Genomic DNA, 57005 nt, shown 5'->3' on the forward strand with positions numbered 1-57005 from the left:
GCTTCAGGCCCTTCACCGGCTGCCGTTCGGCCCACTGCGCGGCATCGGTGACGACGCGCTCGAGATATCCGCGTTTCGCCCAGTCGGGGTCGAATGCGGGGCTCTTCGCGGGAATCGCGATGTAGTCGGTCAGGGCGTGGAGGATTTCATCGTTCCACTTGCGCTCGATGAAGGTAACGAGCTTGTCATGGTCGAGGACGGGGGTAGTGTCGACGGAAGTCATGGTGGGGGTGCCTGGATCGGGCTGACGAAAACCCAGATCATACGCCGATGCGCCCCCGCCGGCGCCCCTCCTGGCCGTTCAGACAGCGTTCGGAAATGCGTCGCGCAGCCCGGCCGCGGGGGTGAGCGCATCGTGCCGCAGGGGCGGCTTTTCATCGTCGCGCGAGCGCTCCGGCCCGACACCCGCTACGTGCCGCCGCGATCCATCCCGCGCCGGTACGCGGCCGGGCTCGTCGCCGCGACGCGCCGGAAATGCCGGCGCAGCGACTCCTCGGAACCGAACCCGGCGCGCGCCGCAACCTGTGCGAGCGGCAGTGCCGGCTGCGCCTCGAGCATGTCCTTCGCGACGTTCACGCGCTCGCGGATCAGCCACGCCAGCGGCGACATCCCCGTCGCATCGGAGAACTGACGCTGCAGCGTGCGCGTGCTCATCGCGGCCTGCGCGGCGAGCGACGCGAGCGTGTGCGGCTCGGCCACATGCGCGCGCATCCAGTCGATCAGCTTGGCGAGCCGGTCGGTGCCGCCCGGTGCGACCGGACGCGGCACGAACTGCGCCTGGCCACCGTCGCGATGCGGCGGCAGCACGAGACGCTGCGCGACGCGGTTCGCGATCGCGCCGCCATGATCGCGGCGCACGAGATGCAGCAGCATGTCGAGCCCCGCCGCCGAGCCGGCCGACGTGACGATCTGCCCTTCGTCGACGTACAGCGCATCGGGATTCACGCGCAGCGCCGGATAACGGGCCTGCAGGCGTTCCGCATACCGCCAGTGAGTCGTCACGGTGAGGCCGTCGAGCACGCCGGCCGCCGCGAGCACGAACACGCCCGAACAGATCGAGCAGAGCCGCGCGCCGCGCCGGTGCGCGGCCCGCAGCTTCTTCAGCAACGGCTCGGGCGGCAATTCGTCCGGATCGCGCCAGCCGGGAATCACGATGGTGTCCGCGCGATCGAGCGTCGCGAGCCGGTAGGGCGCGGCAACGGTAATGCCGCCCGCCGCGCGCACCGGCCCCGGCTCGCTCGCGCATACCGCGAAGCGATACCAGTCGACGCCGAGTTCGGGGCGCTCGAGCGCGAACAGTTCGACCACGCAGCCGAATTCGAACGTGCAGAGCCGATCGTAGGCGAGCGCGACGACGAGATGATTGTGCATGGCGCGATGTTACCGGAACTTGTCGATCGCGCCACTGCCGCGACCCGCGCCGAACCGCGATACTGCCCTTCATTGCGGCGCATTTCGTGCCCGTTCAACCCGGAGAGCCTGACCATGTCCCACGTCACCGACGTCCCCGCCGCCGACAGCCCCGCCGCCCTCGCGCATTTCGAGGCCTCGCTGCGCTTCGAGACCGATTGCTGGGACGTGCACGACGCGTTCGCGTCCGGCACGCCCGATTTCGTGCTGCTCGACGTGCGCGGCCCCGACCAGTTCACCGCCGGCCACGTGCCCGGCGCGCGCAACCTGCCGCACCGCAAGATCATCGAAAGCAAGCTCGCCGGCTACCCGGCCGACACGCTGTTCGTCGTCTACTGCGCGGGGCCGCACTGCAACGGCGCCGCCCGCGCGGCGATCCGGCTCGCGCGCCTCGGCCGCCCGGTCAAGCTGATGATCGGCGGCGTGACGGGCTGGCTCGACGAAGGTTTCGCACTGAGCAACGACGTGCAGCCGACCGACGTCGAAGCCGCCTGATCGTCACTAAAAGCGCAACAATCAATTGCCTGCACACGAACGGAAAAAGCGCGACAATCAGCCTCATTGCAGTTCGGACGGAGCAGCACCATGCATGATGCAGTCCTGATTCAAGTGGCCGGTTCAGTCGCGGCGATCGCGCTCTATTTCCTGCCGGCCGTCATTGCCGACCGGCGCGGCCGGCACGACAAGCTGACGATCGCGATGTTCAACGCCCTGTTCGCGTGGACAGGCATCGGCTGGCTGATGACGCTGTACTGGGCGTGCCAGCCGAACCCGCGCACCGACGTCGCGCAGACGATCCTCGCGAAGCGCCGCGGTATCAGCATGCGGACTTTTTCGACCGGCCTCGTCGAACGCGTGCAACGCCGTGTCGCCGCCCAGGAGCAATGGGCGGAAAAACAAGGCTGCCGGTAGGTCCCTCTTTCCCCTTCACCGACTCGCGTCGAACTTCGGCATCCTGACATTGGTCGACGCGCGGTAATCCCACTTCAGTGCGTCACGCGGCGGCCAGCCGCCCGCGTGCAACCGCGCCGCGAATGCCCCCGCCGTGACCGCCCGTGCGATTCGCTCGCCCGGACATCCATGCGGCCCCGTGCCGAAGCCGAAATTCGGCCCCGCCGTGCGGCCGGGCATCAGCCGGTGCGGCTCGCGATGCACGGCCGGATCGCGATTCGCCGCTGCCAGCACGACGAGGATCGCGTCGCCAGCTTCGACGCTCACGCCTTCGATCGTCGTGCGTGCCGCGACGAAGCGGCGCGTGTTCTGTACCGGTGAATCGAAACGCCCGACTTCGGCGACGAATGCGTCGATCGCGGCAGCGTCCGGCACCTCGCCTGCTTCGCCGTTCCACGCCACGAGTGCATTGCCGAGCCATGCGGCGGTCGCCTCGCATGTCTGCGACAGCAACCCGACGAGATTCGCGACCAGCGCGCCGCCCGCCTGCCAGCCCGACGCGCGGGCCGCCTGCTGTACCGCGGCGACCAGCGTGCCGTCCTGCGCATGCGACTGCGCGACGCGTTCCGTCATCCGGTCGAGCAGTTGTCGCGCCGCGTCGCTCGCGCGCGCCAGCGCCGCGGCATCCGACAGCGGCGACAGTGCCGCGACGAATTCGACGACCCGCGCCGCGATGTCGTCGAGCTGGGTTTCGTCGAAGCCGAGCAGATCGGCAACCGCGCACACGGGCACCGTCATGCACCATGCGTTCAGCGCGTCGGCATCGCCGGGCGCGGACAACCGCCGCGCGGCAATCGCCTCGGCGCGATCGCGCAGCGCGGCCGGGTCGAGCGGCGCGAACGCCGCACGCAACGCCTGCTTCGGTAGGTCGTGTCGCGATGCACCCTCGTTCATGCGTACCAGCTCGCCGAACAGCGCGCCGGCCGTCGTGCCGCGCAACGCGGGCGGCACCGGCGCGTCGAGCGGGCGCACGCGGCAGGCCGGATCGCCGAGCACGGCCGTCACGGCCGTCGCGCGGCTCGCGACCCAGAGGCCGAGCGTGGCATCGAACGCGAGCGGCGGCCCGTCGACGAGCGCGGCGTAATAGGGATAGGGATCGCGGTGCGTGACCGCGGCAATGGGATCGGTCGGGTTCATGCGCTCAGTATCGGCGCAGTGCGCCGCCGCATGTTTCGGGATGGCGTGAAATGTCGCAGTACGGACGGCGAGCGACGAGTCACGGCATGGCTGAGGCGGCCGGCGTCAGGCCGCCGATCGGTCGCGGTGCGACTGCATGCGCAGCCGGACCCGCCCGGCCGAAATCGCGCGCGGTTCGGGCACCACCGTGTCGTGATGGAACATTTCCTGCCGGAATTCGCCGCTTTCGTCGAACCACTGGCAGATCAGCCAGTCGCCGTCGTCGAACACGACCGGCCCGGCATACGTGACGGTCATGCGCGGGCCGCCCGTTTTAAGCGTCACGACATCGCCCACGCGAAACCTCATGCGGTGATTTTCTCGGATCGTCATCGCTCTCTCAGCTTTTTATATATTGAATATATTGATATTCCCGGCGGCGCACTGACCGGCCATTGGAACGTGCCGCAGATTATCAATCAAAAAATCATCCGGCAACTGCCGCGCGCGGCAACGCTCTGAACAATAACCTGCAACAATGCGCGGGATCGTCACGCCTGATGGCCCGCCGGGCGTCAGGCGCGGCGCGCCGGCTGTGGCCGAACAGGCGGAATGCGGAGAATAGACGATGATTTTCGCGTCGTCATCGACGATTAATTCGGACGCGAAACCGGTTGATTATTGTCAATCAATGTTTCGCCGTAAACGATTCCGGCTTTTATTGGGGCTCATTCGTCGAACAAAATCGGAGAATTATCGGGCGCCGCAAACCAGCGGTTGATATCGCGCCCCGGCACGGCCGCCTGGGTAAAGGTGAAGGTGCCGTCGCGCCTCATCTCCGTCGCCGCGCGCAGGAACGCGCCGAGCGCGGCCCGCGCCAGCGCGCCGCCGACGCTGACACGCTTCACGCCGAGCGCCGCCAGTTCGTCGAGGCTCAGCAGCCCGCCCTGCAGGCCCATGACGACATTGACCGGCGCGCCGACCGCCCGCGTCACCGCCGCGATCTCGTCGGCGTCGGTGATGCCGGGCGCATACAGCACGTCGGCGCCGGCGTCGCGATAGGCGACGAGCCGCGCGATCGTGTCGTCGAGGTCGCGGCGACCGTGCAGGTAGTTTTCGCAGCGGGCGGTCAGCGTGAACGGAAACGGCAGCGCGCGCGCCGCGTCGACGGCCGCCGCGATGCGCTCGACCGACGCGTCGCGCGCATAGATCGGCGTATCGGCGCGGCCGGTCGCATCCTCGATCGAGCCACCGACCGCGCCGGCTTCGGCCGCCAGCCGGATCGTTTCGGCCACCGTGCCGGGCGCGTCGCCGAAGCCGTTCTCGAGATCGGCGCTCACCGGCAGGCCCCCCGCGGCGACGAGATCGGCGATGTGATCGAGCATCGCGTCGCGGTCAATCGCGTTGTCGGGCTGCCCTTTCGAAAACGCGTAGCCGGCGCTGGTCGTGGCGAGCGCCTCGAAGCCGGCCATCGCGAGCAGGCGCGCGGTGCCGGCGTCCCACGGGTTCGGGATGATGAACGCGCCGGGGCGCGTATGCAGCGCACGGAAAGCTTCGGCGTGGCGGGCTTGCAGGTCGGAACGGATCATCGCGAACTCCAGGGACAGTGTTGACGGGTGAGCTTACGCCGGTCGTGCACGCGACGTTTCAGCTTTCGTCGAAATGTCGTCGCGCAACAGGAAGAATGCGGCCCAACGCCGAATGCAGGCCACCCCGCGCGGCCGCCCGCGTCGGTTCACGTCGATACGGGCCGCCCGCCGTCGCTGCCGAGCAACACGTCGGTGACGGCCTCGGAGAACCGCATCGCGCGACCGTCGATCAGCACGCCGTCCGGATTCGACGGATCGCGCACTGCTGGCGGCACGCCATGCGCAAGCAGCACGCGCGCGCATGCCTCCCAGTCGGCCTCACCGGCTCCCTCCGGTTCGTTGACCGACGCCCACGACAACGTACCGAGCGCGTCGCTGCCGAACCCGTGCAGGTCGCGCCAGCCCGCACCGTGCGCGAGCAGAAACGCCAGCAGTTCCGCATCGCCGCGGAACACCGCGTGATTCAGCGCGCTCGCGTCCCAGTCGCCGCCGCGCGCGTCGATCGGCCAGCCCAGCTCGACCATCACCTTCACCGCATCGCGCGAACCCCATGCGGCGGCGTCCGGCAGCAACCGCAGCCGGTCGTCGGACAGCGCACCGGGCAGTTCGCGATGACGTGCCTGGATGCGCCGTGCGTCGTCGGCATCGGCGCGCGCGCACGCCGCCACGAACGCGTCGTGCGCATCGAGCGCCTCCTCCGCGCCGGCCGCGCGCAACAGCGCCGCGACATCGGACGATCCGGTCTGCATCGCGAGCCGGTACGCGCTGACGCCCGCGGCGGTCCGCGCGCGGGGATCGGCGCCGGCCGCCAGCAGCGCGGCGACGTGGCGCGCCGGGCAACGCACGGCGATCGCGCGCAGCAACGGCGCGCCCCACGTCCTGGTCGGCCCCTCGCCGGCCGGTTCGTTCGGATCGCCGCCATGCGCGAGCAGCAGTTCGAGCGCGGCCGCGTCCGGCACGTCGAGCGCGCGTCGCAACGCATTCGTCCCGCCCACCCGCGCGCCGTGCTCGAGCAGCAGCCGCGTGCACGCCGGGTTCTCCACCGAGTGATACAGCGATTCGCCGTCGTTCGGATCGGCGCCGGCTTCCAGCAGCATCGCGGTGAGCGCCGGATCGCGCTGGACGCCGGCGGCGCCATAGAGCGCCGACAGCGGCGCCGACGCATCGGGCGCGGCGAGCGAGGCCGGCGGATACCGGTTGCCGATCCGCTGGTTCGGATCGGCGCCCGCATCGAGTAGATGACGCGCGCACGCACGCAACCTCGCCGCGAATTCGGGAAGCTGCCCGAGCCGCGAATGCGTGACGGCGACGAGCGGCGGCAGCTTCAGCGCCCCGCCGGCGCGCGCGATCCAGCCGGGATCGGCGGCCAGCGCGGCCTTCACCGCATCGAGATCGCCGGCCGCACACGCGATGGTCGGGTCCGCCGAAACGAGATCGGGATGATCGAGCAGCAATTGCGCGGCGACGCGCGGCCGGGCCGCGTCGAAGCCGCCCGTCACGTCGGCGCCGTAAGCGAGCTCGAGCCAGCGGCGAATCAGCAGCGGCCGCGGTTCCCGCGTGAGCGCATGGGTTTCGACGAACACGCCGAGATCGGCCCACGAAGCAAAACCGTACTCGCGCGCGATGCAGGACTGCGCGTCGTGCAGGCGCAGCCCGAGCGCGAGCGTTTCGTCGTGCGTGCGATTCGCGGCGGCGGGCAGCGACTCGACGAAGCGCGCGACGGCATCGGCGTCACCCTGCCGGTACAGGCGCAACAACGCCTTGGCCTGCTTTTTCAGATGATCGGGATGGGCGTTGGGAGGCAGCTTTTTCATGCGGATCCTCGTGCATGGATGGCCGAAGGTCCGCAATACCGCCAGCACAAAGGATGGGGAAAGCCCGGATTTGCCGCGACAGGTGGGTTGAACCCTTTCCGCGGACCCGGAAGCGACCTGCATCGCTGCCCGGTATCGTAGGCGACGGCCGCCGGCAACGTCAATCGTGCCGCGCGGCGGCGCTCAGCCCGCGAGCTTCTTCGTCAGGAAAATGCGGCTGTGCCCGACCGGATAATCGGGCAGCTCGCCGAAGCGGACATAGCCGCGCTTCTCGTAGAACGGTCGCGCCTGGAAGTCGAACGTGTCGAGCCACGCGCTGTGGCAGCCGCGCGCGACGGCCTCCTGTTCGGCCAGGTCCATGATGCGCGTGCCGGCACCCTGGCCGCGCGCGGCCTCGGGCACGACCAGCAGGTCGACATGCAGCCAGCCGAACGCCGTGCCGCCCCACAGGCCGCCGACCACCGCGCCGGCCTCGTCGGTCACGATCACGGCCAGCGGCCGGAAGTCGACCGGGCCGGCCTGGCTTTCGTTGAAGCGGATGAGCGGCGCGACGATCTGCTTGCGCACCGCCGCGTCGCCCGCATCGGTCACTGCGTAGGTCAACGTCATCGAGTTGCGTCGGGTCGTGAATGAAAGTGATGCGAGGGGGCTGAAACTGCCCGTGCCGCGCCCGTCAAACGACGTACGCGCCCTTCGCGTGCAGTTCCGCTTCGGTCCGCTCGAGCGCCGCGATCGCATCGCTGCCTTCGAGCGCCAGCAACTGCGCGACCAGCGCCTCGGCCATCGCATGCGCGGCCACCAGCGACGGAAAGAACGACGGGCTGTCGTGCGTGAAGATCAGTTGCGCGTCCGCGTGCAGCGCGATCGGCGACACGGCGCTGTCGGTGATCGCGACGATCCGGCTGCCCTGCGCCTTCGCGGCCTGCGCGACGCGCGTCGCTTCGGCCGAATACGGCGCGAAGCTGACGATCACGGTCACGCTCTGCTTCGCGATCGTCCGCAGTTCCATTTCGAGCGAACCGGCGACGCCGTTCAGCAGCGACACGGTCGGCCGGAACAGCCGGTAGCCGTAGACGAAACCGAACGCGACCGGATAGCACGAGCGAAACCCCGCCACGTGCACATGCGATGCCTTGCGGATCAGCTTTGCCGCATCCGCGAGCGCATGCTCGTTCTGCGCGGCGGTCGCCGACAGGTTGTGCTGCTGCGCGGCGAGCAGGTCGTGCGCGAGCGACGCCTTCGCGTCGGGCCGCACGAGCGAGCGCGCACGCTGCGTGAGCGGCTCGGGCCGCGTACGCACGCGCGCGACGCACAGGTCGCGCAGCTCGTTCCAGCCGGGAAAGCCGAATTGCTGCGCGAGCCGCACGAGCGACGCGGGCTGCACCTGCGCGCGCTGCGCGACCTTGCGCATCGACGACGTGGCGACTTCGTCGGGATGATCGAGCAGGAAGGCGGCGCCCGCCTGGAATTGCGGGCTCAGCTCGGAAAATTGCGCCCGGATCCGGGACGCGAGTTCGTCGAAATTGGCGGCCATCTTGATGGGAACGGGAACCGGTCGTCCATGGTATCACCGGCCCCGCGCGCATCGGTCAGCGCAGCACTTCGACGTGATCGGCGTCGACCTTCACGCGGCCCGACCATTTGCGCTCGAATTCGCCGGTCAGTTTCACCTCGTTCTTGTCGCTGACGGGCTGGCCCGCCGCCCACAGCTTGTGGTCGATTTCGACGTGGATCGTGCCGGTGGCGTCGGCGAACTCGTAATCCTCGCCGCCGACGTGCTTGACGATGCGCCCCTGCAACTGCACGTGCTGGTCGTCCCGGCCGTTGGCGAGCAGTTCCTTCACGGTCGTCGTCGTCAGCGCGGACGGCCCCGTGTATTGCGCGTAGACGGCGGCGGGCAGCGCGACGAGCGCGACCGCCAGAATTCTGGCCAGGTGTTTCATGATCGTGGTCCTCTTCTTCGATGTGGCGCCGCGCTCCGTTGAACGCGACGGCGCCAGATTACGGACCGTAAGATTAAGCAAACCTGAAGGGCATCCCGAAGTGACACGGTGCCGCATTGGACGAGTACGAAAACCGCGCGGCGCCCTGCGCGCATTTAAGCTTGGTCTAAGACGCGTGCGCTTATCATGGGAATCCCGGGCGCCGCGGCGCCCCGTTTGAAGAGACACGAATTCATGCGCGTACTGCTCGTCGAGGACGATCCGCTGATCGGCAGCGGGCTCGAACAGGGCCTCAAACAGGAAGGCTTCGCGGTCGACTGGGTGAAGGACGGCGACGCCGCGTCGCTCGCGCTGCGCGCGACCGGCTACGGATTGCTGCTGCTCGATCTCGGGCTGCCGAACCGCGACGGCCTGTCGGTGCTCGCCGCGCTGCGCCGCCGCGACGAAAACCTGCCCGCGATCATCATCACCGCGCGCGACGGCGTGCCGGACCGCATCGCCGGCCTCGACAGCGGCGCGGACGACTATCTCGTCAAGCCGTTCGAGCTCGACGAGCTGCTCGCCCGCATCCGCGCGGTCAGCCGCCGCCATGCGGGTCGCGCGCAGACGACGCTCGCGATCGGCCCGCTGCGGCTCGATCCCGTCAAGCACCTCGTCTGGCTCGACGGTGACGAAGTGCCGCTGTCGCCGAAGGAATTCGTACTGCTGCACGAGTTGATGCGCGAACCGGGCGCGGTGATTTCGCGCGAGCAGTTCGAGGAACGGCTGTACAGCTGGGGCGAGGAAATCGAGAGCAACGCGGTGCAGGTGCATATCCACAACCTGCGCAAGAAACTCGGCCACGACATGATCCGCACCGTGCGCGGCGTCGGCTACCGGATCGGTGACGGCACGTGACGCGCATGGAACGCGCGGTCGCGCGCTGGCGCAACGCGTCGCTGCGGCGGCGCCTGCTGACGTGGCTACTGCCGGCCGCGTGCGTGATCGGCCTGGTCGCGAGCGCCGGCACCTACTGGGGCGCGCTGCGCGAACTCGACGACCTGCTCGACGACCAGATGCGCAGCATGTCGAAACAGATCGTGGTCGGCCCGAACGGCGAGCTGTCGTTCAGCAACCATGCCAAAGGCAAGCACGGCTTCGAAGCGAGCGACCCCGACGCGGTGCTGCTGCAGGTGTGGCGCAACGGCACGCTCGTGTATTCGACCGATCGCGACTCGAAGCTGCCGCCGCCCGCGCAGCAGGGCATCGCGAGCGTCGACGTCGGCGGCCAGCCGTGGCGCACCTATGTGACCGAGCGCGGCGGCACGACGATCCGGCTCGCACAGGCGCGGCATGCGCGCTGGGAAGCGATCGCGGGCATCGCCGTCCACCTGCTGTGGCCCGTGTTCTCGATGCTGCCGCTGCTCGCGCTCGGTCTGTGGTTCGGCATCGGCGCGGGACTGCGGCCGCTGCGGGCGATCGCGTCCGGCCTGAAACGCAGGAATGCGAACAACCTCGAACCGGTCGACGTCGCGTCGATGCCGAACGAGGTCCGCCCGCTCGCCGAAGCGATCAACGACCTGCTCGCGCGCCTCGACCGCTCGTTCACGCTGCAGCGGCACTTCATCGCCGATGCCGCGCACGAGCTGCGCACGCCGATCATGGGGCTGTCGATCCAGTCGCAACTGCTGCGGCGCGCGGCGACGGCCGAGGAACGCGAGCACATCCTCGCGCAGATCCATGCGGGCACGACCCGCCTCGGCCACCTCGCCGAACAGTTGCTGACGCTCGCACGCCTCGAACCCGATGCGCAGGCGGTCGTCTCCGCATCGGCGCCGGTCGATCTCGCCGCGCTGTGCCGCTCGGTGGTGTCCGACCGCGCACGCGTCGCCGACGCGCACCGGATCGATCTCGGCGCGATCGTCGACGTGCCGGTGATGGCCGCGGGCAATGCCGACACGCTGCGCGTGCTGCTGAACAATCTCGTCGACAACGCGATCCGCTATGCAGGCGAAGGCGCGCGCGTCGACGTGTCGGCGCGCGTCGACGGCACGACGCCCGTGCTCGAAGTCGCGGACGACGGCCCCGGCATTCCGGAAGCCGAGCGCGCCGACGTGTGGGAACGCTTCTATCGCGGCGAAGGCGCACAGGCCGCCACGTCGTCGGGCAGCGGGCTCGGGCTGTCGATCGTCAAGCGGATCGCCGAACAGCATCGCGCGACCGTCTCGCTCGGCACCACCCGCGGCGGGCGCGGGCTGACCGTCACGGTGCGCTTCCCGCTGTCGGCCTGACGCGCGGGCGGCCGAAGGCTTGTCCACAGATAATGTTGGCAAGCTTGTGGACAACCTTCCATTAACAGCACCAAGCCCTTGATCGGAAAGGGTTTGTCGTGCGTGCGCGGCAAATGCGCCGGCCAGCGGCAAGCACGCACGCGCGCGTCACTTCTCGTGGACGATCCGCTCGCCCCAAAGATCGGTCGAGGTTTCACGGATGTCCGCGTGCGCTTCCACGCTGCAATACCGAAGCCCCTTCGTCTGTCGACACTCGCCCGCCAATTTGACAACCAGTTGTCTATTACGTAAAGTAGTTGTCAATTCACGACACGAGCCGGCCATGACGAAATCCGACAAGTTGACCGCCGTCGCGCTATCCGTATTCCGGTTGAACGGCCTGCTGATCGAATGGGGCAACACCTTCGCCGGGCCGCACGGCTTGACCAGCGCGCGCTGGCAGGTGCTGGGCGCGATCTCGATGGCGCCGGACGCGCCCAACATCCCGCAGATCGCCGACACGATGGGCATCACGCGGCAGGCCGTCCTGAAACAGATCAACGTGCTGACCGACGAAGGGCTGGTGCTGTCGTTGCCCAATCCGGCGCACAAGCGCTCGCCGTTGTATGCGCTGACGCCGCGCGGCGAAGCGGCCTATCAGGCCGTGGTCGAGCAGTGGCAGCGGCATGTCCGCGACATCGCCGGCGACTTCAGCTCTTCCGACCTCGACGCGGCGCTGCGCGTGCTGTCGGCGATGTCCGGCGCGCACGGTCAGGACGGCCACGCGTAGCCGCCCGCTTGCCCTCTACCTCACCAGGAGCACCCATGCCCCAGTTCAAGCCGATGGATCCGGCCTTTCCGATCCAGCAACAGATTGCGATCGATGCGGAGCCGGTCGTGCTCGTCAACGTGTTCACGCTCGCGCCCGCCGACGAAGCCGATTTTCTCGCCGCCTGGAAAGACGACGCGGCTTTCATGAAGCGGCAGCCGGGATTCATCTCGACGCAGCTTCATCGCGCACTCGGCGACAGCCCGACCTACCTGAACTACGCGATCTGGGAATCGACGGAAGCGTTTCGCGCGGCCTTCACGCATCCGGAGTTCGTCGCCAAGCTGTCGGCCTATCCGTCGTCCGCCGTCGCCAGCCCGCACCTGTTCCAGAAGGTCGGCGTGGCCGGTATCTGCACGGCGTGAGCGGACATGCGAAGCGTGGCAGTGCGTGGCATCGGCCGCCTCGCGAACGTGGAGTTCTCCACAGAAAATGTTGGCAAGCTTGTGGATATCCTGCGCACCGCGACGCTAAACCCTTGATCCGATGGACTTTGGCACGCGTGATGCAGACACGGCGCGCGCCATGGCCATCGCGCACACCGCTTCGCCGCACTTCGCATCACGACGCCACGGCGATGTAGTCCCGATGTAGTCCTGTAGTCCGATGCACGCCCGCTGCGCGTCGTAACGCCCGCACGCATGCCGGGCCGGCGCTGCGCCAGTTACCCACAGATTGTGTTGGCAAGCTTGTGGATATCCTGCGCAAGCCTGCGCTAACCCATTGATCGGTCTACGGTTCGTGCCGCGTGTCATCGTTTCGGCAGCGCGCGGTAGCGGTCGGCGCGCACGCGGACGATTCAGTGTGATCGCGGCGCAGCGCCGATGCCTTGACGCCCGCGCCCGTCACCCATCAAGATCACGCAAGCCGCACGCGGCCGCGCATGGCCGGCAACGCGCGTCGGCGCCACGGGCCGGCCGTTCCGCCGGCACCGCATGACGACATTTCAATCCGAGGAAGACCATGGAACACTTCACCGCGTGGCAATTGCTCATCTCGCTCGTGCTCGTCGCCATCGTCGTCTATCCGTACGTCCGCATCGTCCGGCGCACCGGGCATTCGGGCTGGTGGATCCTGACGATGTTCGTCCCGGTGCTGAACTTCATCATGTTGTGGGTGTTCGCGTTCGCGCGCTGGCCGGCCGTCGGCGATCGGCAGCCCTGAGCGTTGCCATCGCGGCAGCGCGCGGGCTTGTCCACAGATTGTGTTGGCAAGCATGTGGATAGCCTGCGCATACCGCGATCAAGCACTTGATCCGAAAGACTTTGTCCGCGCCGCCTAGAAAGCGGCACGCGGGCGGCCAATCACCGGTTATGTGCTGCGTCGACGCGTGACGCGCCGGCTGCCACGCTGCTTGCCGCGCTTGTCCACAGATTGTGTTGGCAAGCGTGTGGATAGCCTGCGCATACCGCGGCCAAACGCTTGATCCGAAAGACTTTGTCCGCGCTGCTTCAAACGCGGCACGAGGGCGCACGTCACGCCGAGCGCCGCTGCGTGCGGGCTTGTCCACACTTTTTGTTGGCAAGCATGTGGATATCCTGAGCATGCGCGATCTAAGTCGTTGATCGCACAACGTTTGATCGCGCGGGTCACGACTGCGGCACGGCGCGCCCGCGGATCTCGCCACGCACGCCGCGCCGCGTGGCTCAACCGAACGTCTGCGCGACGATGCGCGCGACCGACGCGATCACGTCGTCCTTCGCCCGCGCATCGGCTCGCGTCTGCGTGTAGTACACGGCCAGCACGATCGGCGCGCGCGACGTCGGCCAGATGACGCCCGCGTCGTTCGTCGTCCCGTAGTCGCCGGTACCGGTCTTGTCGCCGACCGCCCACCCGGCCGGCACGCCCGCACGAATCCGCTTGTCGCCAACCTTGTTGCCGCGCAGCCACGCGACGAGCTGCGCACGCTGCGCGGCCGGCAGTGCGTCGCCGAGCGTCAGCACGCGTATGCTGGCGGCCATCGCGGCGGGCGTCGTCGTGTCGCGCGGGTCGCCCGGCAACGCGGTATTCAGTTCGGTCTCCCATCGATCGAGCCGGAACGCGTCGTCGCCGATCGAGCGCGCGTAGGCGGTGACCGCCGACGGGCCGCCGATCAGCTTCATCAGCAGGTTCGCGGCCGAGTTGTCGCTGTACTGGATCGTCGCCTCGCACAGCGCGGCCACCGTCATGCCCGCACCGACATGCTTCTCCGACACCGGCGAATAGTTGACGAGGTCGGCCTTCGTATACTTCACGCGCTGTTGCAGCAAGCCCGGCCGCTCGACGCTCTGCGCGAGCACCGCCGCACTCAGCATCGCCTTGAACGTACTGCAGAACGGGAAGCGCTCGCCCGCGCGATGCTCGATGACCCGGCCGCTCGCCGTGTCGATCGCGCATACGCCGAGACGGCCGCCCGCGTCGCGCTCGAGATCGGCGAGCGTCGCTGCTGCCGCGGCGGGCGCCATGGCATCCGCGGCAGCCGCCGCTGCCGCCGTGGCCGGGTCCGGCGCAGCGGCCTGCCGCGACGCGCACGCGGTGGCGGTGAGAACGAGCGGCGCCGTCGCGGCGGCCAGCAACAGGGTTCGACGTTTCGATGAGTAGGTCATGTCGGTTGTCTCGTGGTGGAATGGCGGCGCAACGGTGTCGGGAGAGGGAAAACGGCCGGCCGCCGAGACAGCACTATCGAGACTTTACGGTTGCCTGACAAGCAACGATAATTGAGCGCTGACAAAAGAAATTCTTATGACGAAGCTCCGCCCTCATCTTCCGCTCAATGCGTTGCGCGCGTTCGAATCGTCGGCGCGCCACCTGAACTTCACGCGCGCCGGCCTCGAGCTGAGCGTGACGCAGGCCGCCGTCAGCCAGCAGGTGCGCTCGCTCGAGGAGCGGCTCGGCTGTACGCTGTTTACGCGGTTGCCGCGCGGCCTCGGGCTCACCGACGAAGGGCGCGCGCTGCTGCCGGTGCTGAGCGACGCGTTCAGCCGCATCGAAACGGTGCTCAAGCAGTTCGACGGCGGGCGTTTCCACGAAGTGCTGACGCTCGGCGTCGTCGGCACCTTTGCCCTAGGCTGGCTAATGCCGCGGCTGAAGCAGTTCGGCGACACGCACCCGTTCGTCGAGCTGCGGCTGCGGACCAACAACAATGTCGTCGACCTCGCCGCCGAGGGCCTCGACTTCGCGATCCGTTTCGGCGAAGGCAACTGGCCGGCGACGCGCAACGAGCCGCTGCTCGATGCGCCACTCACCGCACTGTGCACGCCGGAGATCGCGCGGCGCCTCGCGCGGCCGGCCGATCTCGCGAACGAAACGCTGCTGCGCTCGTACCGCACCGACGAATGGCTCGGCTGGTTCGACGCCGCGCGGCTCGAACCGTGGGCCGTCAACGGGCCCGTGTTCGATTCGTCCCGGCTGATGGTCGAGGCCGCGATGCAGGGTGCGGGCGTCGCGCTCGCGCCCGCGTGCATGTTCGCGCGCGAACTGCAGCTCGGCCAGCTCGCGCGGCCGCTCGACATCGACGTGCGCGCGGGCGGCTACTGGCTCACGTCGCTGAAGTCGAAACCGCTGACGCCCGCGATGACGCTCTTTCGCGACTGGATCGTGGCCGAGGCGGCCGGCGCCGCGCCCGTCGAATAACGCCGCTTGTCCACAGAAAGTGTTGGCAAGGATGTGGATATCCTGGGTACCTGGCGCCTAAGCCATTGATCGCGCACGCATTAGCGTGCCGGTGCACGGCGCGGGCAGCCTTTGCGCACGGGCTTCGTGCCCCGGTCGCATTCCGGCCGGATCCTCAACCCCTGCGACGCAATCGATTGCGAGTTGTCCACAGATTTTGTTGGCAAGCCTGTGGATATCCATCAGATCGGACGCGTAACATCTTGATACACAAGGGGATTCGATCCACGGACCTTGACCGGTCAATGGTGTGGCACCGGAACGGTTGTCGAACCGCTCGCCACGCACCCGCAACGCACCCGGCCGGCGGCCGGGCGGTTCTCCACAGATTGTGTTGGCAAGCTTGTGGATATCCTGCGTATCGGGCACCTAACTGGTTGAGCGCACGGGGTTTTGTGCCGCGTCTGCCAAATCGGGCAGCGCCCGCGCCGCCCGTGCATCAATGGCGGTCGAGCCCGCCGCGCAATTCGCTCGCCTTGTCGCGCAACGCTTCGTAGCCCGAACGCGCATGCTCGGGCAGGTCGGGATCGCCGATCAGTGCGCCGAGCGTTTCGATCAGGCTGAACAGGATGCCTTTCGCCGCGCCGACCGCGATGCTCTGCGATTCGATCGACTTGTGCAGGTGGTCGACCGCCGCTTCCAGATTCTCGAGCTTGTGCTCGCCGTCGTCGGGCCGGTTGTCGGTCGTCATCGTCTACCTCCGCCATCGTTCAAGGGTCATGTCACGATTCTATGCCGCTGCGCGCGAACGTGGCGCGACATCGCGCAACGTTCGCAGCGCCCCGCTACAGTACCGCGACCACCTTCACGCGGCCCGGCTGCTCCGCCGCCGCGACGACCTGACCGTCGACACGGCGGAACGTCAGCGATACGGTTTCGTCGCCGACGCGCAGCGCGTCGATCCGCAGCCAGTCGACGCCTTCCGGCAAGGCCGGGCGCTCGACGCGCACCTCGTGGCGCGACGCGTCGATGCTCACGCCGAGGCACGCCTGCAGCATCATGAACGGCGCGCCGGCCGCCCACGCCTGCGGCAGGCAGGCCACCGGATACGCGGTCGGCGGTTCGCCGCGCCGGCGCGGGAACCCGCAGAACAGCTCCGGCAAGCGCATCTCGAAGCTCACCGCCGCCTCGAACAGCGCGCGCAGCAGATTCACCGCGGCCGTCTTGTCGCCGTAGCGCGCGAGACCGCGCGCGATCAGCGCATTGTCGTGCGGCCACACCGAGCCGTTGTGATACGCCATCGGGTTGAAACGCGGCTGGCCGGCCGCGAGCGTGCGGATGCCCCAGCCCGTCTGGAACAGCGCCGAGCCGAGCACGCCGGCGACCGCCGCGCCGCGCTCGGCGTCGGGCAGCCCGAACGCCAGCAGGTGGCCGGCGTTCGACGCGAACACGCGGCACAGCTCGCCATGACCGTCGAGCGCGATCCCGTAGAAATCACCTTCCGGCATCCAGAACAGCGCGTCGACCTGGTCGCGCAGCGTCTTCGCGCGCAACGCGTAGCGCGTCGCGTCGGCCGCATGGCCGCGCCGGTGCGAGCATGCCGACATCGCGTCGAGCGCCGCGCACGCATAGGCCTGCACTTCGACGAGCGCGATCGGCCCGTCCGGGAAACGGCCGTCCGCGTGGAACACCGAATCGTGACTGTCCTTCCAGCCCTGGTTCGCGAGGCCGCGCTCCGACGTGCGCTGGTAATCGAGCAATCCGTACGGATTGCGGTCGCACTTGTCGATCACCCATTGCGCGGCGCGCTCGAGCGCGGGCCACAGCTCGTCGATCAGCGCATCGTCGCCGGTGCGTTCGAGATAGGCGCCCGCGAGCACGATGAACAGCGGAGTCGTATCGACGCCGCCGTAGTACAGCGCGAACGGCACCTCGCCCGTCGCGGCCATCTCGCTGCGGCGGAACTCGTGCATGATCTTGCCGGGCTCCGCGTCGCGGAACGCGGAGGTCTCGCGCGCCTGATGCTCGGCAAGAAAGCGCAGCACGCCGCGAGCGAGCGACGGCTGCAGCCACAGCATCTGCAGCGACGTGATGATCGCGTCGCGGCCGAACGGCGTCGAGAACCACGGAATGCCCGCATACGGGTACGGCCCCGTGTCGAGCTGCGTCGTGAGCAGCCCAAGATCCGCGAGCGAACGATCGAGCCATGCGTCGAACAGCGGATTGCCGGTGTTCACGCGCGCCATCGACTCGCGCCGTGCCCGCATCTCTCGATGCACGCCGACCAGCGCGGTACGCAGCGCGACGCGGCCGCATCCGGGCCCTTCGCCCTGCGCGGGCCCGAGCGTCGCATCGACGGTCAGGTAGATCGACACGCACGCCTGCGCGGCGATCGTCAGCGTGTAGTCCGCACGATCGACCGACAGCGCGTCGGGCGCCGGCGAGAAATGCACGGTCACGTTGCGCTCCACGCCGTCGAGGCCGTCGTAGCGCAGCCGCACCGCGCCCGCGTCGACGCGCGGCGCGCCCACCGTGCCGCGCTTCGGCCGCTGCGTGCCGCGCACTTCGAACATGTCCTTGAAATCGGCCGCGAACGACAGCGACAGCGGCACCTCGGCTTCGCTCGCGCCGTAGTTCGTCAGCGTCAGCGCTTCGTACAGCACGTCGCCCGCGAGCACGCGCATGCGCTCGATATGAATCACGCCCTCGGGCGTCTCGTGGCCGCCGAGCGGCGGCAGCGGGCGGTTCGTCAGGTGCGCGGTGAACGACGCGTTGTCGGCGCTCGTCGCGCCCGACAGCAGCGACGGCGCGCGGCCGCCAAACGTCAGGCGCCATTTCGACAGCACGCGCATGTCGTCGACGAACAGGCCGTCGTCATGCCCGCCGATGTCACCGAGCGCGTCGCTGACCACGAACGCGTCACCGGATTTCAGCACGTACTGGTTGTTGCGCGCGAGAACCTGCTGATCGGCTTCGGGCGCGATGAAGGCGGGACCCGACGCGATGGTCGGGGCAACTGGCGCGACTTGCGGCGCCTGCGTCGTCGTGGCTTCGGCGTGATTCGGCATCGATGCTCCTGTGTCGAGGCGCAACGCGCGGCGCGCGTCGCGTGTTTCGCACAGGATAGGCCAGAACCGGGCACGTGCGCAGCGACGAAACGGCTGCGGCGCCCCGCGACGTTGCTGCGTCGCGAGGCGCCGCGGACGGGTACGTCAGTTGCCGGTCAGAATTTCCACAGGATGTTGCCGAGGATCGCGTTGTCGCGCACGCCGCTGCCATACTGGCCGCTGTACGTGAGGCCGAGCGTCAGGCGCTTCGTGACGTTCGCGTCGATGCCGGCTTCGAGTACCGCGCTGTCGCGAGCAATCGGCACGCCCGACACCTGGAACGACGTGCCGCCATTCGCGAACGTGAACGCCGACGACGGCCGCACGTTGCCGAACGCATGCCGCCAGCCGACCGTCCCGCGCGCGGTGAACGTGCCGCTCGCGATCGAGCCGAGCTGCGACGCCGCACGCAGGCCGAGCGTCGAGAAGCCGACGTGGGTCGTCTCGCCGCCGGCGCGCAGTGCGGCCGCGCCGCCGGTTTCCGTATAGCCGTCGGTATGCAGGTTCACGTACGCGAGGCCCGCGAACGGCTCGATCGCGACCGGCCCGACCGGCAGCGCGTAGCCGACTTCGCCGAACACCTGCGCCGAATTCGCGTTGTAGCCAGCCGAGTCGTGATCGGAGAAGCCCGCGAAGCCCGGATAGCGGTCGCTGTTGATGCGGTACCAGGTGTACGACGCGCCGCCACGCACGCCGAGCGCGCCGTACTGCGCGCCGCCGTACAGCGACAGGTAGTAGCTGTTCACCGCCGCCGACGAACTCTGGTCGTTGTCGAGCGAGCTGTGCGTGACACCGGCCGCCAGACCCGCGCGCCACTTGTCGTTGAGCGCCATGTCGGCGCCGGCGATGAAGCCCGTCATGCTGCGGTTGATCGTCGACGCGTTGCCGTCGCCGGCAAGCCGGCTGCGGCCGCCGAACGCCTGCCCCCAGACGACCGGCTGATACGGCGTCCCGCCGTAGCACCCGTCGCGCGAGCCGATCCGGCGTTCCGGCGGCAGCGTCGGGTCGGCCACGCCGGCCGTGTTGTCGCCGCACAGCGCGGCGCCGCCCGACGACAGGGCCGCGAGCGGGCCCGATCCGGGCGCGAGACCCTGGCGGACACGATCGGTCACCGCGTCGCGTACATAGCGGCTGTCGAGCAGCAGCATGCTCTTCAGGCTCGCCTGCAGTTCGCCGTCGAGCAGCCCGTACGCGCGGCGCGCGGTGGGCGCGTCGGTCGTCAGCACCGCGTCGTACAGCGGATTGCCGGCGCCGAGCCCGCCCAGCGCGGTCGCGACCGAGCGCTGGTTCGGCGTCGTCGCGACGTCGGGCAGCGACGTGCCGTTCTGAACCAGTCGCAGGTACACGTGGCCCGGGTCGTAGCTGAGGGTCGGCGTCAGGAACGCGTAGTTCGCGCTCACCTGGGTGAACGCGCCCTGCACGCCCGACGACGCGCTGAGGATCGTGTACGTCGTGCTCGGCTGGTAAGCGCTCTGGTTCGCCAGCACCTGCACGGTGCCGCCGTTCAGCGTCGCCGTGCCGCTCGCCGCGAGGCTGCCGCTTTGCTGCGGCGTGGCGGCGACCTGGAACGTCGAACCCGGCTGGAACGTGACGTTGCCGCCCACGTTCAGCGCCGCGCCCGGTTGCGTGGCAGCCGCCGTCGCGCCGTTCTGCACGACGAGGCCGCCGACCGTGCCGGTGCCGGTCAGCGTCGCGCCGCTCTGCACGGTCACGGTCGACTGGCCGAGCGAACCGTTGACGGCGAGGGTGCCCGCGCTGACCGTGGTCGGCCCGCTCAGCGTGCTCGCGCCGGTCAGGGTCAGTTGTCCGCTGCCGGCCTGGGTGAGGGAGCCGGTACCGGACAGCACGCTCGCGATCGTCACATTGCCGGATTGATTGACGATCAGCGCACCGTTGTCGACGACGTTGCCGGCCACGCTGCCCGACGTGCCGCCGTTGCCGAGTTGCAGCGTGCCGCCGGCGGCGATCGTGGTGCCGCCCGTGTACGTGTTGCCGCCGGTCAGCACCTGCGTGCCGCTCGCCACCGTCACGCTGCCCGAGCCATCGATGGTGCCGCCGAACGTACTGCTGCCGGTGCCGTTCAGCGCCAGCGCATTCGCGCCGAGACTCACGTTCGTGCCGGCCGCGCCCGACAGCGCACCGATCGTTTGCGTACCGGTCGCGGCGCTCACATCGAACCTCGCACCGGTGCCCGCAAGATTCACCGCGCCCGTCGACGCGAGGCTACCTCCCGCGCCAAGTGCAAGCGTGCTGCCGCCATGGATCGTCGTGCCGCCCGTGTACGTGTTCGCCCCCGTCAGCGTCTGCGTGCCGGTGCCCGCCAGCGTCACGCCCCCCGTCCCGCCGATCGTGCCACCGAACGTGTTGTTGCCGCTGCCGTTCAATGTCAGCGTATTCGCGCCGAGATTCACGTTCGTGCCGCCCACCCCCGACAGCGCACCGATCGTTTGCGCGCCGCTCGCAGCGCTCACGTCGAACGTCGCACCCGTGCCCGCGAGATTCAGGGTGCTACCGGACGCGAGACTGCCACCGGCTCCCAGCGCAAGCGTGCTGCCGCCGTTGATCGTCGTGCCGCCGGTATATGTGTTCGCGCCCGTCAGCGTTTGCGTGCCCGTGCCGGCGAACGTCACGCCGCCCGTCCCGCCGATCGCACCGCCGAACGTACCGTTGCCGCTGCCGTTCAACGTCAGCGCATTCGCGCCGAGATTCACGTTCGTGCCGGCCGCGCCGGTCAGCGTGCCGAGCGTCTGGGCGGCCGTCGCGCCGCTCACGTCGAACGTCGCGCCCGCGCCCGCGAGAGTCACGGCGCCCCCCGACGCGAGGCTGCCGCCCGCACCGAGCGCGAGCGTGCTGCCGCCGTTGATCGTCGTGCCGCCGGTATACGTGTTCGCGCCCGTCAGCGTTTGCGTGCCCGTGCCGGCGACCGTCACACCGCCCGTCCCGCCGATCGCACCGCCGAACGTACCGTTGGTGGTGGCATTCAGCGTCAGCGCATTCGCGCCCAGATTCACGCTCGTGCCGCCCGCACCCGCCAGCGTGCCGATCGTCTGCGCGCCCGTCGCGCCACTCAGATCGAGCGTCGCACCCGTGCCGGCGAGGGTCACCGCGCCGGTCGACGCGAGGCTGCCGCCCGCACCCAGCGCCAGCGTGCCGCCGCCGCTGATCGTCGTGCCGCCGGTATACGTGTTCGCGCCCGTCAGCGTCTGCGTACCGCTGCCGGCGAGCGTCAGGCCGCCGGCGCCGCCGATCGCGCCGCCGAACGTGTTGCTGCCGTTGCCGCTCAGCGTCAGCCCGTTGCCGCCGAGGTTCACGTTCGTGCCGGCCGCACCGGTCAGTGCGCCGATCGTCTGCGCGCCCGATGCGCCGCTCAGGTCGAACGTCGCCCCGGCCCCGGCCAGATTCACCGTGCCGGTCGACGCAAGGCTGCCGCCCGCGCCGAGCGCCAGCGTGCTGCCCCCGCCGATCGTCGTGCCGCCCGTATAGGTGTTCGCGCCGGACAGCGTCTGCGTGCCGGTGCCCGCGAGCGTCAGGCTGCCCGTGCCGCCGATCGCACCGCTGAACGTGCCGCTGGCGGTCCCGCCCAGCGTCAGTGCGTTGCCACCGAGGTTGAGGTTCGTGCCCGCGACGCCCGACAATGCGCCGAGCGTTTGTGCGCCCGTCGCGGCGCTCAGATCGAGCGTCGCGCCGGCACTCGCGAGATTCATCGCTCCGGTCGACGCGAGGCTTCCGCCCGCGCCCACCGCCAGCGTGCCGGCGTTGATCGTGGTGCCGCCCGTGTACGTGTTCGCGCCCGTCAGCGTGGTCGTCGCCGCGCCGTTCTTCACGAGGCTGCCCGCACCGGAAATCGCACCGCTCAGGTCGAGCGCATTGCTGCCGCCCAAGGTGAGCGCCGCACCCGTGCCGAGATTGACCGCATTGGCCACCGTCAGGCTCGCGTTCGTATCGAGCGTCGCCGCGCCGCCCACGTTCACCGTGCCGGTGCCCAGCGCCGTATTGTTGCCGAGCACCACGCCACCGCTATTGAGGTTCGTGCCGCCCGAATAGGTGCTCGCGCCGTTCAGCGTCTGCGTGCCGGTGCCTGCGAGCGTCAGGCTGCCCGTACCGCCGATCGCACCGCTGAACGTGCCGCTGGCGGTCCCGCCCAGCGTCAGTGCATTGTTCCCGAGGTTGATGTTTGTTCCCGCGACACCCGACAGCGCGCCGAGCGTTTGGCCGCCCGTCGCACCGCCCAGATCCAGCGTCGCGCCGACGCCCGCGAGGTTCATCGCACCGGTCGATGCAAGACTGCCGCCCGCGCCGAGCGCCAGCGTCCCCGCGTTGATCGTCGTGCCGCCCGTGTAGGTATTCGCGCCGGTCAGCGTGGTGGTGGCCACGCCGTTCTTCACGAGGCTGCCCGCGCCGGAAATCGCGCCGCCCAGCGTGAGGTTGTTGCTGCCGCCGAGCGTGAGCGCGGCGCCCGTGCCGAGATTGACCGCATTGCCGACCGACAGGCTCGCATTCGTATCGAGCGTCGCCGCCCCGCCGACGTTCAGCGCGCCGGAGCCGAGCGCCCCGTTGTTGCCGAGTACCAGGCTGCCGCTATTGAGATTCGTGCCGCCGGTATAGGTATTTGCGCCGTTCAACGTCTGCGTGCCGGTACCCGCCAGCGTCAGGCTGCCGGTGCCGCCGATCGTGCCGCTGAACGTGCCGCTCGCGGTCCCGCCCAGCGTCAGCGCGTTGGCGCCGAGGCTCACGCTCGTGCCGACGCCGCCCGACAGCGCGCCGATCGATTGCGCGCTGCCCGCGCTGATGTCGAGCGTGGCACCCGCATTGACCAGATTCACCGTACCCGTGGACGACAGGCTGCCGCCCGCGCCGAGCGCGAGCGTGCCGGCATTGATCGTCGTGCCGCCGGTGTAGGTGTTCGCCCCCGTCAGCGTCGTGGTCGACGCGCCGTTCTTCACCAGCGCGCCCGTACCGGAAATCGCGCCACTCAATCCGAGTGCGTTGCTGCCGCCGAGCGTCAGCGTCGCGCCCGTGCCGAGACCGATCGCATTGCCGACCGACAGGCTCGCATTCGTATCGAGCGTCGCCGCGCCGCCGACGGTCAGCGCACCGGTGCCCAGCGCGGAGCCGTTGCCGAGCACGAGGCTGCCTGCGTTCAGCGTCGTGCCACCGGTGTAATTGTTCGCGCCGTTCAGCGTCAGCGCGGCCGCGCCGTTCTTCACGAGACCGCCGCCACCGGAAATCACGCCGCCGAGGCCGAGATCGGTGCCGCCGCCGAGCGTCAGCGTGGTGCCCGTCGCGAGATTGACGCCGTTTGCCAGGGTCACGTTGGTCGTCGCGTCGAGCGTCGACGAGCCGTTCACGTTCACCGCGCCGCTGCCGAGCGCCGTATTGCTGCCGACGACGAGGTTGCCGCCGTTCAGGTTGGTGCCGCCCGTGTATACGTTCGTACCGGTCAGCGATTGCACGCCGGTACCCGACAGCGTCACGCTGCCCGACCCGCCGATCGTGCCGGCATAGGTCGCATTGCCGGTGCCGCCGAGCGTCAGCGAATTGACGCCGAGGTTCACGTTCGTGCCGGCCGCGCCGGCCAGCGAGCCGATCGTCTGCGCGCCCGACGCAGCGCTCACGTCGAACGTTGCACCCGCACCGGTCAGGTTGACCGTGCCGGTCGCCGACAGACTGCCGGCCCCATTCAGCGCGAGCGTACCGCTGTTGATGGTCGTGCCGCCCGTATACGTATTGACGCCGCTCAGCGTCGTGGTCGCCGCGCCGTTCTTCACGAGGCCGCCGCTTCCGTTGATCGCGCCGGTCAGCCCGAGACTGTTGCTGCCGCCGATCGACAGCGTCGAGCCGGAGGCGAGATTGACCGTGTTGCCGAGCGTCACGTTCGTGCTCGTATCGAGCGACGCCGACGCGCTCACGTTCAGCGTGCCGATGCCGAGCGCCGAATTGTTGCCGATCACCAGGCCGCCGGCGTTCAGGTTGGTGCCGCCCGTGTAGCTGTTCGCGCCGGACAGCGTCAGCGTGCCGCCGTCGTTCTTCGTCAGCGCACCGCCACCCGACACCGTACCGGACAGCGTCAGCCCGGTCGTGCCCTGCACCGTCAGGCCCCCCACGCCGAGCGACACGTTGTTAGAGACGTTGAGCGCCGCCGTGCCCGCCTGCAACGCACCGCCGTTCCCGGTGATGTTGCCGGTGCCGAGCGACGCGTTGTCGTTGATGATCGCCACGCCACCGCTCAGCGTCGCGTCCTGCGCGGTGGACGCGCCGTTGATCGTCCAGTTGCCGCCCTGGACGTTCAGGTGATTGAAGTTGATGTAGTTGTTGGCCGCGATCGTGCCGTTCGCGGAAGCGCCCTGCTGCAGGTTGAGGGTGTTGTTGCCGCCCGCGCCGCCGTCGACGATGCCCGTCTGCGCGACGTTGAGCGTGTTCGCCCCGACCGTGATGTTGAACGCGCCCCCGGTGCCGCCCGCCGTATTGACCTGCGAGCCCGTGATCGCATTGAACGTGTTCGTGCTGTTCGCGCCCATCGACACGCTGCCGTTGATCACGCCCGAGTTGGTGAACGTATTGCCGCCGCCGGGCGCGTTGTTCGAGCCGAACGACACGCGGCCGCTGATCGTCCCGCTGTTCGTCATGTTGACCGTGCCGCCGCCGTAGGCGGCGACCACCGGCGCATCGGCGCCGATCAGCGTCGCACCGACCAGCGCGGAAGAGCCGATCGAACCGGTGTTCGTAATGGTCGACGTGCCGCCCGTGCCGTTCTGGACCGACAGCGCCATGCCCGTCACGCCGCTGATCGCCACGCCGGTCGAGCCGTTCATCACGCCGTTGTTGGTGACGTTGACCGAGCTCGCCGCCGCGTTGCCGATCACCGCGCCGCTCGACAGCACGCCGAGCCCCGAGCCGAGCGCCGACGGGTCGATCGTGCCGTTGTTGGTCAGCGTGGTGTTGTTGCCCGTCAGCGACATCGCCGTGCCGCCGACGCCGAGCAGCACGCCGACGCTCGCACCGGGGTTGACCGTCGCGTTGATGTTGTTGAGGTTGCTCGAGAAACTCGGCGCCAGCGGGTTCGCGACGCCGGAACAGCTCACCGTCGTGCCCGCCTGGCTGCAAGTCGCATGAGCGGGCACGATACCCGCGCCGGACAGTGCCAGGAAAACGCCCGTGGGCAACAACAGTCTCGGGAACGGTTCACTCGCCTTTTTCGAACGCGCAGTATTCATGCTTTCCCTCGTTATTGATTTCGGCCTTGGTATTGGTATTGCGACCACACAGGGTGACGCACAGCAGAAAATCACGGATGAAAGCGTCCGCTCCGGCAATCGCGGCGCGATGTCGGTTTATTCATGGATGAATTTTTAGTCAGACCGGGAATGCAAGTCGAAACTAGTCGAATGACATGATGGCGGCCCCTGTTTTTTGCAGCGACTTTCTGTTGATTTGATTACTGCCCTGCTTTTATCAGACAAGGCTATATCAAACTCAACCCGTTTTCCAGTCGATGTTTTCCCATCGGATCAAGGGCCGACGCACATGTATTTTTTACTCGCCGGAAAGCGCTCATCAATAACGACCGGCACGTCTTTCACCGGCTTGTTTCGAGTTTTCGCAAAGATATCGGACGCGCCGCATCCGTGAAAACGCTGATATATCGTCGTGATGCGTTATACGCGAATCTTGCAGTGCAATATTTTTACCCTGCCGGATCAGGAAATGGATAATCCGCGCCGTCAATAATCATCAGAGGAATCCGGATTTTCAAGCAATCCCCGGAATTGCTTCGATTTTCGTCTTGAAACACCGTTGCAACGCGGCCGGAAGCATGTGCCGCCGCGGCTGCCGCGTCACGAAAACAGGCTCATCAGATAAAGCATCGGCCGAAACGAAACCGGCCGCGCATCGGGATTCACCCACAGCCGCACCGCATACACCGCATAGGCCGGCACCTCGCGCCAGCTCGAATAGACATCGCGCCACTGAAAGCGGCGCGGATAGGCGGCGGAGATAGTCGACCGCGCAATGCCGACGCGCTCGAACGCGAGGCGCGCCCGCGCGAGGTGGTAATACTGGCTGACGATCAGCACGCGCGACAGGCCGTGCGTGCGCAGGTAGGCCAGCGTGTGCTGCGCGGTCGCGAGCGTGTTGTCGCCCTGGTCGTCGACGGCGATCCGGTCCGCCGGCACGCCGCGCGCGACGAGGTAGTCGCGCATCGCCGTCGCCTCGTTCAGCCCGGGGCCGTCGATCGCGCCGCTGACCAGAAACGCCGGACACTGCCCCGCGCGGTAACACCGCACGCCGACATCGAGCCGGGCCGCGAGCACGGGCTTCGGCGCGCCGGTTTCGTCGAGCGCGTTGCCGAAGATCACGGCGACGTCCGCCGGATCGCTCGGCATCCGCATGCCATGGACGACGATCGCGCCGGCGGCCGCGGCCCAGACGCACGCAACGACGGCCAGCACGCGGCCGGCCCGGGCCGCGAAGCCCCGTTTGGTTCGATATTTCAAGGTAGTCGGTCTCTCTCAGGTATCGCCGCGCGCATCGGCCGGCCCGCCCCGAATGGGCGCGTCACGCTAGCACGGCGCGCTCGCGCCTGTCCATGCGACGAACCGATGCCGGCCACGCAGGCCGGCCATCGGGAGATCGAAAGTATGTGAAGGATGCGCCGCGTCGCGACGCGAACCCGGCACCGCCCTGGGTCAGTCGGCCGGGCACATCGCGAGTCGCCCCATCGCCTCGCCCGCGCCACGTACCGCGCAGGTGGCCGGCTCATCGGCGATCCGTGCGACCAGCCCGGTCTCGTCGTACAGCAGGCGTTCGAGATCGGCGAGCAGCGCGCCGCCGCCGGTGAGCACCACGCCGCGATGCGCGATGTCGGTCACGAGTTCGGCCGGCGCGTTTTCCAGCACCGACTTCACCGCGCCGATGACCTGCTTGAGCGGCGCGGCCAGCGCGTCCGCGACGTCGTGGTTGGACAGCTCGACCGAGCGCGGCAGGCCGTCGCCGATGCTGCGACCGACGGCGCGCGTGGACGTGCGCGGCACCGCGCTGGTGGCCGAGCCGATCGTCTTCTTCACGTGCTCCGCCGTCTGCTCGCCGAGCAGCACGCCGTACAGGTTGCGGACATGGTTGACGATCGCCGCGTCGAACTGGCTGCCGCCGACGCGGATCGCCTCGCGGTAGACGATGCCGCCGAGCGCGATGACCGCGACTTCGGTCGTCCCGCCGCCGATGTCGATGACCATCGAGCCGACCGGCTCGGTCACCGGCAAACCCGCGCCGAGCCCGGCCGCGAGCGATTCCTCGATCAGTTCGACCTCCGATACGCCGGCCGCGAACGCGGCCTCGCGGATCGCGCGGCGCTCGACGGCCGTCGCGTCGGACGGCACGCACAACGTGACCTCGACGCGGCGACCGAAGCGCGAGCGGGTGCGCGACATGTCGATGAAGCTGCGGATCATCTGCTCGGCCGCGTGCGCGTCCGCGATCACGCCGTGCCGCATGGGCCGCACGGCTTCGAGGTGCCCCGGTTCGCGGCCGACCAGCGCCTTCGCGAGCTCGCCGACGGCCTCGAGCGTCGGCCGCGCGTCGCTCGCGCCGCCCTTGCGGAAGCAGACGACCGACGGCTGGTTCAGCACCACGCCGCGTTCGTGCGTATAGATCCGCGTACTCGCCGTTCCCGGGTCGATCGCAACGGGTTGCGCAAACAACTTTCCGAACAGCGGTGTCGACATATCAAACCTTGGTGAGGGAACGGGCCGGGACGGCCGCGCCGCACTTTTTTGCCGCGCGTCCATGCCGCCCCATCACGAGCTTAGCGGCAAATCATTCCGATACTTTAGGCAATTCCCATGATTTTTTCGCGACGAAATTGCCGAAACGGGCATTCCGCGCCCGTCCGGCTACGCAACAGCCTCTCGCGTTGGGCCTGTAAAACACGGTAATCTCTCGGTCTTGCCTGCTCCCGGCAGGCGTCAGACGCACGATCACGCCAGGTATTTTCACCATGACAGCGACCGTTTCCTTCCGCTGGGCGCCGGTGCGCCCGCTCTGCACGACGCTCGTTGCCTTCTGGTGCTGCACGGTCGCCGCGCAACCGCTGCCGGCCACCGAATCCGCCGCCGCCCAGGCCGTCGCCGCGGCGGCCAACGCGCCGGCGGCCGCCACGCCCGCTGCATCCGCGCACACCTGCTCGGCCGACGGCGGCCCGGCCGGCCGCCCGTCGATCGGCCTCGTGCTGTCCGGCGGCGGCGCGCGCGGCTACGCACACCTCGGTGTCCTGAAAGTGCTGGAGGACAACCGGATCCCGATCGACTGCATCGCGGGCACCAGCATGGGCGCCGTCGTCGGCGGCCTGTACGCGAGCGGAATGGCGGCCGACGAAATGCAGAAGCGGCTGTCGGAAGTGAACCTCGCGGATATCGCGTTCGACGTGACGGATCGCGCGGACCTGCCGCAAACCAGCCGGGAAGACGAACGCCTGTACATCAACGGACTGACGCTCGGCTTCGGCAAGAAAGGCGTCAAGGCGCCGGTCGGCCTCGTGCAGGGCAACCGGCTGCAGGCGCTGCTCGCGAACTGGACGGCCGCCGTGCCGACCAACCAGCCGTTCGACCGCCTGCCGATCCCGTATCGCGCGGTCGCGACCGACCTGCAGACCGGCCAGATGGTCGTGCTCGACCACGGCTCGCTGCCGCTCGCGATTCGCGCGAGCATGGCGATGCCGGGCCTGTTCGCGCCGGCCGAGATCAACGGGCGCGCGCTCGTGGACGGCGGCCTCGTCAGCAACCTGCCCGTCGACACCGCACGGCAGATGGGCGCGAACGTCGTGATCGCCGTCGACATCGGCTCGCAGTTGCGCCCGCTCGACGCGCTCGCGTCGCCGGCCGACGTGATGCAGCAGATGGTCGGCATCCTGATCCGCCAGAACGTGACCGCGCAGCGCAAGCAACTCGACGCGCAGGACGTGCTGCTCACGCCGGACCTCGGCTCGCTCGCGTTCACCGATTTCCAGAACGCGAAGCAGGCGATCGCCGCCGGCGAGGCCGCCGCGACCGCGGCGCTGCCGAGGCTGCGGCGTTTCGCGCTCACGCCGGAACAGTACGCGGCGTACCGGTCCGCGCACGCGCAGCCGCTGCCGCCACCGATCCGGATCACGCGCATCGACATCAAGACCAGCGGCGGCGTGCCGAAGCGGGTCGTCAGCAACGCGCTGCACGTGAAACCCGGCGACATCTACGATCCGCAGACCGTCAGCCAGGATCTGCTCGGACTCACGACGGGCGGCAACTTCGAGAGCGTCACGCAGCAGATCGTGAGCCGCGGCGACGACAACGTGCTCGAGATCGACGCGCGCGAGAAGTACTGGGGGCCCAACTTCCTGCTGTTCGGGCTCGGCATGTCGAGCAGTTCGACCGACGAAGGCGGCTTCCGCCTGCATGTCGGCTACCGGCGGCCGTGGCTCACGGAGTCGGGGCTCGAATTCCGCGCGGACACGACGATCGGCAGCGACCTGCAGTCGGCGCGCGTCGAATTGCGCCAGCCGCTGCCGGCCGCATATGGCGTGTACCTGTCGCCGTACGCGGAATACCAGCGTCGCTATGCGAACCTGTACGACAACAGCAATGACGTGAAGCTGAACCAGTACCTGATGCAGACGGCGCGCGCGGGGCTCGACCTCGGCTTGCCGATCGGGCGTCTCGGTGACTTCCGGATCGGCCTCGGCTACGCGACCGGGCACGGCTCGCCGAACTACAACCTGCCGTTCTCGGCCGACGACGGCAGCAGCTCGACGCTGCTGTGGCCGAGTTTCACGTCGCAGGCGCTCATCGCCCGTGCGCGGCTCGTCATCGATCAGCTCGACGATCCGATGTTCCCGCGTCACGGCTACTACACCGAATTCCGCGTCGAACGCTCGCTGCTGTCGCACAACAGCCAGTCGGCGCAGGAATTCGACGATGCGATCTCCAACACGCCGTACACGGAGATCTACGGCAAGGCGATGATCGCGCAACAGTTCGGCCGGCACAGCATCAGCGCGACGATCGAAGGCGGCAAGAGCATCGGCGGCACCAACCTGATCAACGCGTTCAACTTCACGCTCGGCGGCTTCCAGCATCTGGCCGCCTATGCGGCCGACCAGTTGAACGGCAACGAGCTCGCATACGGCAACGTGACGTACATGAACCAGCTGATGACGTTCAACGCGTCGCCGATCAAGGCCCTGTCGATCGGCGCCAGCGCGGAAGTCGGCAACGTGTGGGCCGCCGGCGAGAAGATCGGCGGCGGCGCGCTCAAGCAGAGCTATACGTTCTTCACGAGCCTGTCGACCGCGTTCGGGCCGGTCTACATCGGCGTGGCGCTCGCCCCCGGCGGCCGACGCAACGTCTACCTGCAGCTCGGCCGGACTTATTGAGCATGCGCGGATGCCGCTGCAGCGGCATCCGTGCGGCCGTCGCGCCGGCGTCTTCCCCGATCAGAAATCGGCGGCCATCGCGACCGCACGCGCTTGCGCGCGTTCGATGCTTTCGTGCGCTCTCGCATGCCACGTGTGTTCGACGGTCAGGCTTCTGACCTCGTCCACGCCGATGAACCTCAGCCAGAATTCGATGTAATCGGCCTGATGCCCGAAGCCGGGATGGCCCGCACGTCCCGCGCCGGCCGCCTCGCCCTGCCCGCGCACATGGATGGCCAGTGCGCGCGGAATCTCCAGCAACGGGCCGTAGGCAGTGCCATCGAACGTGAACAGCATGTTCCGCTGGCTGACGAGATCGATCAGTTGCTTGAGCTTGTACGGATAGCCGAAATTCCACATCGGCACGCCGACGACGATCCGGTCCGCTTCCTGAAAGCGCTTCACGAGGGACTGGATTCGTCGCCAGATCGACTGCTCCGCCTCGTCCATCGGCACGTTGGCGACGCCCTTGTATTTCGCGCCGATCGCGTCACCGTCAAAGTCCGGCAAATCCTCCTCCCAGACATTCAACGTATCGACGTCGACCGTGGCGCCCGTCTGCCGGTATGCATCGATAAAGGCATTGGCGACCGCGATCGAAGCCGACTTCGCGCCGCGGGGAGAAGACACGATATTCAAAAGCCGCATGATGTGTGACCCGGACAGGAATGCATGAACAAGGGGACGGCCATCGTGGCGGCCCCGGCTTCACTGCTGCGTCGCGGGGCGCCCGCGTCCGCCGTCACGGATCGGCCACCCATATAGTTGCAATTGCAATCGTAATGCAAAGCGCGCCCGCGTGGCAAACGAATCGTCACGCGCTCGCGGTGCAGGAAGGCATCGATAAGGGGAAGGTATGGCGGGAAAGGCCGGCGACGCACCCGGTCCGGCGCGCGCGGCTGCGTGCTGTCGTGCCGTTGTTGCGGCGAGGCTCGGGACGCTTGCCGCGTATCGCTAGACCGGCCAGCTGATCTCGAACCGCGCGCCGCCGAGCTCGACCGGATCGACGACCGCGATCCGGCCGTTGTGCGCGTGGAGCACCTGCCGCGTGATCGACAGGCCGAGCCCGTAACCGCCGGTGCGGCGGTCGAGGCGCACGAACGCGTCGAAGATCCGTTCGCGCTCGCTCTCGGGCACGCCGGGGCCGTCGTCCTCGACGAAGATCCCGATGTTGCCGTGCACGAGCGAGATCCCGACGACGATCCGCGATTTCGCGTACTTGCTCGCGTTGCGCAACAGGTTGCGCATCGCATACGACATCAGCCGCCGGTCCATCTTCACGCGCAAATCCGACGCGATCGCGATGCGCGACTCGATCGCACGCTCCGGATACAGCAGCTGCGCGTCGTTCACCTGATGCTCGAACCATGCGACGGGCGCGGTCGACTCGAGGTTCGACTGCAGCGAGCTGTATTCGAGCCGCGCATACGTGAGGCTCATGTCGATCAGTTCCTCGAGCTCGGTCACGTCCTGCGCGATGCTCTCGAGCGCGCCCTGGTATTCGGCCGCCGAGCCCGGTTCGCGCAGCATTTCGAGCGCGAAGCGCACGCGCGCGAGCGGCGTGCGCAGTTCGTGCGAGATGCCGTTCGTCAGATCGCGTTGCGCGGCGATCAGCCGCTCCATGCGCATCGCCAGCGCATTCAGCGTGCGCGCGAGCGGACCGATGATCACGCTGTGCGATTCGCGCGCGCGGGTGTTGAAGCGGCCGCCGGTGAAGTCGATCGCCCGCTCGCGCACCATCACGAGATCCGACCAGACCGGCCGCATCCACCGGTACGCGGCGAGCGCGGGCGCGGTGAACACGAACGCGAGCACGATCCAGATGTCGCCCGGCAACGAGTCGAACGCATGCCACACGACCTGCGGCGACAATTCGACGCACAGCGCGAGAGCGGGCACCAGTGCGGTGAGCAGCACGAGGCCGAGCAGATGCAGATAGGTGCGCACGTACAGGCGCGACCAGCTCGGAATGCGGTCGGCGCGCGTGTCGGTCCACGCGCGACGGAAATGCAGCCAGCGCCACTTGACGTAGCGCAGCGTCGGCAGCGGCGGCGCATCGGGGTGCGAACGGGTTCGTCGGATCATCGCGGCTCCCGGCCGGCAGGCGGAATGCCCGCGCGGAACGTGACGGCGTCGCGCGAGCGCGGCGTCATTCCCACGCGTGCTTGCTGAATTGATAACCCTTGCTGCGGATCGTCTTGATCCGCTGCGGGTTGCTCGCGTCGTCGCGCAGCTTGCGGCGCAGCTTCGAGATGCGCCCGTCGATCGTGCGGTCGAGGCCGTCGAATTCGACGCCGCGCAACTGCAGCATCAGGTCGTCGCGGCTGACGACTTCGCCCGCATGACACACGAGCGCCCACAGCAGGTCGAATTCGGCCGACGTCAGATCGGGCGTGCTGCCGTCGGGCAGCACGACGGTGCGGTCGGTGCGGTCGATCGAGAACTTGCCGAACGCGTAGCGCTCCGGCTGCGGCGCGGTGCTTTCGGCCGCGCGCGCGGGCGCGCGGCGCAGTTGCGCCTTGATCCGCGCGAGCAGGATGCGCGGCTCGACCGGCTTGTGCACGTAGTCGTCCGCGCCGAATTCGAGACCGAGCAGCTCGTCGAACGGTTCGTCGCGCGCCGTCACCATGATGATCACGCCGTCGTACTGCTTGCGCGCCTCGCGGCAGATTTCGAAGCCGTCCTTGCCCGGCAGGTTCACGTCGAGGATGACGAGATCGGGACGAATGGACAGGATCGCCGGCACCGCGGCGTCACCATGCAGCACAGTGTCGACTTCATAGTCGTTCTTGCGCAGGTAGCCGGCGATCAGCGTGGACAGGCGGGTGTCGTCTTCGACGAGCAGGATGCGAAAAGACATGGGCAGCGGTCGGATCATCGGGGAAGCCGCGGCGGCGCCGGCCGGTGCCGGACGCCGGCCATCGGCCGAAACGTACCGCATGATACTGCGCCCGCCGCTTGCCTGTTTGCCGGTCTTGAAAATAAGGGCGCGATTCCGCCCGCGCTTGACGAATCGGCGCCGGGACGGTTCCATACGGGCTCGCCGGAATCCGGCCGTGCCTCTACCCTGCCTGACGCGATGAATTACCAGACGACTCTCGAACGCATCCACACCGAACTCGCCCCCTGGATTGGCCAGGGCCGGGTGGCCGACTACATTCCCGAACTCGCAAAAGTGCCCGCCGACAAGTTCGGGATGGCGGTCGTGACGCTCGACGGAAACGTTTACACGGTCGGCGATGCGCACGAGCGCTTCTCGATCCAGAGCATCTCGAAGCTGTTCGCGTGCACGCTCGCGTTCCAGCTGCTGGGCGACGAACTGTGGGAACGGGTCGGCCGCGAGCCGTCCGGCACCGCGTTCAACTCGCTGGTCCAACTCGAAAGCGAGCGCGGCAAGCCGCGCAATCCGTTCATCAATGCGGGCGCGCTGGTGGTCACCGACGTGCTGTGCCGCCGCTTCGTGAAGGCCGAGACGGCGCTCGTCGAGTTCGTGCGGCGGCTGATCGGCTCGAACGATATCGACTACGACTCGCGCATCGCGTTGTCGGAGTTGCAGCACGCGGAACGCAACCGCGCGATGGCGCATTTCATGGCGAGCTTCGGCAACATGCAGATGCCGCCCGATACGGTGATCGATGCGTATTGCCGCCAATGTGCGATCGAGATGAACTGCGTCGAACTGGCCAGCGCCGCGCTGTTCCTCGCGAACGGCGGGGTCGCGCCGGTGACCGGCGAGCGGATCGTCGATTCGAGTTCCGCGAAGCGGCTGTCGGCGCTGATGCTGACCTGCGGCACCTACGATGCGGCCGGCGATTTCGTGTATCGGGTCGGGTTGCCGGCGAAGAGCGGCGTGGGGGGCGGGATCGTCGCGGTGCTGCCGGGGGAGATGGCGGTGTGCGTGTGGGCGCCGGGGCTCGATGCGAACGGGAACTCGTTGGCGGGGACGCTGGCGCTGGAGTGGTTGACGACTTATACGGGAAGGTCGATTTTTTGAGAAGTCTCAGTGGACACTCGCGTCGTCCGGTGCCGTGACACCGGATTGATGTCGACGCGCACCACGAAGTGACGCCATTACGTCGGCGAGATTGTCGACAATGTCGTCACAACGCCGCGCGGGACGGGCACGGGGAATGGACATCGTTGCTTTGCTCGACGACAACAAGGATCCAGCGTGATGCAGACCAAGAACAGAATTCACGTCGTTTCAACCGCTCATACCGGGCACGGCTTCGTCAACCCCTTGGCCGTCGTGACGGCATTGAGCCTGTGCCTGCCGTTCGGCGGCGCACATGGGCAATCGGCGGATGCCCCACCCGACGGCAGCGGGGCCGTCGAGTCGCGAAGCCCGGCGAACCTGACCGTCACGCAGGCGCTGCAAGGCATGCTGGAGCTGATTCGGATCAGCAATCAGGTTACCGACATGACACCCGACGCGGTGCACCGCAGCTTCGGCGTGCAGACCCACGCGATCGATCAAGACAGCTTCGGCTACGGCCAGCGCCTGCCCGGTAACTGGGCGGTCGGTATCCAGCGGTTCGTGGTCTATGGAAGAGGGACGCGCGTAGAACTGGGCCTTGATCCGATTCCCGGAATGCCGGCTGCGCCGCTGACGACATGCGAGCCGAATTTCGCGCAATTCACTGGAGCACTGGAGTCGATGGGGTTCAATCATCGTACCCACTACGGCGAGCACGGCCGCCGGATCTCCGAGATCTTCTGGCGCGAGCAGATGTCCGTGGAGGTCGTCCCCTACAGAGAGCGCGGCGATAACGGTGAGCCGCCGGCCCCGGCTTGCGTAAGAACGGTACGGGTGCGATAGATCGCTGTCGCCGCAACGCGCGATTCCGGCAAGCATCGCAACGAAACGCCGTGATCCCCTGCCGTCAAACCGCGCTGGAAATCGTTCGACTCGTTGATATCCTGAGGAAATATCCAACCGAGACTCCGCAACGCGCGAGCACGCTGGCGCCGCCGTGACCGACGATACGAAACAACCGACTTTCCCGACATTCCGCAGCGATTACTGGAGCCCCACGCATGAATCCGGACAACGCATCAAAAGTCGCAACGACGGCCCACGCGCACGCCGACAGCCATTCCTCCTCGCCGATCCCCCGCATCGCGCCATCCCGAACCGCGCTGCTCGTCATGCATTACCAGACCGACATCCTCGGCCTCTTTCCGTCGGTCGCCCCTGAATTGCTCTCGAATACGCGCCGTCTCTGCGACGCGGCGCGAGCGGCCGGCGTCGGCGTGTGGTTCGCGAATCTGCGCTTCAGTCCCGGCTATCCGGAAGTCAGTCCGCTCAACAAGAACGGCCAGGGCATCAAGCAGCTCGGCCTCTTCATCGACGATGCCCCCTGCCCGGAGCTGGCCAAACAGCCCGACGAGCCGCTGATCCTCGCCCACCGCGCGAGCGTGTTCTTCGGCACCGATCTGCAGGCGCGGCTCATCGCCCAAGGCGTCGATTCGCTGATCATGGTCGGCATCGCGTCGACCGGCGTGATGCTGTCGTCGATCGCCCATGCGAGCGACGCCGATTTCCGCCTCTACACGGTCAAGGATTGCTGCTACGACCCGGACCCGGTGGTCCACGAGCATCTGTTCGCCACCGCGTTCGAATCGCGCACGACGGTGCTGTCGCTCGCGGAGGCGCTGCGGCTGCTGGCGTAACGACGGCCGAGCCGCAGCATCCGCCTTACTTCGCGATGAACACGCCCGACGTCGGGCACGTGCCCTGCGTGTTGCCGTCCGTTACGAGCGACGCCGCGCTCGGAAACTGCGCGGTCGCGTTCGTCTTCACCGCGATCCACGCTTCGGTGAAGTAGCTCACGCCGTTCGTCTTCGTGCACTTCAGCGACACCGCGCTGCGCGTGTTGCTGCCGAACGCGCCTTCGAACGCCGACAGCAACTGGTTACGCGTGACCGTCTTGCCCGCGTTCGCCTGCAGGAACGTGTTGAACGACGTGTTGCCGAGCCGGCTGATCATGCCCGACGCCTGGTTCCAGTACGCATCGGGCGTCGCCGAGTTCGAACAGGTGCCGTGCTTGAACCACTCGTGCTTGTCGAGACAGGATGCGACGCCCGGCATGTACGTCGACAGCGTGTTGCGCGTCGCGCTGCTGATCGGGTACGCGTCCATGCTGCACCACTGGTGCGCGTTGTCGAGGTCGATGTCGTTCTGCGGCACGCCGCAGTAGAACGGCTGGTTGCCGTCGTAGCGGTTCGGCCACAGCCCGTGCAGCGACAGGCTCGTCGCCGCGTACGATCCGGCGAGGTTCGTGCATTCCGGTGTGTCGTGCGACGCGCAGAAACCCGGCTCCCACGATGCGGCGAGCAACAGGTAGTCGTAGCTGGTCTGCGCGGCGGCGTGCAGTGACACGGAAGCGACGGCGAGTGCGGCAGCGGCGCGGGCGAGCGTCTTGAGCATGGCGTGTTTCCTCGGAAAAGGCTTGCGGTCGCGGGATGCGCCGCAAGGTTGTCGAATGTCTGCCCGCGATTGTTGCTGCCGCAACGTGGCACGAATGTGAAGGTGCACGAAAGAATGCGCGGCGTACCGCCGAACCTGTTACAGCCGGTACCGGTACCGGCGATTGCCTTCCGCCGCATGCGCCCCCGGCATACGCTGTCGCCACTTTCATCCTGCAACGGAGCATCCCCATGGTGACGGCCACACGGCTGGGCAAGCCGTACTGCGTCGAGATCGGGAACGGGCGCAGCGTCGTGCGCTCGGACACCCACAAGGCAGGCAAAGGCGGCGACGCCGGCCTGCGGCCGCACGAGTTGCTCGAAAGTGCGCTGGCGGCCTGCGTCTGCATGTCGGTCGAACTGGCAGCGGAACGCGCGGGCGTGACGCTGCCGGCCTGTACGGTGGACGTCACCCTCGAACGCCGCGATGTCGAAACCGGTTTCGACATCGCCCTGCGCTTCGTGGTACCGCTGTCGCAGGCGCAGCACATACTCGTCCGCGACGCGGTACGGGCCTCGCCGGTCGCCCGAACGCTCGGCAAGCCGATACGGATCGGGCCGGACACGATCGCGCACGACTGAGCTGATCGTCACGGATGCCGCATGGTCGGCACCCGTGCGTCGACGGTCGAACGGCACGCACTTACCGCACGTGATCGCTCAGGTGCCGAGCTGCGTGCACGCGCGCGCCGACGCTTCGGGCCCCTCGAGCGCGAGAATCTGCCACACGCCGATACTGACGCGCCGGCGCGCCGCGGTCGACTCATCGGCCAGCAACGCCTCGACACGCGGTGCGACATCGGGCGCCTTCTGCTGCAGCGCCGCGTGGTGCCGCGCGCGCGACGCCGGCCCGGATTCGTACACGTCGCACAGGCGCACCATGCCGGCGAGGCCGGCCAGATCGTCGTCCTTGTCGATCGCACCGGGCTCCACGGGCGCAAGGCCCTTGCGCTCTTCCGGCGGCAGCTTGTTGCGCGCGCCTTCGTCGATCGCCGACGCGGAAGCCGGCGGCAGGCCGCCGATCGCCGCGACGATCCTGCTGCCCGCGGCGATCATGTCGCCCTGGCACATGATCTTCTCGTCGGCCGTGACGTTCGAGCAGAACGATACCGACATCCGGTACACGTCGTTGCTCATGCGCGGCACTTCGTCCATGCCCGCCTGCGCGAGGCCGGCGCTCGCCAGCGCCAGCGCGGCGGGAATCACGATGCGGAACGTTCTCGTCTTGTTCATTGTTGTCGTCCGTGGGTGCGGGTAGCGGGCAATATCGCCGGGCCGCGCCGGGCGCCCTTCGTGATGCCGGGCCCGCGTCCGGCATCACGCGTTTCACTTCATCGACGCCGCCTCCGAGCCGCCCGGCGACAACGCCGCGCTGTCCTGCTCGCGCCACGCACGCCGCGACGCCATGATCGCGCTCACCGCCGAGCGCGCCACCTTCCACCATGCGAACGGACGCGGATCGGCGAGCATGCTGAGCGCGCGCGCATAGTCGAGCGTGAGTCCGGGCGTCCACGCCATCGTCACCGCGCGCTTGCGGATCTGCGCGGCCACCCACAGCTCGGGCGTGAACAGCAGCCGCACGAACGCGCCCCACCCGGCCCGCGCGCCTTTCAGCCGCCACACCGCACCGTCGAGCGCCGCCTCGAGCGCGTTCGACACGGTGCTCGAGCAGTTGCGGTGCGTGAGGTTGTACGTGACGTTCTGCCGATACGACGACCAGAACGCCTCGAGCTTGGCCGGATCGTAGTTGCGGATGCGCACGCGCACGGTCGACGGGCACCACGCTTTCGACTCGGTCGCATAGTCGGGCTGAAACAGGCCGGGCACGTCGTTCTCGCGCGTCGCGCGCAGGATGCGCGTGAATTCGTCCGGAGAACGATCGATCTCGACAGCCGGATACAGGCTGATGTAGATGCCCTCCGGCGACTCCAGCGCCGCATGGCCGGTCGAGATCACGCCGTTGACGTCCACCGCCGCGATGTAGCGATCGATCACCGGATAGCGCTGCGCTTCGGCCTTCGACGTGCCGGTCGGGGTCCACACGTGCACGGTCAGCGCCCGCTCGCCGTCGGCCGGCGGCCCGTCCCATTCGGATTGCGCGAACTGCGGCGGGTACTGCGCATCGTCGAGATCCGGCGCCAGCGCCGGCGCGGGCGAGGTCGCGAACGCCGGATTGCGCGTCAGCCGCCGCACGCGCGCGGCGAGGCTCAGCATGTGCATTCCGCCGAATATCAGCAGCAGGCCGAGGCAGTACGGTACGGTGCCCGCGTAGTGCGTCGGGTACGGCTGGAAGAAGAAGACCGCCAGCAGGATCTCGACGACACCCCACGCGAACGCGACATTCCAGCGGCGATAGCGCACCATCCACGCGGACGTGCACTGCAGCAGTCCGTCGACGAGGAACAGCGTGCCGAAGATCATCGACAGCAGGAAGTGGCCGTGATGATGGCCGGCAAACACGAGCCCCGCGGCCATCACGACCGCGATGCCCTTCACGTAGCGCAGGATGCGCTGGCCGCCGACCCCGCTGCCGGCCACCGCGAGCGTCGCGAGCCCCTCGATCAGGAACAGCCATGCGAACAGCTCGATCGGGAAATGCAGCGCACCATCGAGCGCGTCGATGAAAATGCCGACGCCTGCCACCACCCACAGCCAGCCGAGCACGGTCAGCCCGCGCCAGCGGGTTCGCAGATATTCGATGCCCAGCAGCAGCAACACCAGTCGTACCATTGCGCCCTCGTATTTTTTCGGGATACGCGCGGCCTCGCGCCCCCTGTCGTTTCGACCGCGCGTCGGGCGACGTGCCGGCCGGAAGGCGGTCGTCGTGGCCGGCCCGTCATGTCGTCGACGTGATCGATGGCGGCCGGCACGCGCCGCTCTGGCCGAATAATAAGATATGGCGGAGCCGGTTGAAAGCCTGGCGAAAACGTTTTCGGCGGGGCGCGGACCGCCCCGGCCGCCCGCTGCCACGACAGGTTTCGGGTTCGACAACGGGCGGCGGATACGGGAGAATCCGGCTTCCGAGGGCGAAAGCCACCCAGCCGAACCGCACAGACGGGACGAGAGCACATGCATGGACCGATTACACGCCGGCACATGCTGGCCGCCACTCGCCAGGTTCCAGGCCGCCCCTGTCAGCCATGGCGCTGGCCGACGCATGAAACAGGAGCATCGACATGCCCCACCCGCCGCTTCATCCATCCTCGCTCGGCCCGCAACTCAAGCGCTGGCGCGCGCTGCACCGCGTAAAGCAAAGCCATGCAGCCGAACTGTTCCGCGTCGCGCAATCGACGATCTCCCGCTGGGAAGCCGGCCTTCAGCAGATGTCGCCCGCCGAGCGCGCGACGGCCGAACGGCTGCTCGCCGCGCGCCTCGATTCCGCGGGCGACCACGCGCTCGCGCGGCTGATCGCCGGCAGCACGGGCCGCATGCATCTCGTGTGCGACCTCACGCACCGCCTGCTGGCCAGCTCGCCGGCGCGCGCGGCCGAGTTCTCGCGGCCGCTTTCGACGCTGCTCGGCGCGTCGCTGTGGCGCTATGCGACGCCGGAAATCGCCCGCATGGAAGCCGCGCTCGACCCGCTCGGCTGGTACGACCGCGCGGGACCGCCGAGCGTCGAGTTCGATACCGGCGCGAACGCGTCGCGCGTCGTGCCGATTCGCGGCAGCCTGTGCCGATGGACGCGGATGACGCTGTCGGACGGCTCGGCCGTGCGGCTCGTGGAAACGCTGGACGCGCACTGACGCCCACGCATATTTCATGCGTGGACACCCCGCGGCCGGCCGGCGTACGCTTGGCGGTTCATCGCAAGGACGCCGACCATGAATCCCGATACGATCCGCGCGCGCCTCGATTTCCTGCGCGACGCCGAACGCCTGAAAGACGTGCTGCGCAGCGGCCACACGTCGGCCGGGCGCGCGGAAAGCACGGCCGAGCATAGCTGGCGGCTGTGCCTGATGGCGCTCGTGTTCGCCGACGCGCTGCCCGGCGTCGATACGCTGAAGCTGCTGAAACTGTGCGTCGTCCACGACCTCGGCGAGGCGCTGCACGGCGACATCCCCGCGATCGAGCAGGCCGCGCACCCCGACAAGAGCGCGCACGAACGCGACGATCTGCTGACGCTGACCGCGTCGCTCGACCGCGCGGCGCGCGACGAGATCGTCGCGCTGTGGGACGAATACGAGGCAGCCACCTCGCCGGAAGCCCGCGCGGCGAAGGCGCTCGACAAGCTCGAAACGATCCTGCAGCACAACCAGGGCAGCAATCCGCCCGATTTCGACTATGCGTTCAATCTCGGCTACGGCCGGCGCTATACCGACGCCGCGCCGCTGTTCAGCGCGATCCGCGAGATCGTCGATGTCGACACGCAGCGCAGGATCGACGCGGGTGGGCAGCGCGCGTAAGCTCGCGGGATCGGGCGTACCACCTTGCGCGCCCCACCCGCACCTGAGCCGACGCATGACGCAGAACATCTACGACGACCCGGCCTTCTTCGAAGGTTACAGCCGCCTGAACCGCTCGATTCACGGGCTCGACGGCGCGCCCGAATGGCCCGCGCTGCGCGCGCTGCTACCCGACCTGCACGGCCGTCACGTGCTCGATCTCGGTTGCGGCTACGGTTGGTTCAGCCGCTGGGCCGCCGACCAGGGCGCTGCCGGCGTGCTCGGCATCGACGTGTCCGAACGCATGCTCGAACGCGCGACATCGACCACCGCGCATCCGGCGATCACGTACCGTCGCGCCGACCTCGAAACGCTCGCGCTGCCGGATGCCGCGTTCGATCTCGCGTACAGCTCGCTCGCATTCCACTACGTCGTGCACCTCGACACGCTGCTGCGCACGATCCACCGCGCGCTCGTGCCGGGCGGCCGGCTCGTGTTCTCGATCGAGCATCCGATCTATACGGCGCCGCGCCGGCCAGGTTTCGTCGTCGATGCGCAGGGCAACCGCTCGTGGCCGCTCGACGGCTACCAGCGCGAAGGCGAACGCGTGACCGACTGGCTCGCGCCGGGCGTCGTCAAGCAGCATCGCACGCTCGGCACGCTCGTGAACCTGCTGATCCGCAGCGGCTTCACGCTCACGCACCTCGACGAATGGGCGCCGACGCCCGGGCAGGTCGACGCGCTGCCCGCTCTCGACGAGGAACGCGACCGGCCGATGATGGCGATCGTCGCCGCGCGGCGGTAGCGCGGTCGCGGCGGATCGCCGCCTTCACAGATCGAAACAATTGCACCGTCCGGCCCGCGCATCGATACGGCGTCCACACAATTCAGCACAATTTCCACACGATTTGGCGCGAATTCCTCGCTTACCATGAGCGCCTGATTCGATTCGGCACGCCCGCGCGATGCGTACGCGGAACCCGTCGCGGGCAACACGCCCGGCACGCGGCGCCGACCGGATCGTTCCGTTCGGCCGCACGCATCGCCGGCGCCCGCTTCATCCTCGCTGCATTCTCATGACCCAGAAGACCCATCGCCGCCGGCGCATCGTGCTGGCTACCCTTGCCGTCGTCGCAATCGCCGTCGGCGTCACGCTGAAGGCCTGCGCGCCCGACAAGCATCCGCAGTACCTGTCCGCGCCCGTCACGCGCGGCGATCTCGAGAACGCGGTGCTCGCGACCGGCGCGCTGCAGGCGTTCAGGCAAGTCGACGTCGGCGCGCAGGTGTCGGGGCAGTTGAAGACGCTGAAGGTCAAGCTCGGCGACAAGGTCACGAAGGGCCAGTGGCTCGCCGAGATCGACCCGGTGATCTCGGAAAACGCGCTGCGCCAGGCGCGCGCCAGCGAAGAAAGCCTGCGCGCGCAGCAACAATCGACCGCCGCGCAGTTGACCCAGGCCGAACTCGCGTTCCGCCGCCAGCAGGCGATGCTGCCCGACGACGCGACGTCGCGCGAATCGTTCGAGGCCGCGCGCGCTGCGCTCGACGTGCAGCGCGCGACGCTCGCGTCGCTCGCCGCGCAGATCCGTTCGGCCCGCATCCAGATCGAGACCGCGCAGGCCAACCTCGGCTACACGCGCATCGTCGCGCCGATCGACGGCGAGGTCGTCGCGATCGTCACGCAGGAAGGCCAGACCGTGATCGCGCAGCAACAGGCGCCGGTGATCCTGAAGCTCGCGAATCTCGACACGATGACCGTGAAAGCGCAGGTGTCGGAAGCGGACGTGATTCGCGTAAGCGCCGGCCAGACCGCGTATTTCACGATCCTCGGCGAACCGGACAAGCGTCACTACGGCAAGCTACGCGCGATCGAACCGGCGCCGCAGAACTACGCCGAAGCGCAAAGCCCGCTCGGCGGCGGCGCGGGTGGCGGCGCGAAATCGAACAGCGCGGTGTTCTACAACGCGCTGTTCGACGTGCCGAATCCCGAGCACCGGCTGCGCATCGCGATGACCGCGCAGGTCAACATCGTGCTCGGCAACGCGCGCAACGCGCTCAGCATTCCGGCCGCCGCGCTCGGCGAGAAGCGCAAGGACGGCACCGTGGCGGTGCGCGTGCTGCGCGCCGACGGCAGCACGGAAACGCGCCATATCCGCATCGGCATCAACAACAACGTGCGCGTCGAAGTGCTGGCCGGCCTGAAGGACGGCGAGCGCGTCGTGATCGGCGAAGCGTCGGCGGACGAGCGCGCGCCGCTGTCGGACGTGGTGTAACGATGCGCCAGCCCCTGCTGAAACTCGCCGCCGTCACGCGACGCTTTCCGGCCGGCGACAAGGACGTCGTCGTCCTGAACAACGTCAACCTGTCGATCGACGCGGGCGAGATCGTCGCGATCGTCGGCGCGTCGGGGTCCGGCAAGTCGACGCTGATGAACATCCTCGGCTGCCTCGATCATCCGAGCGAAGGCACCTACACGGTCGGCGGCCGCGACACGCACATGCTCGACAGCGACGAGCTCGCGCAGCTGCGCCGCGAGCACTTCGGCTTCGTATTCCAGCGCTATCACCTGCTGCCGCACGTCGACGCGGTCGCGAACCTCGAAATGCCGGCGATCTACGCGGGCACCCCGCGCGCCGAGCGGCATGCACGCGCCCGCGCGTTGCTCGCGCGCCTCGGGCTCGCGGATCGCGCGCATCACCGGCCCGGCCAACTGTCCGGCGGCCAGCAGCAGCGCGTGAGCATTGCGCGCGCGCTGATGAACGGCGGCCAGGTGATCCTCGCGGACGAACCGACCGGCGCACTCGACACGAAAAGCGGTCAGGACGTGATCCGCATCCTGCACGAGCTGAACGCGCTCGGCCATACGATCGTGATCGTCACGCACGACAAGGCGGTGGCGCGCCATGCGCGGCGCATCATCGAAATCAGCGACGGCGAGATCGTCGCCGACCGGCCGAACCGCCACTACGCGGAGGCGCTCGCGGAGGTCGGAATCGGCGCAGCCGACGTAGCCGAAACGGCAGCCGAGGCGGCTTCGTCGCCCGCGCCGCACGATGCCCCGCCGCCCGCCGACACCGATCCCGGCCCACGCGCCCCCCGCTTCGCCGCCGGCACCGGCCGCTTCGCCGAAGCGTGCCGGATGGCGTGGATCGCACTCGTGTCGCACCGGCTGCGCACGCTGCTGACGATGCTCGGCATCATCATCGGCATCACGTCGGTCGTGTCGATCGTCGCGGTCGGCGAAGGCGCGAAGCGCTACATGCTCGAGGAGATCGGCAGCATCGGCACCAATACGATCAGCCTCTATCCGGGCGCCGACTGGGGCGACAGCCGCGCGGACACAATCCAGACGCTCGTGCCCGCGGACGTCGTCGCGCTCGCGGAGCAACCGTACGTCGACAGCGCGACGCCCGAAACGTCGCGCACGCTGCTGCTGCGCTTCCGCAACGTCAATGTGAACGCGCTCGTGAGCGGCGTCGGCGAACGCTACTTCCAGGCGCGCGGAATGCGCTTCGCGCTCGGCGTCGCGTTCGACGACGATGCCGTGCGCCGTCAGGCGCAGGTGGCCGTGATCGACCAGAACACGCGCCGCAAGCTGTTCGGCGCGACGCGCAATCCGGTCGGCGAAGTGATCCTGGTCGACAACGTGCCGTGCGTCGTGATCGGCGTGACCGCCGACAAGAAGAGCGCATTCGGCAGCGTGAAAAGCCTGAACGTGTGGGTGCCGTACACGACCGCCAGCGGGCGTCTGTTCGGCCAGCGCTATCTCGACAGCATCACCGTGCGGGTGCGCGACGGGCAGCCGAGCGCCGCCGCCGAGAAAAGCCTCGAGAAGCTGATGATCCAGCGCCACGGCCGCAAGGACTTCTTCACGTACAACATGGACAGCGTGGTCAAGACCGTCGAGAAAACCGGCCAGTCGCTGACGCTGCTGCTGTCGCTGATCGCGGTGATCTCGCTCGTCGTCGGCGGGATCGGCGTGATGAACATCATGCTGGTGTCGGTGACCGAACGCACGCGCGAGATCGGCATCCGGATGGCGGTCGGCGCGCGCCAGTCCGACATCCTGCAGCAGTTCCTCGTCGAGGCCGTGCTCGTGTGCCTGCTCGGCGGCACGATCGGCATCGCGCTGTCGTTCGGGCTCGGCGCGCTGTTCTCGATGTTCGTCGCGCAGTGGAAGATGGTGTTCTCGGCCGGCGCGATCGTGACCGCATTCGTGTGCTCGACGCTCACCGGTGTGATTTTCGGGTTCATGCCCGCGCGCAACGCGTCGCGGCTCGATCCGATCGATGCGCTCGCGCGCGACTGACGAAACATGACCATCACGCATTCCTCCCCGCTTCGCCGCCTCGGCGCATTCGCCTGCGCGGCCGCTTTGCTCGCCGGCTGCGCGGGTACGCGCCACGATCCGCTGCCGCCCGTCGCGATGCCCGCGAACTGGGCCGCGCCGGTCACGGCCGACGCGCCGCCCGCCGCGCGCGACTGGTGGCGCAGCTTCGGCGATCCGCAACTCGACGCGCTGATCGACGACGCGCTGCGCGCCAACAACGACCTCGCGATCGCGGCGATCCGCGTGTATCGCGCGCAGTTGCAGGCCGGGCTCGTCGATACGAACCTCACGCCCAACGTGACGCTCGGCGCGAACGGCGCCGTGTCGCGCACGCTCGATACGCACCGGACGAGCCAGTCGAGCGGCCTCAACGGTTCGCTCAGCTACGAAATCGACCTGTGGGGCCGGCTGGCCGCGCTGCGCGATGCCGCGCACTGGGAAGCCGACGCGACGGCCGCCGATCTCGAAGCCGCGCGGCTGTCGCTGATCGGCACGACCGCGGCGCTGTACTGGCAGATCGGCTATCTGAACTGGCAGATCGCGCTCGGCGACGCGAACATCGCGTATGCGGTGCGCACGCTCGCGCTCGTCCGGTCGCGGCACGCGGCCGGCGCCGTGTCGGGGCTCGATCTCGCGCAGGCCGAACAGAGCCTCGCCGCGCAACGCGCGGCGCAGACGCAACTGATCCAGCAGCGCACCGAGAACCGCCACGCGCTCGCGATCCTGTTCGACCGGCCGCCGCAGCAACTGGCGGCCGAGCCGGCGGCACTGCCGGACGCCGCACCGCCCGACGTGGCGGCCGGCCTGCCCGCGAGCCTGCTCGGCCGGCGCCCCGATCTGCGGGCGGCGGAATTCCGGCTGCGCGAATCGCTCGCGCAGGTCGACGCGACGCGCACGAGCTTCTACCCGACCTTCACGCTGACCGGCAGCGCCGGCACGACGAGCACGAGCCTCGAGCGCGTGCTGACGAACCCGGTCGGCACGCTCGGGCTCGGCCTCGCGCTGCCGTTCATCCAGTGGAACACGATGCAGTTGCAGATCAAGGTGTCGAAGTCGCAGTACGCAGAAGCGGTCGTCGGGTTCCGCCAGCGGCTCTACACGGCGCTCGCGGAAGTCGAGAATGCGCTATCGGCGCGCGTGCAGCTCGAACGCGAGGCCGAACAGCGCGCGCTGTCGCTCGCGCAGGCGCAGCGTGCCGAACGGCTGGCCGCCGCGCGCTTCGCGGCCGGCGCGACCGCCGTGCAGCCGTGGCTCGACCAGCAACAGGTGCTGAGGAGCGCGCAGAGCGCCGACGAGCTGACGCGCCTGAACCGGCTCAACAACCAGATGAAGCTCTACCGCGCGCTCGGCGGCGGGACGTCCTGACCGGCCGTCACGCGCCGCACGCCGGCCGCGTCATTCGCACACGGCCGCCCCGCGCCGCGCCGGCGCGAACGCCACCGCGCTCGCCGTTGCGAGCAAGGCCACGCCTGCCGCGCCGTACACCATCACCCAGCCGAACCCGTGCACGAGCGCCGCGTGCAGCGCCGCGCCGCTCGGGTCGGCCTGCGCGAGCGCCGGCGCGATCGCCTGCAGCCCGTCGGTGCGGCCCGCCGCGATTTCCTGCGCGAGCCGGCGCAGCGCCGCGTCGCCGATTGCGCCGGCCGGCCCGCCCTTCAGGCTCGCGACGATCCCCGCCACCAGCACGAAGCCCATCGCCGCGATGTTCAGCGCGAGCGAGATCATCCGCGCGCTCATGTCGATGCCCGACGCCATCCCGGCCCGCGCACTCGGCACCGCGCCCGTCGTCGTGTTGGTGACGGGCGTGTTGGTCAGCCCGAGCCCGATGCCGGCGGTCACGCAACCCGGCAGCATCGTCAGCCAGCTCGCGTGATCGGCCGCGCTGCCGAGCCGCATCAGCACGAAGCCGGCCGCGATCGTGAACAGCCCGGCCGGAATCACGACGCCCGGCCCGTAGCGCAGCGCGAGCCGTTCGCCGAACGGCGGCGCGATCAGCGTCGGCAGCGTGTACGCGAGCAATGCGAGGCCGGCCGTCACGCTGTCGTAGCCGAGCGCGACCTGGAACCAGATCGGCAGGTAGATCATGAACGGCCAGAAGCTGAAGTTCATCCCCATCGAGCCGAAGATCGCGCCGGTGAACGCGCGGATCCGGAACACCGAGAAGTCGAACATCGGCCGCGCGCTGGCGCGCTCCGCGATGAAGAAGCCGATCACCGCGACCACGGTCGCACCGAGCACGCCGAGGCCGGCCGCGCTCGTCAGCCCGAGTTCGGCGCTTTGCGTGATGTAAAAGGCGACACCGAGCACCGCGAGCGACAGCGTGACGATACCCGCGACGTCGAGCGCGCCCGCATGCGGATCGCGCGATTCCTGCACCGCGCCGCCGATCAGCACGAGCGCGACGGCCGCGAGCGGCGCATGGACGAGGAACACCCACGGCCAGCTCGCCAGCGCGACGATCGCGCCGCCGACGATCGGCCCGAAGCCGAGCCCGATGCCGAACACGATCCCCCAGATCCCGAATGCGCGGCCGCGCTCGCGCCCTTCGCGGAACTGGTGCGACAGCACGGCGATCTGGCAGATCAGCATCGCGCCGCCGCTCGCGCCCTGCAGCAGCCGGCCCGCGACGAGCACCGGCACGTTCGGCGCGAGCCCGCACAGCAGCGACGTCGCGCCGAACAGCACGGTGCCGATCACGTACACGCGCTTGCGGCCGAACCGGTCCGCGAGCGTGCCGGCCGCCATCAGCACCGTCGTACACGCGATCGTGTACGCGTTCATGATCCACTGCATGCCGTTGAAATCGCCATGCAGCACGTGTTCGAGCGTCGGCAGGATCACCGGCACGCTCGAGATTTCGAGGCCGAACATCAGCGACGTGAGACAGACGGCCGCGAGCGCGACCGCATTCCTGCGGGAGTCGGATAGCGTCATGCGTATTGCGCGGCGGCCCGGCGACAGGCCGCGCGCCTCCAGGTGAGTAGGATTCGCCGCGCGCGGCCGGCGACGCACGCTGGGCGGGAATCGGTACTATAGTGAGAATTTCCCTCCCCATTGACGCATCCATTTCTACGAACTGGGGAATCACAGGACGCAATCCGCGCAACCCGCTATGACCGACAGACTCGATGGCGTGACGACCTTCGTCCAGGTGGTGGAATCCGGCAGCTTCGCGCTCGCCGCGGAACGGCTCGACATGACGCGCTCGGCCGTCGGCAAGGCGATCGCGCGGCTCGAAAAGCGGCTCGGCGCGCGGCTGCTGCAGCGCACGACGCGCAGCCAGAGCCTGACCGACGACGGCCAGGCGTACTACGACCGCTGCGTACGCGCGCTGGCGGAACTGGAAGCGGCGGAAGCCGATCTCGACTGCGGTCGCAACGAGGCGCGCGGCAAGCTGCGGCTGAGCGTGCCGCTCGCGTTCGGGCACCACTGCGTGACGCCGATCGTGCTCGACCTCGCGCGCACTTACCCGCACCTGCGGATCGACGTGTCGATCACCGACCGTTTCGTCGATCTCGTCGAGGAAGGCATCGATCTCGCGGTGCGGATCGGCCCGCTCGCGGACAGCACGAGCCTCGCGGTGCGGCGGCTCGGCACGCAATACGGGAGCCTCGGCGCGGCGCCATCGTATCTCGCGCGTTACGGCACCCCGCAATCGCTCGACGACCTGAAGAACCACCGCACGATCGCGTATTCACGCTCGGGCGTCGTGCAACCGTGGTACCTGCGTGCGCCGGACGGCTCGAGCGTCCACATCGACATGCCGCACCAGCTCAGTTTCGACGACGTGCAGGCGATCGCGGCGGCCGGTGCGTCGGGGTTCGGGATCGCATGGCTGCCGAGCTGGCTGCTCGATCACTACGTGAAGCGCGGGGAGATGGTGGTCGTGCTCGATCGCTGCTTCGTCTGCGAAGGCGACATTCATGCGATCTGGCCGAAGACGCGCTACCTGCCGCGCAAGACGCGCTGCGTGATCGATGCGCTCGTGGAGGCGGTGCCGCCGATGATCGAGCGCTGAGCGCGAAAGAACCGCAACGAAATACGCGGCAACCGACGCGCCGCGCGGGCGCGTCGGCTCATCGCATCACGCCGCGCCGAGATCGGCGAGCGGATGCGCGAACAGCTTCCACGGCGACGTCAGGAAATGCCGCACGCGTTCGGCGCGCAGCTCGACGAGCGATGCGGGCGCCCAGCGCGGCTTGCGATCCTTGTCGACGAGATGTGCGCGCACGCCTTCGCAGAAATCGCCTTCCTCGATCGCGCGCGCGACGATGCCGAGCTCCATCCGGAACGATTCCGCGAGCGTCATCTGCCGGCCGCGCAGCAGCGCCTCGCGCGTCACGGCGAGCATCGTCGGCGAATGGCTCGCGAGCGCGTCGAGCGTCGCCTGCAGCCACTGGCGGTGCTCGCGCGCCAGCTCGTCGCGCGCCAGCTCCTGCGTGAGCGTCGCGACGATCCGCTCGACGGTCGAACGCTTGTCGAAGTGGCGAACGATCCACGGCATCTGGCCGTCGAGCGCCGCATGCGGCACCACGTTGCACGGCGGCTCGAACACCTTGCGCAGCAACGGCAGCGCGTCGCCGTCCCACTTGACGCTTTCGATGCGCGTCTCGAACGTGTCGAGCCACGCGGACGGCACGCACAGGTCCGCGAGCTTCGCGGTCAGCGCGTCGGCGCCCGACAGCATCGCACCGGTCAACCCGACGTACAGTTCGAGTTCGGCCGGCATGCCCGACAGGAAATGCGTGGCGCCGACGTCGGGCACGAGGCCGATGCGCGTTTCCGGCATCGCGATCTTGCTGCGCTCGGTCGCGACGCGCAGCGCCGCGCCCTGCGCGAGGCCCATGCCGCCGCCCATCGTCACGCCGTCCATCAGCGCGACGACCGGCTTCGGGAACGTGTGGATCGCGTAATCGAGCCGGTACTCGTCGACGAAGAACGGCAGCCAGGTCTCGCGCTGCGCGACCATCCGGTACAGCTCGCGGACGTCACCGCCCGCGCAGAAGCCCTTCTCGCCCGCGCCGCGCAGCACGAGCGCGACGATCTGGTCGTCGTGGCGGCAGCGCTCGAACAGCGCGGTCAGCTCGCCGATCATCGCGTACGACAGCGCGTTGAGCGCGGCCGGCCGGTTCAGCGTGATCAGCGCCACGCGGTTCACCACGCGGAACAGCACCTCGGGCGCATGTTCCGCGAACGTGTCGTGATTCGTCACCGGCGTGCTCATCGTTGCGGCTCTCCATCGGTGCGCCACTGCGGCGCGCGCTTGCCCAGGAACGCCGCCACGCCTTCGCGCGGATCGGCCGTGTCGAACAGGTCGACGAAGCGTTCGCGTTCGACCGCGAGCGCCGCGCCGCGCGGCACGCCGCGTCGGGCGAGGCCGATCAGCTCCTTGCTGTAGGCCACCGCATGCGGGCTTTGCCGCGCGACGTTGCGTGCCAGCGCGAGTGCCGCGTCGCGCGCGGCGCCGCTGTCCACCACGTCCTCGACGAGGCCGATCCGCAGTGCGGTCGCCGCGTCGACGCGCGCGCCGGTCAGGATGATCTTCTTCGCCCAGCCCTCGCCGACGAGCCAGGGCAGCGTCTGCGTGCCGAGCCCGCACGGCAGCAGCCCGACCGACGGTTCGGGCAGCGCCATCTGCGCATGCGTCTCCGCGATCCGCAGGTCGCATGCGAGCGCGCATTCGAGGCCACCGCCCATCGCATAGCCGTTGATCGCCGCGATCGTCACGACGCGCGCGTCGTGCAGCGCCTCGAACGCCGCGCCGAAGCGCGCCGCCATCGTGCGCGCGACCGCGCGATCGCCGTCGGCGAACGTGTTGAGATCGGCGCCCGCGCTGAAGAACTTCGGACCGTCGCCGGTGATCACCAGCGCGCGCACGCGCGGGTTCGCATTCAGTTCGGCGACGGTTTGCTGCAATTGCTGCAGCCCGTCGGCGGTAAAGGCGTTCGCGGGCGGACGCTTGAGCGTCACGCACGCGATCGCGCCGTCGTCGACGTAGTCGAGTTCGATCATCACGCGTCCTTCTTCGTGGCCGGTTGATACAGGCGGATCACCGCCGAGAAATCGAGCTGGCCGTCGCCGCGGCTGCTCATCGTCTGGTACAGCTGCTGCGCGAGCGCGCCGAGATAGACGGGCTGGCGCGCCTGCTTCGCCGCATCGTTCGCGAGGCCGAGATCCTTCAGCATCAGGTCGGTGCCGAAGCCGCCCGAGTAGCCGCGCGACGACGGCGCGGTCTCGATCACGCCCGGATACGGGTTGTAGGTGTCCGAGCTCCAGCAGCGGCCGGTCGACGTGTTGACGATGCCGGCCAGCACCTTTGGGTCGATGCCGAGCGCGACGCCGAGCGACATCGCCTCCGACACCGCCGCCATCGAGATGCCGAGCACGAGGTTGTTGCAGACCTTCGCGACCTGCCCCATGCCCGTCGCGCCGCAGTGGACGATGTTCTTGCCCATGCCGGCGAGCACCGGCTTCACGCGCTCGAAATCCGCGTCGCTGCCGCCGACCATGAAGGTCAGCGTGCCGGCCGCCGCGCCGCCGGTGCCGCCCGACACCGGCGCATCGACGAACGCGCCGCCGTGCTCGCGCACCAGCGCGCCGAACGCCTGCGCGCTCGCCGGGTCGATCGTGCTCGAATCGATCACGGTCGCGCCCGCGCCGAGGCCGGCCAGCACGCCGTTCTCGCCGGACAGCACCGAGCGCACGTGCGGCGCGGCCGGCAGCATCGTGATCACGAACGTCGCGCCCGATGCCGCGTCGCGCGGGGAAGCTGCCACCTGCGCGCCGGCGTCCTGCAGCGCGCGCAACGCGTCGGCGCTCAGGTCGAACGCGTGCACGTCGTGGCCGGCTTTCAGCAGGTTCAGCGCCATCGGCGCGCCCATGTGGCCGAGGCCGATAAATCCGATTTTCATGTTGGTGTCCTCCGCCGCTCAGTGCAGCCGGATCGTCGTATTCACCGGGCCGGCCGTCGTGTCGTCGTCGAACCAGCGCGCGGTGACCGTCTTGGTCTGCGTGTAGAACTGCACGACCTGCTTGCCGTACGGGCCGAGATCGCCGAGCTTCGAGCCGCGCGAACCCGTGAAGCTGAAGAACGGCACGGGTACCGGAATCGGGATGTTGATGCCGACCTGACCGACGTCGATCTCGCTCTGGAACTTGCGTGCCGCCGCGCCGCTCTGCGTGAAGATGCCCACGCCGTTGCCCATCGGGTTCGCGTTGACCAGCGCGATCGCGTCGTCGAGCGTGTCGACTTCCATCACGACCAGCACCGGTCCGAAGATTTCATGCGTGTAGACCGTCATGTCGGTCGTCACGCCGGAAAAGATCGTCGGGCCGATGAAGTTGCCTTCCTCGAAGCCGGCGACCTTCACGTCGCGGCCGTCGAGTTCGAGCTTCGCGCCTTCCTTGATGCCCATGTCGATCAGCGACAGAATCCGCGCCTTCGCGCCGCGCGACACGACCGGCCCGACGTCGGTGCCCGCTTCCGAGCCCGCGTTGACCTTCAGCGTCTTCGCCTTCGCGACGATGTCGGGCAGCCATTCGCGCGCGTTGCCCACCAGCACCGCGACGGAAGTCGCCATGCAGCGCTGGCCGGCCGCGCCGAAGCCCGCGCCGACGAGCGCGTTGATCGTCTGCTCGCGGTTCGCGTCGGGCAGCACGATCGCGTGGTTCTTCGCGCCCATCATCGACTGCACGCGCTTGCCGTGCTGGCTGCCGAGGTTGTACACGTGCGTGCCGACGGCGGTCGAGCCGACGAACGAGATCGCCTTCACGAGCGGATGCGTGCAGATCGCATCGACGACTTCCTTGCCGCCGTGAACGACGTTCAGCACGCCTTTCGGTACACCGGCTTCCAGCGCGAGCTCGACGAGCTCCATCGTCGACATCGGGTCCTGCTCGGACGGCTTCAGCACGAACGTGTTGCCGCACACGATCGCCATCGGGAACATCCACAGCGGAATCATCGCGGGAAAATTGAACGGCGTGATGCCCGCGCACACGCCGAGCGGCTGGCGCAGCGTGTAGGTGTCGACGCCGCCCGCGACGTTCTCCGCGAATTCGCCGAGCTGCAGCGTGCCGATCGAGCATGCGTGCTCGACCACTTCGAGGCCGCGGAAGATGTCGCCTTCGGCATCGGGAATCGTCTTGCCCTGCTCGGCCGTCAGCGTCTTCGCGATGCGCTGCTGGTTCGCGCGCACCAGATCCTGGAACTTCAGCATGATGCGCATGCGCGCGGCGATCGGCGTGTTCTTCCACGTCGCATACGCGGCGTGCGCGGCCTGCACGGCCGCGTCGACTTCCGCGACGGTCGCGAACGGCACGCGTGCGAGCACCTGCTGCGTCGCCGGGTTGACGATGTCGCGCCACTCGTTCGTGGCGGACTCGACGAAGGCGCCGTCGATCAGCAGCTTGACCGTCGGCACGTCTTGCCCCGTGCGGGGCGTCGGATTCGCGTTCATCAGAGCACTCTCCTTGCAGTGGGCCGCGCGGCGTCGTGCGACGCGCGGCCGGTTCGGTTCAGCGAGGCGGCGGGCGACGCGCGGAAAAAAGCAGCACGCGCGACCCGCGGCCGGTCATTTCAGTTCGGCGGCGAAATCTTCTTCCCAGTATTCGCCGGGCATACGCTCGGTCGCGTCGTCGCCGCGCTCGATCTCGCGGCGGCGCAGCTCGACGCGGCGAATCTTCCCGGAGATCGTCTTCGGCAGTTCCGCGAATTGCAGGCGACGGATACGCTTGTACGGCGCGAGCTTCTCGCGCGAGAAGCGGAAGATCTCCAGCGCGAGCGCGGGGCTTTCTTCATAGCCCTGGCGCAGCGTGATGAAGGTCTTCGGCACCGACAGCCGCACCGGGTCCGGGCTCGGCACGACGGCCGCTTCCGCGATCGCCGGATGCTCGATCAGCACGCTTTCCAGTTCGAACGGGCTCAGCCGGTAGTCGGACGACTTGAACACGTCGTCCGCGCGGCCGATGTACACGTAGTAGCCGTCGTCGCGACGCATCGCGATGTCCGACGTGCGGTAGTGGCCGTCGCGCATCGCATGGGCCGTCGCATCGGGATTGTTCGCGTAGCCCTTCATCAGCCCGACCGGGCGCGTGACGTCGCCACCGATCGGCAGCGCGACCTCGCCTTCGGTCACCGGCGCGCCGTCCGGATCGAGCAGCGCGATCCGGTAGCCGGGCAGCGGCCGGCCCATCGAGCCCGCGACCACCGGCTGGCCCGGCGAGTTGCCGATCAGGCAGGTCGTCTCGGTCTGGCCGTAGCCGTCGCGAATCGAGATGTTCCACGCCTTCTTCACGCGCTCGATGATCTCGGGATTCAGCGGCTCGCCCGCGCCGACGATCTCGCGCAGCTTCACGTCGAACGACGCGAGCGGCTGCTGCACGAGCATGCGCCACACGGTCGGCGGCGCGCACAGCGTCGTCACGCGATACTTGACGAGCGCATCGAGCACGACCTTCGGCTCGAAGCGCGCATAGTTGAACGCGAACACGCACGCCTGCGCATTCCACGGCGCGAAGAAGCAGCTCCACGCGTGCTTCGCCCAGCCCGGGGAGCTGATGTTCCAGTGGATGTCGCCCGGCTGCAGGCCGACCCAGTACATCGTCGACAGATGGCCGACCGGATAGGTGCGGTGCGTGTGCTCGACGAGCTTCGGCTTCGACGTCGTGCCGGACGTGAAGTACAGCAGCATCGGATCGTTCGCGTGCGTGACGGCGTCCGGCTCGAACGCGGCGCTCGCCGCATAGCCGTCGTTCATCGCGAGCCAGCCCGCGCGCGGCGCGCCGGCGACGATCTGCTGCGCGAGGCCGAGATCGGGCTGTTCGAATTTCGCGGCTTCGTTCTCGTCGACGATCGCGTATTTCGCGCCGCCGATCTGCACGCGGTCGCGCACGTCGTCGGGCGACAGTTGCGTGGTGGCGGGCAGCACGATCGCGCCGAGCTTCATCGCGGCCAGCATCGCGTCCCACAGCTCGACCCGGTTCGGCAGCATCAGCAGGATGCGGTCGCCGCGCACGACGCCGATCGCGCGCAGCCAGTTCGCGATCCGCGACGAACGCTCGGACATCTGCGCGAACGAATACGGATCGCCCGTGCCGGTCGCCGCGTCGACGATCCACAGCGCGGGCTGGTCGTTGCCGCGCGCCATCGGGTCGAAGTAGTCGAGCGCCCAGTTGAACGCATCGAGCACCGGCCATTCGAAATCGCGGTATGCGGTGTCGTAGTCGGTGCGATGGCGCAGCAGAAAGTCGCGTGCGTCCAGGAATGCCTGTACCGTCATGTGTCGTCTCCGTCCAGTCTCCATGCCCAGCGCTCAACCGGTGCAGGTGCTGCAGCACATGCCCGGTTCCGTGTTGCACGGCGCACGGTCACGTCGTTGCGTGCCGCGTTCACCGCGCTGCCCTCGTGCCCTGCGTGATGCTGTCGTCCCGGTGCGACCGTCGCGGCTCAAAGCTGCCGCGCGATCACCATCCGTTGCACTTCGCTGGTGCCTTCGTAAATCTGCGTGATGCGCGCGTCGCGATAGTGACGCTCGACTTCGTAATCGACCAGGTAGCCGTAGCCGCCGTGAATCTGGATCGCATCCGAACACACGCGCTCGGCCATCTCGGACGCGAACAGCTTCGCCTGCGACGCTTCCGACAGGCACGGCAGCCCGGCCGTGCGCAGCTTCGCCGCATGATGCACGAGCAGGCGCGCGGCGTTGATCTGCACGGCCATGTCGGCGAGCTTCTGCTGGATCGCCTGATGCTCGGCGATCGGCTTGCCGAACTGCACGCGCTCGCCC

General features: G+C 68.5%; 49 protein-coding genes (2 of these 49 cut by a window edge). 21 read left to right on the forward strand and 28 right to left on the reverse strand.

What is annotated here, in order from left to right:
• A protein-coding gene (locus DFS13_RS27315) for a M20 family metallopeptidase (RefSeq protein WP_006490856.1) crosses the window boundary here: on the reverse strand, positions 1 to 223 show its 5' end (the start). The gene continues 1232 nt to the left of window position 1, outside the view; only the first 223 of its 1455 coding nucleotides appear in the window; the start codon lies at positions 221 to 223; its stop codon lies off the left edge, out of view.
• Positions 224 to 408: 185 nt separating this feature from the next.
• Positions 409 to 1371, reverse strand: coding sequence for a transcriptional regulator FtrA (ftrA, locus tag DFS13_RS27320; protein ID WP_048989358.1), 963 nt, complete (start codon positions 1369 to 1371; stop codon positions 409 to 411).
• Between the two features lie 114 nt (positions 1372 to 1485).
• Here ftrA and DFS13_RS27325 point away from each other — a divergent pair, with 114 nt between their 5' ends.
• Both DFS13_RS27325 and DFS13_RS27330 read left to right on the forward strand, forming a co-directional pair.
• On the forward strand, positions 1486 to 1905 hold the full coding sequence (locus DFS13_RS27325; protein ID WP_048989356.1) for a rhodanese-like domain-containing protein: 420 nt from the start codon (positions 1486 to 1488) through the stop codon (positions 1903 to 1905).
• 90 nt (positions 1906 to 1995) lie between these two features.
• On the forward strand, positions 1996 to 2322 hold the full coding sequence (locus DFS13_RS27330; RefSeq protein ID WP_006490851.1) for a superinfection immunity protein: 327 nt from the start codon (positions 1996 to 1998) through the stop codon (positions 2320 to 2322).
• Between the two features lie 15 nt (positions 2323 to 2337).
• On the opposite strand, the gene DFS13_RS27335 is transcribed toward DFS13_RS27330, so the two are convergent.
• The 7 genes from DFS13_RS27335 to DFS13_RS27365 form a co-directional block, all read right to left on the reverse strand.
• Complete coding sequence (locus tag DFS13_RS27335; protein ID WP_048989353.1) at positions 2338 to 3498, reverse strand: cytochrome P450; 1161 nt, start codon at positions 3496 to 3498, stop codon at positions 2338 to 2340.
• Positions 3499 to 3603: 105 nt separating this feature from the next.
• Positions 3604 to 3870 carry a YodC family protein gene (locus DFS13_RS27340; RefSeq protein ID WP_034178596.1) on the reverse strand — a complete coding sequence of 89 codons (267 nt, stop codon included), beginning with the start codon at positions 3868 to 3870 and terminating at the stop codon, positions 3604 to 3606.
• A gap of 335 nt (positions 3871 to 4205) precedes the next feature.
• Positions 4206 to 5066 carry an oxaloacetate decarboxylase gene (locus DFS13_RS27345; protein WP_006489758.1) on the reverse strand — a complete coding sequence of 287 codons (861 nt, stop codon included), beginning with the start codon at positions 5064 to 5066 and terminating at the stop codon, positions 4206 to 4208.
• A 146-nt stretch (positions 5067 to 5212) separates the two neighbouring features.
• Complete coding sequence (locus tag DFS13_RS27350) at positions 5213 to 6880, reverse strand: ankyrin repeat domain-containing protein (protein WP_048989352.1); 1668 nt, start codon at positions 6878 to 6880, stop codon at positions 5213 to 5215.
• A gap of 183 nt (positions 6881 to 7063) precedes the next feature.
• Positions 7064 to 7489, reverse strand: coding sequence for an N-acetyltransferase (locus DFS13_RS27355; protein WP_006485684.1), 426 nt, complete (start codon positions 7487 to 7489; stop codon positions 7064 to 7066).
• A gap of 64 nt (positions 7490 to 7553) precedes the next feature.
• Positions 7554 to 8414: a MurR/RpiR family transcriptional regulator gene (locus DFS13_RS27360; RefSeq protein WP_006485686.1), complete on the reverse strand. Its 861-nt coding sequence runs from the start codon at positions 8412 to 8414 to the stop codon at positions 7554 to 7556.
• Positions 8415 to 8469: 55 nt separating this feature from the next.
• On the reverse strand, positions 8470 to 8823 hold the full coding sequence (locus DFS13_RS27365; RefSeq protein ID WP_006485690.1) for a YgiW/YdeI family stress tolerance OB fold protein: 354 nt from the start codon (positions 8821 to 8823) through the stop codon (positions 8470 to 8472).
• A gap of 234 nt (positions 8824 to 9057) precedes the next feature.
• Between DFS13_RS27365 and DFS13_RS27370 the strand changes: the two genes are divergently transcribed.
• The 5 genes from DFS13_RS27370 (at position 9058) to DFS13_RS27390 (ending at position 13065) form a co-directional block, all read left to right on the forward strand.
• Positions 9058 to 9720: a response regulator gene (locus DFS13_RS27370; protein WP_006485687.1), complete on the forward strand. Its 663-nt coding sequence runs from the start codon at positions 9058 to 9060 to the stop codon at positions 9718 to 9720.
• Positions 9721 to 9725: 5 nt separating this feature from the next.
• A complete protein-coding gene (locus tag DFS13_RS27375; protein WP_243771080.1) occupies positions 9726 to 11093 on the forward strand; it encodes an ATP-binding protein in 1368 nt (455 codons plus the stop codon).
• A 322-nt stretch (positions 11094 to 11415) separates the two neighbouring features.
• Positions 11416 to 11862, forward strand: a complete 447-nt coding sequence (locus tag DFS13_RS27380; RefSeq protein ID WP_006485683.1) for a MarR family winged helix-turn-helix transcriptional regulator — start codon at positions 11416 to 11418, stop codon at positions 11860 to 11862.
• A gap of 35 nt (positions 11863 to 11897) precedes the next feature.
• Positions 11898 to 12266, forward strand: coding sequence for an antibiotic biosynthesis monooxygenase (locus tag DFS13_RS27385; RefSeq protein WP_111442327.1), 369 nt, complete (start codon positions 11898 to 11900; stop codon positions 12264 to 12266).
• A 598-nt stretch (positions 12267 to 12864) separates the two neighbouring features.
• The gene (locus tag DFS13_RS27390; RefSeq protein ID WP_006485688.1) at positions 12865 to 13065 is read left to right on the forward strand and encodes a membrane protein; all 201 of its coding nucleotides are present in this window, start codon (positions 12865 to 12867) and stop codon (positions 13063 to 13065) included.
• Between the two features lie 482 nt (positions 13066 to 13547).
• Here DFS13_RS27390 and blaPEN-B read toward each other — a convergent pair whose 3' ends face one another.
• On the reverse strand, positions 13548 to 14486 hold the full coding sequence (gene blaPEN-B / locus DFS13_RS27395; RefSeq protein WP_111442328.1) for a PEN-B family class A beta-lactamase: 939 nt from the start codon (positions 14484 to 14486) through the stop codon (positions 13548 to 13550).
• A 136-nt stretch (positions 14487 to 14622) separates the two neighbouring features.
• Here blaPEN-B and penR point away from each other — a divergent pair, with 136 nt between their 5' ends.
• Positions 14623 to 15513 (forward strand): beta-lactamase transcriptional regulator PenR, encoded by an 891-nt coding sequence (gene penR, locus DFS13_RS27400; protein WP_006498864.1) that lies wholly within the window; start codon positions 14623 to 14625, stop codon positions 15511 to 15513.
• A 478-nt stretch (positions 15514 to 15991) separates the two neighbouring features.
• On the opposite strand, the gene DFS13_RS27405 is transcribed toward penR, so the two are convergent.
• From DFS13_RS27405 to DFS13_RS27415, 3 genes are all read right to left on the reverse strand, one after another.
• Complete coding sequence (locus DFS13_RS27405; protein ID WP_006482135.1) at positions 15992 to 16243, reverse strand: hypothetical protein; 252 nt, start codon at positions 16241 to 16243, stop codon at positions 15992 to 15994.
• Positions 16244 to 16337: 94 nt separating this feature from the next.
• The gene (locus DFS13_RS27410; RefSeq protein WP_109342733.1) at positions 16338 to 18560 is read right to left on the reverse strand and encodes an amylo-alpha-1,6-glucosidase; all 2223 of its coding nucleotides are present in this window, start codon (positions 18558 to 18560) and stop codon (positions 16338 to 16340) included.
• A gap of 155 nt (positions 18561 to 18715) precedes the next feature.
• Positions 18716 to 25813, reverse strand: a complete 7098-nt coding sequence (locus tag DFS13_RS27415; protein ID WP_166677932.1) for an autotransporter-associated beta strand repeat-containing protein — start codon at positions 25811 to 25813, stop codon at positions 18716 to 18718.
• Here DFS13_RS27415 and DFS13_RS27420 point away from each other — a divergent pair.
• Entirely contained in the window at positions 25755 to 25952 is a 198-nt protein-coding gene (locus DFS13_RS27420; RefSeq protein ID WP_077209982.1) for a hypothetical protein, read from the forward strand. The genes DFS13_RS27415 and DFS13_RS27420 overlap by 59 nt on opposite strands.
• 482 nt (positions 25953 to 26434) lie before the next feature.
• Here the strand turns inward: DFS13_RS27420 and DFS13_RS27425 are convergent, their stop codons facing one another.
• Both DFS13_RS27425 and DFS13_RS27430 read right to left on the reverse strand, forming a co-directional pair.
• A complete protein-coding gene (locus DFS13_RS27425; protein WP_111442330.1) occupies positions 26435 to 27094 on the reverse strand; it encodes a YdcF family protein in 660 nt (219 codons plus the stop codon).
• Positions 27095 to 27286: 192 nt separating this feature from the next.
• Entirely contained in the window at positions 27287 to 28321 is a 1035-nt protein-coding gene (locus tag DFS13_RS27430) for a rod shape-determining protein (protein WP_006498859.1), read from the reverse strand.
• A gap of 272 nt (positions 28322 to 28593) precedes the next feature.
• Between DFS13_RS27430 and DFS13_RS27435 the strand changes: the two genes are divergently transcribed.
• The gene (locus tag DFS13_RS27435) at positions 28594 to 31002 is read left to right on the forward strand and encodes a patatin-like phospholipase family protein (RefSeq protein WP_048986884.1); all 2409 of its coding nucleotides are present in this window, start codon (positions 28594 to 28596) and stop codon (positions 31000 to 31002) included.
• Between the two features lie 60 nt (positions 31003 to 31062).
• On the opposite strand, the gene DFS13_RS27440 is transcribed toward DFS13_RS27435, so the two are convergent.
• The 3 genes from DFS13_RS27440 to DFS13_RS27450 form a co-directional block, all read right to left on the reverse strand.
• Positions 31063 to 31689, reverse strand: a complete 627-nt coding sequence (locus DFS13_RS27440; RefSeq protein ID WP_111442331.1) for an FMN-dependent NADH-azoreductase — start codon at positions 31687 to 31689, stop codon at positions 31063 to 31065.
• Between the two features lie 306 nt (positions 31690 to 31995).
• The gene (locus DFS13_RS27445) at positions 31996 to 33126 is read right to left on the reverse strand and encodes an ATP-binding protein (protein ID WP_006483159.1); all 1131 of its coding nucleotides are present in this window, start codon (positions 33124 to 33126) and stop codon (positions 31996 to 31998) included.
• Positions 33127 to 33190: 64 nt separating this feature from the next.
• On the reverse strand, positions 33191 to 33901 hold the full coding sequence (locus DFS13_RS27450; RefSeq protein WP_006498855.1) for a response regulator: 711 nt from the start codon (positions 33899 to 33901) through the stop codon (positions 33191 to 33193).
• A gap of 219 nt (positions 33902 to 34120) precedes the next feature.
• Here DFS13_RS27450 and DFS13_RS27455 point away from each other — a divergent pair, with 219 nt between their 5' ends.
• The 3 genes from DFS13_RS27455 (at position 34121) to DFS13_RS27465 (ending at position 36714) form a co-directional block, all read left to right on the forward strand.
• Positions 34121 to 35035: a glutaminase gene (locus DFS13_RS27455; RefSeq protein ID WP_111442332.1), complete on the forward strand. Its 915-nt coding sequence runs from the start codon at positions 34121 to 34123 to the stop codon at positions 35033 to 35035.
• 180 nt (positions 35036 to 35215) lie between these two features.
• Positions 35216 to 35860: a hypothetical protein gene (locus DFS13_RS27460; protein WP_111442333.1), complete on the forward strand. Its 645-nt coding sequence runs from the start codon at positions 35216 to 35218 to the stop codon at positions 35858 to 35860.
• 218 nt (positions 35861 to 36078) lie between these two features.
• Positions 36079 to 36714: an isochorismatase family cysteine hydrolase gene (locus tag DFS13_RS27465; RefSeq protein WP_059721935.1), complete on the forward strand. Its 636-nt coding sequence runs from the start codon at positions 36079 to 36081 to the stop codon at positions 36712 to 36714.
• A 25-nt stretch (positions 36715 to 36739) separates the two neighbouring features.
• Here the strand turns inward: DFS13_RS27465 and DFS13_RS27470 are convergent, their stop codons facing one another.
• Positions 36740 to 37471, reverse strand: a complete 732-nt coding sequence (locus DFS13_RS27470; protein WP_069352539.1) for a ribonuclease T2 — start codon at positions 37469 to 37471, stop codon at positions 36740 to 36742.
• Positions 37472 to 37506: 35 nt separating this feature from the next.
• Here DFS13_RS27470 and DFS13_RS27475 point away from each other — a divergent pair, with 35 nt between their 5' ends.
• Positions 37507 to 38091 (forward strand): OsmC family protein, encoded by a 585-nt coding sequence (locus DFS13_RS27475; RefSeq protein ID WP_241308558.1) that lies wholly within the window; start codon positions 37507 to 37509, stop codon positions 38089 to 38091.
• A 78-nt stretch (positions 38092 to 38169) separates the two neighbouring features.
• On the opposite strand, the gene DFS13_RS27480 is transcribed toward DFS13_RS27475, so the two are convergent.
• Positions 38170 to 38742 carry a hypothetical protein gene (locus tag DFS13_RS27480; RefSeq protein WP_034202040.1) on the reverse strand — a complete coding sequence of 191 codons (573 nt, stop codon included), beginning with the start codon at positions 38740 to 38742 and terminating at the stop codon, positions 38170 to 38172.
• 93 nt (positions 38743 to 38835) lie between these two features.
• Positions 38836 to 40239 (reverse strand): HdeD family acid-resistance protein, encoded by a 1404-nt coding sequence (locus DFS13_RS27485; RefSeq protein ID WP_111442335.1) that lies wholly within the window; start codon positions 40237 to 40239, stop codon positions 38836 to 38838.
• A gap of 446 nt (positions 40240 to 40685) precedes the next feature.
• On the opposite strand from DFS13_RS27485, the gene DFS13_RS27490 reads away from it, so the two are divergent.
• The 6 genes from DFS13_RS27490 (at position 40686) to DFS13_RS27515 (ending at position 47583) form a co-directional block, all read left to right on the forward strand.
• A complete protein-coding gene (locus DFS13_RS27490; protein WP_006483170.1) occupies positions 40686 to 41252 on the forward strand; it encodes a helix-turn-helix transcriptional regulator in 567 nt (188 codons plus the stop codon).
• A 78-nt stretch (positions 41253 to 41330) separates the two neighbouring features.
• On the forward strand, positions 41331 to 41912 hold the full coding sequence (locus tag DFS13_RS27495) for an HD domain-containing protein (protein WP_006498847.1): 582 nt from the start codon (positions 41331 to 41333) through the stop codon (positions 41910 to 41912).
• Positions 41913 to 41967: 55 nt separating this feature from the next.
• Positions 41968 to 42696 (forward strand): bifunctional 2-polyprenyl-6-hydroxyphenol methylase/3-demethylubiquinol 3-O-methyltransferase UbiG, encoded by a 729-nt coding sequence (locus DFS13_RS27500; protein ID WP_006483165.1) that lies wholly within the window; start codon positions 41968 to 41970, stop codon positions 42694 to 42696.
• A 271-nt stretch (positions 42697 to 42967) separates the two neighbouring features.
• Positions 42968 to 44161 (forward strand): efflux RND transporter periplasmic adaptor subunit, encoded by a 1194-nt coding sequence (locus DFS13_RS27505; RefSeq protein WP_111442356.1) that lies wholly within the window; start codon positions 42968 to 42970, stop codon positions 44159 to 44161.
• Positions 44162 to 44163: 2 nt separating this feature from the next.
• Positions 44164 to 46197 (forward strand): MacB family efflux pump subunit, encoded by a 2034-nt coding sequence (locus DFS13_RS27510; protein WP_111442336.1) that lies wholly within the window; start codon positions 44164 to 44166, stop codon positions 46195 to 46197.
• Between the two features lie 6 nt (positions 46198 to 46203).
• On the forward strand, positions 46204 to 47583 hold the full coding sequence (locus DFS13_RS27515; RefSeq protein WP_111442337.1) for an efflux transporter outer membrane subunit: 1380 nt from the start codon (positions 46204 to 46206) through the stop codon (positions 47581 to 47583).
• A 30-nt stretch (positions 47584 to 47613) separates the two neighbouring features.
• On the opposite strand, the gene DFS13_RS27520 is transcribed toward DFS13_RS27515, so the two are convergent.
• Positions 47614 to 49152: an MFS transporter gene (locus tag DFS13_RS27520; protein WP_048986899.1), complete on the reverse strand. Its 1539-nt coding sequence runs from the start codon at positions 49150 to 49152 to the stop codon at positions 47614 to 47616.
• Between the two features lie 178 nt (positions 49153 to 49330).
• Here DFS13_RS27520 and DFS13_RS27525 point away from each other — a divergent pair, with 178 nt between their 5' ends.
• Positions 49331 to 50236: a LysR family transcriptional regulator gene (locus DFS13_RS27525; protein ID WP_034202034.1), complete on the forward strand. Its 906-nt coding sequence runs from the start codon at positions 49331 to 49333 to the stop codon at positions 50234 to 50236.
• Between the two features lie 66 nt (positions 50237 to 50302).
• On the opposite strand, the gene DFS13_RS27530 is transcribed toward DFS13_RS27525, so the two are convergent.
• The 6 genes from DFS13_RS27530 to DFS13_RS27555 form a co-directional block, all read right to left on the reverse strand.
• Positions 50303 to 51442 carry an enoyl-CoA hydratase/isomerase family protein gene (locus DFS13_RS27530; RefSeq protein WP_006482815.1) on the reverse strand — a complete coding sequence of 380 codons (1140 nt, stop codon included), beginning with the start codon at positions 51440 to 51442 and terminating at the stop codon, positions 50303 to 50305.
• Positions 51439 to 52230 (reverse strand): enoyl-CoA hydratase, encoded by a 792-nt coding sequence (locus DFS13_RS27535; protein ID WP_062910336.1) that lies wholly within the window; start codon positions 52228 to 52230, stop codon positions 51439 to 51441. The genes DFS13_RS27530 and DFS13_RS27535 overlap by 4 nt, the downstream gene beginning before the upstream one ends.
• Entirely contained in the window at positions 52230 to 53129 is a 900-nt protein-coding gene (gene mmsB, locus DFS13_RS27540) for a 3-hydroxyisobutyrate dehydrogenase (protein WP_006480765.1), read from the reverse strand. The genes DFS13_RS27535 and mmsB overlap by 1 nt, the downstream gene beginning before the upstream one ends.
• 18 nt (positions 53130 to 53147) lie before the next feature.
• Complete coding sequence (locus tag DFS13_RS27545) at positions 53148 to 54677, reverse strand: CoA-acylating methylmalonate-semialdehyde dehydrogenase (RefSeq protein WP_058903406.1); 1530 nt, start codon at positions 54675 to 54677, stop codon at positions 53148 to 53150.
• A 114-nt stretch (positions 54678 to 54791) separates the two neighbouring features.
• Positions 54792 to 56498, reverse strand: a complete 1707-nt coding sequence (locus DFS13_RS27550) for an AMP-binding protein (protein ID WP_111442338.1) — start codon at positions 56496 to 56498, stop codon at positions 54792 to 54794.
• 167 nt (positions 56499 to 56665) lie between these two features.
• Positions 56666 to 57005, reverse strand: the 3' end of a protein-coding gene (locus DFS13_RS27555) for an acyl-CoA dehydrogenase family protein (RefSeq protein ID WP_006482812.1). Its footprint extends 794 nt past the window's final position; the window shows 340 of its 1134 coding nt (coding positions 795–1134); its start codon lies beyond the right edge, outside the window — the gene reads right to left on this strand; it ends in the stop codon at positions 56666 to 56668.

The sequence above is a fragment of the Burkholderia sp. 28_3 genome (assembly GCF_003253915.1).
GTDB lineage: Bacteria > Pseudomonadota > Gammaproteobacteria > Burkholderiales > Burkholderiaceae > Burkholderia > Burkholderia cenocepacia.

What these genes read in the sequence shown, in the direction of transcription:
- ftrA (WP_048989358.1), bottom strand. Translation starts at nt 1,371, where the DNA reads ATGCACAATCATCTCGTCGTCGCGCTCGCCTACGATCGGCTCTGCACG.
- DFS13_RS27325 (WP_048989356.1), top strand. Translation starts at nt 1,486, where the DNA reads ATGTCCCACGTCACCGACGTCCCCGCCGCCGACAGCCCCGCCGCCCTC.
- DFS13_RS27330 (WP_006490851.1), top strand. Translation starts at nt 1,996, where the DNA reads ATGCATGATGCAGTCCTGATTCAAGTGGCCGGTTCAGTCGCGGCGATC.
- DFS13_RS27335 (WP_048989353.1), bottom strand. Translation starts at nt 3,498, where the DNA reads ATGAACCCGACCGATCCCATTGCCGCGGTCACGCACCGCGATCCCTAT.
- DFS13_RS27340 (WP_034178596.1), bottom strand. Translation starts at nt 3,870, where the DNA reads ATGACGATCCGAGAAAATCACCGCATGAGGTTTCGCGTGGGCGATGTC.
- DFS13_RS27345 (WP_006489758.1), bottom strand. Translation starts at nt 5,066, where the DNA reads ATGATCCGTTCCGACCTGCAAGCCCGCCACGCCGAAGCTTTCCGTGCG.
- DFS13_RS27350 (WP_048989352.1), bottom strand. Translation starts at nt 6,880, where the DNA reads ATGAAAAAGCTGCCTCCCAACGCCCATCCCGATCATCTGAAAAAGCAG.
- DFS13_RS27355 (WP_006485684.1), bottom strand. Translation starts at nt 7,489, where the DNA reads ATGACGTTGACCTACGCAGTGACCGATGCGGGCGACGCGGCGGTGCGC.
- DFS13_RS27360 (WP_006485686.1), bottom strand. Translation starts at nt 8,414, where the DNA reads ATGGCCGCCAATTTCGACGAACTCGCGTCCCGGATCCGGGCGCAATTT.
- DFS13_RS27365 (WP_006485690.1), bottom strand. Translation starts at nt 8,823, where the DNA reads ATGAAACACCTGGCCAGAATTCTGGCGGTCGCGCTCGTCGCGCTGCCC.
- DFS13_RS27370 (WP_006485687.1), top strand. Translation starts at nt 9,058, where the DNA reads ATGCGCGTACTGCTCGTCGAGGACGATCCGCTGATCGGCAGCGGGCTC.
- DFS13_RS27375 (WP_243771080.1), top strand. Translation starts at nt 9,726, where the DNA reads ATGGAACGCGCGGTCGCGCGCTGGCGCAACGCGTCGCTGCGGCGGCGC.
- DFS13_RS27380 (WP_006485683.1), top strand. Translation starts at nt 11,416, where the DNA reads ATGACGAAATCCGACAAGTTGACCGCCGTCGCGCTATCCGTATTCCGG.
- DFS13_RS27385 (WP_111442327.1), top strand. Translation starts at nt 11,898, where the DNA reads ATGCCCCAGTTCAAGCCGATGGATCCGGCCTTTCCGATCCAGCAACAG.
- DFS13_RS27390 (WP_006485688.1), top strand. Translation starts at nt 12,865, where the DNA reads ATGGAACACTTCACCGCGTGGCAATTGCTCATCTCGCTCGTGCTCGTC.
- blaPEN-B (WP_111442328.1), bottom strand. Translation starts at nt 14,486, where the DNA reads ATGACCTACTCATCGAAACGTCGAACCCTGTTGCTGGCCGCCGCGACG.
- penR (WP_006498864.1), top strand. Translation starts at nt 14,623, where the DNA reads ATGACGAAGCTCCGCCCTCATCTTCCGCTCAATGCGTTGCGCGCGTTC.
- DFS13_RS27405 (WP_006482135.1), bottom strand. Translation starts at nt 16,243, where the DNA reads ATGACGACCGACAACCGGCCCGACGACGGCGAGCACAAGCTCGAGAAT.
- DFS13_RS27410 (WP_109342733.1), bottom strand. Translation starts at nt 18,560, where the DNA reads ATGCCGAATCACGCCGAAGCCACGACGACGCAGGCGCCGCAAGTCGCG.
- DFS13_RS27415 (WP_166677932.1), bottom strand. Translation starts at nt 25,813, where the DNA reads ATGAATACTGCGCGTTCGAAAAAGGCGAGTGAACCGTTCCCGAGACTG.
- DFS13_RS27430 (WP_006498859.1), bottom strand. Translation starts at nt 28,321, where the DNA reads ATGTCGACACCGCTGTTCGGAAAGTTGTTTGCGCAACCCGTTGCGATC.
- DFS13_RS27435 (WP_048986884.1), top strand. Translation starts at nt 28,594, where the DNA reads ATGACAGCGACCGTTTCCTTCCGCTGGGCGCCGGTGCGCCCGCTCTGC.
- DFS13_RS27440 (WP_111442331.1), bottom strand. Translation starts at nt 31,689, where the DNA reads ATGCGGCTTTTGAATATCGTGTCTTCTCCCCGCGGCGCGAAGTCGGCT.
- DFS13_RS27445 (WP_006483159.1), bottom strand. Translation starts at nt 33,126, where the DNA reads ATGATCCGACGAACCCGTTCGCACCCCGATGCGCCGCCGCTGCCGACG.
- DFS13_RS27450 (WP_006498855.1), bottom strand. Translation starts at nt 33,901, where the DNA reads ATGTCTTTTCGCATCCTGCTCGTCGAAGACGACACCCGCCTGTCCACG.
- DFS13_RS27455 (WP_111442332.1), top strand. Translation starts at nt 34,121, where the DNA reads ATGAATTACCAGACGACTCTCGAACGCATCCACACCGAACTCGCCCCC.
- DFS13_RS27460 (WP_111442333.1), top strand. Translation starts at nt 35,216, where the DNA reads ATGCAGACCAAGAACAGAATTCACGTCGTTTCAACCGCTCATACCGGG.
- DFS13_RS27465 (WP_059721935.1), top strand. Translation starts at nt 36,079, where the DNA reads ATGAATCCGGACAACGCATCAAAAGTCGCAACGACGGCCCACGCGCAC.
- DFS13_RS27470 (WP_069352539.1), bottom strand. Translation starts at nt 37,471, where the DNA reads ATGCTCAAGACGCTCGCCCGCGCCGCTGCCGCACTCGCCGTCGCTTCC.
- DFS13_RS27475 (WP_241308558.1), top strand. Translation starts at nt 37,507, where the DNA reads ATGCGCCGCAAGGTTGTCGAATGTCTGCCCGCGATTGTTGCTGCCGCA.
- DFS13_RS27480 (WP_034202040.1), bottom strand. Translation starts at nt 38,742, where the DNA reads ATGAACAAGACGAGAACGTTCCGCATCGTGATTCCCGCCGCGCTGGCG.
- DFS13_RS27485 (WP_111442335.1), bottom strand. Translation starts at nt 40,239, where the DNA reads ATGGTACGACTGGTGTTGCTGCTGCTGGGCATCGAATATCTGCGAACC.
- DFS13_RS27490 (WP_006483170.1), top strand. Translation starts at nt 40,686, where the DNA reads ATGCCCCACCCGCCGCTTCATCCATCCTCGCTCGGCCCGCAACTCAAG.
- DFS13_RS27495 (WP_006498847.1), top strand. Translation starts at nt 41,331, where the DNA reads ATGAATCCCGATACGATCCGCGCGCGCCTCGATTTCCTGCGCGACGCC.
- DFS13_RS27500 (WP_006483165.1), top strand. Translation starts at nt 41,968, where the DNA reads ATGACGCAGAACATCTACGACGACCCGGCCTTCTTCGAAGGTTACAGC.
- DFS13_RS27505 (WP_111442356.1), top strand. Translation starts at nt 42,968, where the DNA reads ATGACCCAGAAGACCCATCGCCGCCGGCGCATCGTGCTGGCTACCCTT.
- DFS13_RS27510 (WP_111442336.1), top strand. Translation starts at nt 44,164, where the DNA reads ATGCGCCAGCCCCTGCTGAAACTCGCCGCCGTCACGCGACGCTTTCCG.
- DFS13_RS27515 (WP_111442337.1), top strand. Translation starts at nt 46,204, where the DNA reads ATGACCATCACGCATTCCTCCCCGCTTCGCCGCCTCGGCGCATTCGCC.
- DFS13_RS27520 (WP_048986899.1), bottom strand. Translation starts at nt 49,152, where the DNA reads ATGACGCTATCCGACTCCCGCAGGAATGCGGTCGCGCTCGCGGCCGTC.
- DFS13_RS27525 (WP_034202034.1), top strand. Translation starts at nt 49,331, where the DNA reads ATGACCGACAGACTCGATGGCGTGACGACCTTCGTCCAGGTGGTGGAA.
- DFS13_RS27530 (WP_006482815.1), bottom strand. Translation starts at nt 51,442, where the DNA reads ATGAGCACGCCGGTGACGAATCACGACACGTTCGCGGAACATGCGCCC.
- DFS13_RS27535 (WP_062910336.1), bottom strand. Translation starts at nt 52,230, where the DNA reads ATGATCGAACTCGACTACGTCGACGACGGCGCGATCGCGTGCGTGACG.
- mmsB (WP_006480765.1), bottom strand. Translation starts at nt 53,129, where the DNA reads ATGAAAATCGGATTTATCGGCCTCGGCCACATGGGCGCGCCGATGGCG.
- DFS13_RS27545 (WP_058903406.1), bottom strand. Translation starts at nt 54,677, where the DNA reads ATGAACGCGAATCCGACGCCCCGCACGGGGCAAGACGTGCCGACGGTC.
- DFS13_RS27550 (WP_111442338.1), bottom strand. Translation starts at nt 56,498, where the DNA reads ATGACGGTACAGGCATTCCTGGACGCACGCGACTTTCTGCTGCGCCAT.